This window comes from Paenibacillus sp. HWE-109, assembly GCF_022163125.1.
Classification (GTDB): Bacteria; Bacillota; Bacilli; order Paenibacillales; family NBRC-103111; genus Paenibacillus_E.
The window spans coordinates 4094673-4151333 of the sequence record NZ_CP091881.1 but is presented as its reverse complement, the minus strand read 5'-3'; the positions used below and the strand labels follow the sequence as shown (position 1 = coordinate 4151333).

The 56661-nt window shown below is 47.7% G+C and carries 62 protein-coding genes, 1 pseudogene and 1 riboswitch (2 of these 64 running past the window's edge); of the genes and pseudogenes, 58 read left to right on the top strand and 5 right to left on the bottom strand.

Annotated features, from left to right (window positions below; genetic code table 11):
* The 10 genes in view from cobJ to LOZ80_RS17830 are tightly spaced (at most 19 nt apart) and all read left to right on the top strand, a layout consistent with a single transcriptional unit that may run on beyond the window.
* Positions 1-1300 carry the 3' portion of a precorrin-3B C(17)-methyltransferase gene (cobJ, locus tag LOZ80_RS17875; RefSeq protein ID WP_238172597.1) on the top strand. 401 nt of this gene lie to the left of the window's left edge, so only the last 1300 of its 1701 coding nucleotides appear in the window; the start codon falls outside the window, past its left edge; its stop codon occupies positions 1298-1300.
* 19 nt (positions 1301-1319) lie between these two features.
* On the top strand, positions 1320-2306 hold the full coding sequence (locus tag LOZ80_RS17870; RefSeq protein ID WP_238172596.1) for a sirohydrochlorin chelatase: 987 nt from the start codon (positions 1320-1322) through the stop codon (positions 2304-2306).
* Positions 2306-3088: a precorrin-6A reductase gene (cobK, locus tag LOZ80_RS17865; RefSeq protein WP_238173024.1), complete on the top strand. Its 783-nt coding sequence runs from the start codon at positions 2306-2308 to the stop codon at positions 3086-3088. Before LOZ80_RS17870 ends, cobK begins: the two co-directional genes overlap by 1 nt.
* A 5-nt stretch (positions 3089-3093) precedes the next feature.
* Entirely contained in the window at positions 3094-3744 is a 651-nt protein-coding gene (locus LOZ80_RS17860) for a precorrin-8X methylmutase (RefSeq protein WP_238172595.1), read from the top strand.
* A gap of 5 nt (positions 3745-3749) precedes the next feature.
* Positions 3750-4880, top strand: a complete 1131-nt coding sequence (locus LOZ80_RS17855; RefSeq protein ID WP_189016859.1) for a cobalt-precorrin-5B (C(1))-methyltransferase — start codon at positions 3750-3752, stop codon at positions 4878-4880.
* Positions 4877-6112 carry a precorrin-6y C5,15-methyltransferase (decarboxylating) subunit CbiE gene (gene cbiE / locus LOZ80_RS17850; protein ID WP_238172594.1) on the top strand — a complete coding sequence of 412 codons (1236 nt, stop codon included), beginning with the start codon at positions 4877-4879 and terminating at the stop codon, positions 6110-6112. The genes LOZ80_RS17855 and cbiE overlap by 4 nt, the downstream gene beginning before the upstream one ends.
* Positions 6105-6815 carry a precorrin-2 C(20)-methyltransferase gene (gene cobI / locus LOZ80_RS17845; RefSeq protein ID WP_238172593.1) on the top strand — a complete coding sequence of 237 codons (711 nt, stop codon included), beginning with the start codon at positions 6105-6107 and terminating at the stop codon, positions 6813-6815. Before cbiE ends, cobI begins: the two co-directional genes overlap by 8 nt.
* Complete coding sequence (gene cobM / locus LOZ80_RS17840; protein ID WP_238172592.1) at positions 6816-7592, top strand: precorrin-4 C(11)-methyltransferase; 777 nt, start codon at positions 6816-6818, stop codon at positions 7590-7592.
* On the top strand, positions 7589-8743 hold the full coding sequence (locus tag LOZ80_RS17835) for a cobalt-precorrin 5A hydrolase (RefSeq protein ID WP_238172591.1): 1155 nt from the start codon (positions 7589-7591) through the stop codon (positions 8741-8743). Before cobM ends, LOZ80_RS17835 begins: the two co-directional genes overlap by 4 nt.
* Entirely contained in the window at positions 8743-10140 is a 1398-nt protein-coding gene (locus LOZ80_RS17830) for a cobyrinic acid a,c-diamide synthase CobB (protein WP_238172590.1), read from the top strand. Before LOZ80_RS17835 ends, LOZ80_RS17830 begins: the two co-directional genes overlap by 1 nt.
* A gap of 321 nt (positions 10141-10461) precedes the next feature.
* On the opposite strand, the gene LOZ80_RS17825 is transcribed toward LOZ80_RS17830, so the two are convergent.
* Entirely contained in the window at positions 10462-10728 is a 267-nt protein-coding gene (locus LOZ80_RS17825) for a hypothetical protein (RefSeq protein ID WP_189016876.1), read from the bottom strand.
* Positions 10729-10832: 104 nt separating this feature from the next.
* Here LOZ80_RS17825 and LOZ80_RS17820 point away from each other — a divergent pair, with 104 nt between their 5' ends.
* Positions 10833-11087, top strand: a complete 255-nt coding sequence (locus tag LOZ80_RS17820; RefSeq protein ID WP_238172589.1) for a hypothetical protein — start codon at positions 10833-10835, stop codon at positions 11085-11087.
* On the opposite strand, the gene LOZ80_RS17815 is transcribed toward LOZ80_RS17820, so the two are convergent.
* Positions 11066-11287: a hypothetical protein gene (locus LOZ80_RS17815; protein ID WP_189016881.1), complete on the bottom strand. Its 222-nt coding sequence runs from the start codon at positions 11285-11287 to the stop codon at positions 11066-11068. The two genes, LOZ80_RS17820 and LOZ80_RS17815, sit on opposite strands and share 22 nt — an antisense overlap.
* Before the next feature lie 126 nt (positions 11288-11413).
* Here LOZ80_RS17815 and LOZ80_RS17810 point away from each other — a divergent pair, with 126 nt between their 5' ends.
* The 4 genes from LOZ80_RS17810 (at position 11414) to LOZ80_RS17795 (ending at position 14398) form a co-directional block, all read left to right on the top strand.
* On the top strand, positions 11414-11590 hold the full coding sequence (locus LOZ80_RS17810; RefSeq protein ID WP_189016884.1) for a hypothetical protein: 177 nt from the start codon (positions 11414-11416) through the stop codon (positions 11588-11590).
* A 104-nt stretch (positions 11591-11694) separates the two neighbouring features.
* On the top strand, positions 11695-12849 hold the full coding sequence (steA, locus tag LOZ80_RS17805; protein WP_238172588.1) for a putative cytokinetic ring protein SteA: 1155 nt from the start codon (positions 11695-11697) through the stop codon (positions 12847-12849).
* Positions 12846-13577: a glycosyltransferase family 2 protein gene (locus LOZ80_RS17800; RefSeq protein ID WP_238172587.1), complete on the top strand. Its 732-nt coding sequence runs from the start codon at positions 12846-12848 to the stop codon at positions 13575-13577. The genes steA and LOZ80_RS17800 overlap by 4 nt, the downstream gene beginning before the upstream one ends.
* Positions 13547-14398, top strand: coding sequence for a hypothetical protein (locus LOZ80_RS17795; RefSeq protein WP_238172586.1), 852 nt, complete (start codon positions 13547-13549; stop codon positions 14396-14398). Before LOZ80_RS17800 ends, LOZ80_RS17795 begins: the two co-directional genes overlap by 31 nt.
* A 9-nt stretch (positions 14399-14407) precedes the next feature.
* On the opposite strand, the gene LOZ80_RS17790 is transcribed toward LOZ80_RS17795, so the two are convergent.
* Positions 14408-14665 (bottom strand): DUF2627 domain-containing protein, encoded by a 258-nt coding sequence (locus tag LOZ80_RS17790; protein ID WP_189016896.1) that lies wholly within the window; start codon positions 14663-14665, stop codon positions 14408-14410.
* A gap of 171 nt (positions 14666-14836) precedes the next feature.
* Between LOZ80_RS17790 and lpdA the strand changes: the two genes are divergently transcribed.
* The 4 genes from lpdA to LOZ80_RS17770 all read left to right on the top strand — a co-directional run bounded on the left by lpdA (position 14837) and on the right by LOZ80_RS17770 (position 19787).
* Positions 14837-16261 carry a dihydrolipoyl dehydrogenase gene (lpdA, locus tag LOZ80_RS17785; protein WP_238172585.1) on the top strand — a complete coding sequence of 475 codons (1425 nt, stop codon included), beginning with the start codon at positions 14837-14839 and terminating at the stop codon, positions 16259-16261.
* Between the two features lie 104 nt (positions 16262-16365).
* Complete coding sequence (locus LOZ80_RS17780; RefSeq protein WP_238172584.1) at positions 16366-17376, top strand: thiamine pyrophosphate-dependent dehydrogenase E1 component subunit alpha; 1011 nt, start codon at positions 16366-16368, stop codon at positions 17374-17376.
* A gap of 2 nt (positions 17377-17378) precedes the next feature.
* Positions 17379-18359: an alpha-ketoacid dehydrogenase subunit beta gene (locus LOZ80_RS17775; protein ID WP_238172583.1), complete on the top strand. Its 981-nt coding sequence runs from the start codon at positions 17379-17381 to the stop codon at positions 18357-18359.
* Positions 18360-18428: 69 nt separating this feature from the next.
* Complete coding sequence (locus LOZ80_RS17770) at positions 18429-19787, top strand: dihydrolipoamide acetyltransferase family protein (RefSeq protein ID WP_238172582.1); 1359 nt, start codon at positions 18429-18431, stop codon at positions 19785-19787.
* Between the two features lie 3 nt (positions 19788-19790).
* On the opposite strand, the gene prli42 is transcribed toward LOZ80_RS17770, so the two are convergent.
* Positions 19791-19895, bottom strand: coding sequence for a stressosome-associated protein Prli42 (prli42, locus tag LOZ80_RS17765; RefSeq protein ID WP_189016921.1), 105 nt, complete (start codon positions 19893-19895; stop codon positions 19791-19793).
* Positions 19896-19967: 72 nt separating this feature from the next.
* On the opposite strand from prli42, the gene LOZ80_RS17760 reads away from it, so the two are divergent.
* The 20 genes and pseudogenes from LOZ80_RS17760 (at position 19968) to sigF (ending at position 39114) form a co-directional block, all read left to right on the top strand.
* Positions 19968-21098 (top strand): M20/M25/M40 family metallo-hydrolase, encoded by a 1131-nt coding sequence (locus tag LOZ80_RS17760; protein ID WP_189016924.1) that lies wholly within the window; start codon positions 19968-19970, stop codon positions 21096-21098.
* Positions 21099-21217: 119 nt separating this feature from the next.
* Complete coding sequence (locus LOZ80_RS17755) at positions 21218-22327, top strand: DUF3866 family protein (protein ID WP_238172581.1); 1110 nt, start codon at positions 21218-21220, stop codon at positions 22325-22327.
* A 193-nt stretch (positions 22328-22520) separates the two neighbouring features.
* Positions 22521-23078 (top strand): NUDIX hydrolase, encoded by a 558-nt coding sequence (locus tag LOZ80_RS17750; protein ID WP_238172580.1) that lies wholly within the window; start codon positions 22521-22523, stop codon positions 23076-23078.
* A complete protein-coding gene (locus tag LOZ80_RS17745) occupies positions 23075-24253 on the top strand; it encodes an endonuclease Q family protein (protein ID WP_238172579.1) in 1179 nt (392 codons plus the stop codon). The genes LOZ80_RS17750 and LOZ80_RS17745 overlap by 4 nt, the downstream gene beginning before the upstream one ends.
* Positions 24254-24314: 61 nt before the next feature.
* Positions 24315-24956, top strand: coding sequence for a stage II sporulation protein M (gene spoIIM, locus LOZ80_RS17740; RefSeq protein ID WP_238172578.1), 642 nt, complete (start codon positions 24315-24317; stop codon positions 24954-24956).
* A gap of 105 nt (positions 24957-25061) precedes the next feature.
* Entirely contained in the window at positions 25062-25547 is a 486-nt protein-coding gene (gene fur / locus LOZ80_RS17735) for a ferric iron uptake transcriptional regulator (protein ID WP_189016936.1), read from the top strand.
* A gap of 182 nt (positions 25548-25729) precedes the next feature.
* Positions 25730-26845, top strand: coding sequence for an alanine dehydrogenase (ald, locus tag LOZ80_RS17730; protein ID WP_238173023.1), 1116 nt, complete (start codon positions 25730-25732; stop codon positions 26843-26845).
* 57 nt (positions 26846-26902) lie between these two features.
* A complete protein-coding gene (locus LOZ80_RS17725) occupies positions 26903-27142 on the top strand; it encodes a DUF4227 family protein (protein ID WP_238172577.1) in 240 nt (79 codons plus the stop codon).
* A gap of 79 nt (positions 27143-27221) precedes the next feature.
* The gene (gene xerD / locus LOZ80_RS17720; RefSeq protein ID WP_443147069.1) at positions 27222-28118 is read left to right on the top strand and encodes a site-specific tyrosine recombinase XerD; all 897 of its coding nucleotides are present in this window, start codon (positions 27222-27224) and stop codon (positions 28116-28118) included.
* A 110-nt stretch (positions 28119-28228) separates the two neighbouring features.
* Positions 28229-29404, top strand: coding sequence for a phosphopentomutase (deoB, locus tag LOZ80_RS17715; RefSeq protein WP_238172575.1), 1176 nt, complete (start codon positions 28229-28231; stop codon positions 29402-29404).
* 35 nt (positions 29405-29439) lie between these two features.
* A complete protein-coding gene (locus LOZ80_RS17710) occupies positions 29440-30267 on the top strand; it encodes a purine-nucleoside phosphorylase (RefSeq protein WP_238172574.1) in 828 nt (275 codons plus the stop codon).
* A gap of 18 nt (positions 30268-30285) precedes the next feature.
* Positions 30286-31140, top strand: a complete 855-nt coding sequence (locus tag LOZ80_RS17705) for a purine-nucleoside phosphorylase (protein WP_238172573.1) — start codon at positions 30286-30288, stop codon at positions 31138-31140.
* Between the two features lie 152 nt (positions 31141-31292).
* A complete protein-coding gene (locus LOZ80_RS17700) occupies positions 31293-31730 on the top strand; it encodes a flagellar protein (protein ID WP_238172572.1) in 438 nt (145 codons plus the stop codon).
* A 179-nt stretch (positions 31731-31909) separates the two neighbouring features.
* Entirely contained in the window at positions 31910-32293 is a 384-nt protein-coding gene (locus LOZ80_RS17695; RefSeq protein ID WP_238172571.1) for a cupredoxin domain-containing protein, read from the top strand.
* Positions 32294-32373: 80 nt separating this feature from the next.
* Positions 32374-33675: a pyrimidine-nucleoside phosphorylase gene (locus LOZ80_RS17690; RefSeq protein ID WP_238172570.1), complete on the top strand. Its 1302-nt coding sequence runs from the start codon at positions 32374-32376 to the stop codon at positions 33673-33675.
* A gap of 678 nt (positions 33676-34353) precedes the next feature.
* Positions 34354-35531 (top strand): annotated as a pseudogene (locus LOZ80_RS17680) (IS3 family transposase).
* Between the two features lie 626 nt (positions 35532-36157).
* Positions 36158-37333: a D-alanyl-D-alanine carboxypeptidase family protein gene (locus tag LOZ80_RS17675; RefSeq protein WP_443147038.1), complete on the top strand. Its 1176-nt coding sequence runs from the start codon at positions 36158-36160 to the stop codon at positions 37331-37333.
* A gap of 217 nt (positions 37334-37550) precedes the next feature.
* Entirely contained in the window at positions 37551-37904 is a 354-nt protein-coding gene (spoIIAA, locus tag LOZ80_RS17670) for an anti-sigma F factor antagonist (RefSeq protein WP_238172569.1), read from the top strand.
* Positions 37901-38347 (top strand): anti-sigma F factor, encoded by a 447-nt coding sequence (gene spoIIAB, locus LOZ80_RS17665; RefSeq protein ID WP_189014179.1) that lies wholly within the window; start codon positions 37901-37903, stop codon positions 38345-38347. The genes spoIIAA and spoIIAB overlap by 4 nt, the downstream gene beginning before the upstream one ends.
* 11 nt (positions 38348-38358) lie before the next feature.
* Positions 38359-39114, top strand: a complete 756-nt coding sequence (gene sigF, locus LOZ80_RS17660; RefSeq protein ID WP_189014181.1) for an RNA polymerase sporulation sigma factor SigF — start codon at positions 38359-38361, stop codon at positions 39112-39114.
* Between the two features lie 55 nt (positions 39115-39169).
* Here the strand turns inward: sigF and LOZ80_RS17655 are convergent, their stop codons facing one another.
* Positions 39170-39379, bottom strand: coding sequence for a DUF378 domain-containing protein (locus LOZ80_RS17655; RefSeq protein ID WP_238172568.1), 210 nt, complete (start codon positions 39377-39379; stop codon positions 39170-39172).
* Positions 39380-39543: 164 nt separating this feature from the next.
* Here LOZ80_RS17655 and LOZ80_RS17650 point away from each other — a divergent pair, with 164 nt between their 5' ends.
* The 19 genes from LOZ80_RS17650 to LOZ80_RS17560 form a co-directional block, all read left to right on the top strand.
* Positions 39544-40176: a stage V sporulation protein AA gene (locus tag LOZ80_RS17650; protein WP_189014185.1), complete on the top strand. Its 633-nt coding sequence runs from the start codon at positions 39544-39546 to the stop codon at positions 40174-40176.
* Positions 40173-40592 (top strand): stage V sporulation protein AB, encoded by a 420-nt coding sequence (locus LOZ80_RS17645; protein WP_238172567.1) that lies wholly within the window; start codon positions 40173-40175, stop codon positions 40590-40592. The genes LOZ80_RS17650 and LOZ80_RS17645 overlap by 4 nt, the downstream gene beginning before the upstream one ends.
* Before the next feature lie 23 nt (positions 40593-40615).
* Positions 40616-42244, top strand: coding sequence for a spore germination protein (locus tag LOZ80_RS17640; RefSeq protein WP_238172566.1), 1629 nt, complete (start codon positions 40616-40618; stop codon positions 42242-42244).
* A gap of 159 nt (positions 42245-42403) precedes the next feature.
* A complete protein-coding gene (lysA, locus tag LOZ80_RS17635; RefSeq protein ID WP_238172565.1) occupies positions 42404-43738 on the top strand; it encodes a diaminopimelate decarboxylase in 1335 nt (444 codons plus the stop codon).
* 50 nt (positions 43739-43788) lie between these two features.
* Entirely contained in the window at positions 43789-44220 is a 432-nt protein-coding gene (locus tag LOZ80_RS17630) for a peptidylprolyl isomerase (RefSeq protein WP_171643430.1), read from the top strand.
* Between the two features lie 204 nt (positions 44221-44424).
* A complete protein-coding gene (locus LOZ80_RS17625) occupies positions 44425-46005 on the top strand; it encodes a sensor domain-containing diguanylate cyclase (RefSeq protein ID WP_238172564.1) in 1581 nt (526 codons plus the stop codon).
* 112 nt (positions 46006-46117) lie between these two features.
* Positions 46118-46300: riboswitch (FMN riboswitch) on the top strand.
* A gap of 234 nt (positions 46301-46534) precedes the next feature.
* Entirely contained in the window at positions 46535-47644 is a 1110-nt protein-coding gene (gene ribD, locus LOZ80_RS17620) for a bifunctional diaminohydroxyphosphoribosylaminopyrimidine deaminase/5-amino-6-(5-phosphoribosylamino)uracil reductase RibD (RefSeq protein WP_238173021.1), read from the top strand.
* 16 nt (positions 47645-47660) lie between these two features.
* Positions 47661-48332 (top strand): riboflavin synthase, encoded by a 672-nt coding sequence (gene ribE, locus LOZ80_RS17615; protein WP_238172563.1) that lies wholly within the window; start codon positions 47661-47663, stop codon positions 48330-48332.
* Positions 48333-48370: 38 nt separating this feature from the next.
* Positions 48371-49597 carry a bifunctional 3,4-dihydroxy-2-butanone-4-phosphate synthase/GTP cyclohydrolase II gene (locus tag LOZ80_RS17610; RefSeq protein WP_238172562.1) on the top strand — a complete coding sequence of 409 codons (1227 nt, stop codon included), beginning with the start codon at positions 48371-48373 and terminating at the stop codon, positions 49595-49597.
* 58 nt (positions 49598-49655) lie between these two features.
* Positions 49656-50126: a 6,7-dimethyl-8-ribityllumazine synthase gene (gene ribH / locus LOZ80_RS17605; protein ID WP_238172561.1), complete on the top strand. Its 471-nt coding sequence runs from the start codon at positions 49656-49658 to the stop codon at positions 50124-50126.
* Positions 50126-50767 (top strand): site-2 protease family protein, encoded by a 642-nt coding sequence (locus tag LOZ80_RS17600; protein ID WP_238172560.1) that lies wholly within the window; start codon positions 50126-50128, stop codon positions 50765-50767. Before ribH ends, LOZ80_RS17600 begins: the two co-directional genes overlap by 1 nt.
* A 15-nt stretch (positions 50768-50782) precedes the next feature.
* Positions 50783-51574, top strand: a complete 792-nt coding sequence (locus LOZ80_RS17595) for a segregation and condensation protein A (protein ID WP_238172559.1) — start codon at positions 50783-50785, stop codon at positions 51572-51574.
* The gene (gene scpB, locus LOZ80_RS17590; protein ID WP_238173020.1) at positions 51558-52187 is read left to right on the top strand and encodes an SMC-Scp complex subunit ScpB; all 630 of its coding nucleotides are present in this window, start codon (positions 51558-51560) and stop codon (positions 52185-52187) included. Before LOZ80_RS17595 ends, scpB begins: the two co-directional genes overlap by 17 nt.
* Positions 52188-52293: 106 nt before the next feature.
* Positions 52294-52995, top strand: coding sequence for a DUF2953 domain-containing protein (locus LOZ80_RS17585; protein ID WP_238172558.1), 702 nt, complete (start codon positions 52294-52296; stop codon positions 52993-52995).
* A 117-nt stretch (positions 52996-53112) separates the two neighbouring features.
* Positions 53113-53613, top strand: a complete 501-nt coding sequence (ytfJ, locus tag LOZ80_RS17580; protein ID WP_189014202.1) for a GerW family sporulation protein — start codon at positions 53113-53115, stop codon at positions 53611-53613.
* Between the two features lie 164 nt (positions 53614-53777).
* A complete protein-coding gene (locus LOZ80_RS17575; protein WP_443147037.1) occupies positions 53778-54971 on the top strand; it encodes a D-alanyl-D-alanine carboxypeptidase family protein in 1194 nt (397 codons plus the stop codon).
* Between the two features lie 12 nt (positions 54972-54983).
* On the top strand, positions 54984-55583 hold the full coding sequence (locus LOZ80_RS17570; RefSeq protein ID WP_189014209.1) for a nucleoside recognition domain-containing protein: 600 nt from the start codon (positions 54984-54986) through the stop codon (positions 55581-55583).
* A gap of 6 nt (positions 55584-55589) precedes the next feature.
* Positions 55590-56123 carry a spore maturation protein gene (locus LOZ80_RS17565; RefSeq protein ID WP_189014211.1) on the top strand — a complete coding sequence of 178 codons (534 nt, stop codon included), beginning with the start codon at positions 55590-55592 and terminating at the stop codon, positions 56121-56123.
* Between the two features lie 71 nt (positions 56124-56194).
* Positions 56195-56661: the 5' portion of a pseudouridine synthase gene (locus LOZ80_RS17560; protein WP_238172557.1), read on the top strand. It continues 280 nt past the right edge of the window; only the first 467 of its 747 coding nucleotides appear in the window; it begins with the start codon at positions 56195-56197; the stop codon falls past the right edge of the window.

Genomic DNA, 56661 nt, shown 5'->3' with positions numbered 1-56661 from the left:
TTGTACAATTAGTTTAAGTGATCATCTGACACCATGGGAGTTAATTGCGAAGCGGGTAGAAGCCGCGGGAATGGCCGATTTCGTGATCGCGCTGTATAACCCTCGGAGTGGCAGGAGAACCAGGCAAATTGTGGAGACCCAGCGAATTTTGTTGAAATACCGTTCCCCGCTTACACCGGTTGGCATTGTGAAAAGCGCGTATCGCGATCGCCAGCATACGGTTGTGACAACTCTCGAAGACATGCTGAATCATGATATCGGCATGCTGACCACGATTATTATCGGGAATTCTGCGACCAAGTTATATGAAGGTCTCATGATTACACCCCGCGGTTATCAGCGGAAATATACCTTAAGCGCAGAAACGCAGCCTCTGAAACCTCATCAAAGATTGAAGTCGGAAGCAGAGCCGTGGGCATTGGAGCAATTGGAAGATGAAGCGGATTTCGATGAGTCCTTCGAAGCTTATGATGAAGAAGGCGAGCTTATTGAAGAAGATGAGTCTGTAGACAATGCTGAGCCAGCGCTGCTCAAGTCATCACCACAAGCGCAATCCAGCAATTCCTTGCAATTGGCGATGGAAGCATTGCAGTTGGTCTCACAAGGGAAGGATAGTCCGGCTTTGGCGTTCGACTCTAAGTTGATTGCGACACAAGCGATTTTTGAGTTTGCTGTCAGTCCTGGCATCGCGAATAAAAAAATGTCAGCTGCGCAGTTGTGCGCTCTTGGAGAGATTGTGGGAGACCGTGGGGATATTGAATATTCCCCGCATCATCAGTTGATCGTTCGCGTGCAAACCGATGATCCGAATCGAATTACTTCAGAGCTTAGCGCGCTTGGCTTGCTGTTGTCGCCCATCGGTGATGTTGCGCAAATAAAAGCATGTGATTTTTGCAATTTGGAGAAAGGCGACTCCATCCCGTATGCGGAAGCCATTCATAACCGAATCGGCAATTTGGAAGTACCCAAAGAATTGAAGATCGGTTTCAACGGCTGTGGGATGGCGTGTTATGGTGCTGTTCAGCAAGATATCGGCATTGTTTATCGCAAGGAGAAGTTCGATTTATTTCTTGGAGGTAAAACCGTCGGCAGGAATGCCCATGCTGCTCAGCCCGTAGCTGAAGGCATTGAGCCAAATGAACTGGTGGATTTGGTGACGCGAATTGTCGAGCGGTACAAGAAAGAAGGACATCCGAACGAGCGCTTTCATAAATTTTTCAAACGTGTCAAAGAGATTGAGGGATATCGCCACCAAGAAGCTGTAGGTTTCGTCATTGAAAATGCGCTTTGCGGCGATTAGGAATGGGAGGACATAAGAAATGAATGCAGTTCTATTTGTGGGGCATGGCAGCCGGGAAGAAGGCGGCAATGAAGAGGTTCGTCTGTTCGTTTCGGAAATTGCGAGCAAGATGAAAGAACAAATTGTGGAAACTTGTTTCCTGGAATTTGTACAACCTACTATCATGCAAGGAATTGATCGTTGTATAGAACTGGGTGCCACACACGTTGTTGTCATCCCGATTATTTTGTTTTCAGCCGGGCACGCCAAGATTCACATCCCTGCTGCAATCGATGAGGCCAAGGCGAAATATCCGTTGGCGAAATTTACATATGGCAGACCGATTGGTGTACATGAACAAATTCTCGACATTTTAACCTCCAGACTGGAAAATCTAGGTGTTCGCGCTGAGGATGATTTGGAAGAAACAGCTCTGCTGATTGTAGGACGTGGCAGCTCTGATGCGGATGCGAACAGCGATCTTTTCAAAATTTCCCGTTTATTCTGGGAGAAACTCAAAGTGCAGTGGGTTGAAACAGCATTCATCGGGGTAACAGCTCCGCTTATGGATGCAGGCATTGAACGCTGTCTGCGACTTGGTGCGAAGAAAGTGATTATATTACCTTACTTCTTGTTTACGGGCGTGTTGATTCAACGTATGGAACAAATGGTTCAAGGTTATCGTGTGACATATCCGGAGCAGGAATTTGAATTGGCACCTTACTTTGGATTCCATCCGCTGCTGCAAGACATTCTGATTGGCCGAGCACAAGAAGCGCTCCAAGATGAAGTGAAGATGAATTGCGACATGTGCCAATATCGTTTGGAAGCAATGAAACATATCGACCATCACCATCATCATGATCACGACGACCACCATCATCATGACCATGATCATGACCATCATAATCACGACCACCATGATCATCACCATGACCATGACCACGACCATCACGATCATGACCATGATCACCATGATCACCATGATCATAAACACGACCATGCACACACAGGAGGCACCAAATGATCATTCTCGTGCTTGCAGGTACTAGTGACGCCCGCGAACTGGCTCTGAGAATTCGCGCAGCAGGCTATGAGGTGCTGACGACGGTCGTAACGGAAAGCGCTGCGAAGAGCATGGAAACCGAAGGCTTGCCCGTTCTCACAGGCCGCTTAACCGCAGAAGACATGAACCAGTTGATACGGGATAAAGGGATTCCCCTTGTCGTTGATGCAACGCACCCGTTTGCGGAAGAAGCTTCAAAGAATGCGATGAGCGCTGCCAAACTGGCTGAAGTTCCTTATGTTCGCTTTGAACGTCAGAGCCTCTCGATCGAACAAGGCGCGTTAATTACGACCGTAGACGATTATAAGCAAGCTGCTGAGCTTGCAGCCGATAAACGAGGCAATATCATGCTCACAACCGGCAGCAAAACGTTGAAAATCTTTGCCGATAGATTGGTGGGACTGTCGGACACAAGACTGATTGCGCGTATGCTGCCACGTCAGGATAATATGGAGAAATGCGAAGAACTAGGTATTGAGCAAAAAAATATTATCGCGATGCAAGGGCCATTCTCCAAAGAACTAAACAAAGCTCTGTACGATCACTATAAAGTCACTCTGATGATAACCAAAGAGAGCGGGAAAGTCGGTGCTGTGGATGAGAAGCTTGAAGCAGCGCTGGAAATGGGCATACCAAGTATAGTCATTGGCCGGCCCGAGCTGGAATATGGAACACTATATTCCGAGTTCGAAGGGGTTATTCAATTCATAAATGATAGTATCCAGATCCACAAGGAGGCGTAATCAAGATGGATTTTCATACGGAATTTAAGCCATTAACCGTGCAACCACAGGAAATCGAGGAGAAAAGTTTTGAGATGATTACCGAGGAACTTGGTGAGCACCCTTTTACTGCGGAGCAATATCCAGTCGTTCAGCGGGTCATTCATGCATCTGCGGATTTTGAGCTCGGGCGCAGTCTCGTCTTTCACCCGCGAGCGATCGAAGCAGGAATTGCGGCTATCCGGGCAGGTAAAATCGTTGTTGCCGATGTGCAAATGGTCCAAGTCGGTATAAGCAAACCCCGTATTGAACAATTCGGTGGAGATGTCCGAGTTTACATCTCCGATAAAGATGTGATGGAGGAAGCGAAGCGATTAAATACGACGCGTGCGATTATTTCTATTCGCAAAGCGATCAAAGAAGCAGACGGCGGCATCTATGCGATTGGGAATGCACCGACAGCCTTGCTCGAATTGATTCGACTCGTTAAAGAGGGGATCGCAAAGCCAGGACTTATCGTAGGTGTGCCGGTTGGATTCGTATCCGCAGCCGAGTCCAAGGATGAGTTAGCGAAGCTGGATATTCCATTCATCACGAATATAGGCCGTAAGGGCGGCAGCCCGGTTGCCGTAGCAGCCGTCAACGCGCTGTCGATTATGGCGTCGCGTAAGGAGTAGCGCCGATGCAGGATGTGCCGGACAAGCCGCTGCGTCACGGCTATACGACTGGCTCCTGCGCAACGGCAGGAGCCAAAGCGGCTCTTGTGGCGCTGATTGAGCAAGCGCCGCAAGAGCTCGTGCAAATCCGTATCCCCATTGGGGAGACGGTTGAATTTGCCCTGACCAGCTGCACCTTTACGCAGCAGTGGGGCGAAGCCACCGTCATCAAGGACGGTGGCGATGATCCTGATGCGACGCACGGTGCGGAAATCATCGTGCGCGTGAGCTTCCGTGCCGAGCCAGGCGTCGGCATCGATGGCGGCGTTGGCGTCGGGCGGGTAACCAAGCCCGGCCTGCCGGTCGAGGTCGGTCAAGCGGCCATCAACCCGGTGCCGCGGAAGATGATCCGCGAAACCGTGCAGGGTGTGCTTGACCATTATGAGATCGAGCACGGAGTTGACGTGCTCGTTTCTGTTCCCGCCGGCGAAGAGATCGCCAAGAAGACGCTGAATGGGCGTCTGGGCATTCTCGGCGGGATCTCGATCCTCGGCACCCGCGGAACGGTGGTGCCGTTCTCGACCGCGGCCTACAAGGCTAGCGTCGCACAGGCGATTCGCGTCGCTGTGAAATGCGGCTGCGATCAGCTTGTGCTTTCGACGGGTGGCCGGACCGAGATCTTCGGGATCAATATGTATCCCGAGCTACCGGAGGAAGCCTTCATCGAGATGGGGGACTTCGTCGGGTTTGCTTTGACTCAAGCACAGCGCCAAGGCATCCGCAAAATTACCCTGGTTGGCATGATGGGGAAATTCTCGAAAGTGGCACAGGGCGTAATGATGGTGCATTCCAAGTCGGCTGCGGTTGATTTCGATTTTCTTGCCCAAGTGGCGATTGAATCGGAGGCATCAGATGAGCTGGTGGCCGAAATTAGAGGTGCGAATACGGCCTCACAGGTAGGAGATATGATGGCCGCACAAGGCTATTTGCGATATTTTGAACGGTTATGTGAACGTTGTAATTTGGCCGGACTTGAAGAGGTAGGTCGCGATGGGTTCGATCGCATTGAAACCGTCATTATTTCCATGAAAGCCGAGCTGTTAGGTAAATCGGCCATGGTGAAGCACGGGCAGAATGGAGAGATGGGATACGAATGAGCAAACAAGTGAAATTAATCGGAATCGGCGATAACGGTCAAGGGAGTCTACTTCCTTTGTACAAGAAATGGATTGACGAGAGTGAAGTGCTGGTTGGCGGAGAGCGCATTCTGGCTTTTTTTCCTGACTTTCAAGGGGAGAAAATCGTAATTAAGGGCAGCTTGCCTGAGCTGATTCAAAAACTTCAGAAGGAAGAACGCTCGGTTGTGATTTTGGCATCGGGCGATCCTTTATTTTATGGCATAGGAGGCTACGTCGCCAAAAAGCTGGAAGGGGTTGCGTTTTATCCAGCGCTCAGCTCTATTCAGTTGGCTTTTGCCCGGATGGGAGAAAGCTGGCACGATGCTTATATTACGAGTGTCCATGGCCGCAGTATCAAGGGTCTAGCGCAGCGAATTGACGGCAAAGAGAAGGTCGCGCTGCTGACCGATGAAACGAATTCACCGAGCGCCATTGCGGCTTATTTGCTGTCTTTTGGCATGACCGAATATCGGGCATTCGTAGCCGAGAACTTGGAGGGAGATGACGAACGAGTTGGTTGGTACGATTTGGATCAACTAGTAGGCGCTTCGTTTTCACCGTTGAATGTTATTGTTTTGAAAAGACAAACGGCTGGCCCCGCCTGGCCCCTGGGGATTGAAGATGACCAATTTGCCCAACGGAAACCCGATAAAGGGCTAATTACCAAAAAAGAGGTGCGCGTACTAAGCATCAGCCAATTAGGGCTGCGCTCAGACAGTGTGGTTTGGGATATCGGCACATGTACAGGCTCTGTTGCCATCGAAGCTGCGCGCATTGCCCGTGAAGGTGCCGTATTTGCAATTGAGAAAAATGAAGATGATCTTCGCAATTGTTTGGAAAACAGCGCCAAATTTCGCGTTGATCTAACGGCTGTCCATGGTAGAGCACCTAAGGGACTGGAGGACTTCGCTGATCCAGATGCGATATTTATTGGTGGAAGCGGCGGCGAAATGCAAGAACTGCTGGAGATCTGCGCAGCCAGATTAAAGCCGAACGGTCGGATTGTTCTGAATGCCGCGACGATTGAGACGCTGTATGAAGCAGACAAAACCTTTACAAAGGTTGGGTTTACCACACAGATTTCACTCGTGCAAGTATCGCGCAGCAAGCCGATTTTACATATGAAAAGATTTGATGCATTGAATCCGATTTATATCATCACAGCACAGCGCAAGCAAGATGACGACGAGGGAGGAAGCGGCGATGAGTAATCTTGGAACGCTGTATGGATTAGGGGTAGGCCCTGGGGACCCGGAATTAATTACAGTGAAAGCTTTCAGGCTGCTGAAAGAATGCCCGGTTATCGCCTACCCAAGAAAGAAGCGCGGCGCCAAAAGTTATGCGCTGGCGATTACAGAGCTCTACGTAAACACTGAGCAAAAAGAGATGATGGGACTCACTTTTCCAATGACAAGGGATAAAGAAGCTTTGGAAATACAATGGACGAAGACGGTAGAGAGTGTCTGGGAACATTTGGTGCAAGGGAAGGATGTCGCTTTCGTAACCGAGGGTGATCCGATGATTTATAGCACCTATATTCACTTGATGAGGCTCATGAACGAGCGTCATCCTGAAGTGAAAGCTGTCTCGATTCCCGGCATTTCGTCCATCAACGCTTCGGCTTCCAGGCTCGGTATCCCTTTGGCTGACGGGGATGAGCAGATCGCAATTGTTCCGGCAATGGACGATTATGACAAGATGCGTAAAGCCATTGAAGAACATGACTGCGTTGTATTTATTAAAGTGGCCAAAGTAATCGATTTGATGCTTTCGGTGCTGCGTGACTTAGGGCTTGTGAACAAAGCCTCCGTGCTTACCAAGGTGACTTCTTCGGAAGAGGAAATTTGGCGCAATGTGGAAGAGCTGCAGGGCCGTGAACTGGAATATTTAACCTTAATGGTGGTGAGAAAATAGATGAAACTTTATATTATTGGCGCAGGCCCGGGAGATCCGGATTTGATCACTGTAAAAGGCTTAAAGCTGCTTCAGCAAGCGGATGTCGTGATGTACACGGATTCTCTGGTGAATGAAGAACTGATTGCCAAAGCAAAGCCGGAAGCGGAAGTGTTGAAAAGTTCGGGAATGGATTTGGCCGAAATGGTAGGCATTATCGTTGATCGCTTAAAACAAGGGAAAATGGTCGTGCGCGTCCATACCGGCGATCCGGCCATGTTCGGTGCAACGATGGAACAAATCGCGCTGCTGCGCAAAGAGAATATCGGCTACGAAATTGTTCCTGGGGTAAGCTCTGTTTTCGCTTCAGCGGCAGCTGTTGGTGCAGAACTGACAATTCCAGACCTTACCCAAACGGTTATTTTGACACGGGCAGAAGGGCGCACCCCGGTGCCGGAACTTGAGAAATTAAGAGATCTTGCTGCACATCACTGTACGATCGCTTTATTTTTGAGCGCAACCTTGATTAAAAAAGTGGTCAGCGAGTTTGTAGAAGCAGGTTGGAGTGAAGAGACGCCTGTAGCTGTCGTGCAGCGGGCGACTTGGCCGGATCAACTCATTGTGCGTACAACGGTAGGTCAGTTGGAAGAAGATATGCGCAAGCATGGCATTCGTTCTCATGCGATGATTTTGGCTGGCTGGGCGCTTGATCCTGAGATTCATGGCAAGGAGGAATATCGTTCGAAACTCTATGATAAATCCTTCACCCACCGTTTTCGCAGAGGGGTAAAGCCATGATCAGTTTGCAAGAGGGGGTAATCCCGGAAATTCGGCAAAAGAATGATTTTGCCGTTGTTGCGATTACGAAACATGGTGTAGAAATCGCTCGTAAACTGAATGAGCAGATGAGTGGTACAGATGTTTATTACATGAGTAAATTCGTTAAGGGAGATGAAGAGCAGCGCTCGATACAACTGTTTGAGGGCAGTGTGAGAATGCTGTTTCCGGCTTTGTTTCCCGCTTATCAAGGACTTATCATTATTATTTCGCTAGGTGCGGTAGTGCGTATGATCGCTCCGCTGTTAAAAGATAAAAAGCAAGATCCCGGTGTCGTCGTGATCGATGATAATGGGGACAATGTGATTAGCGTTCTATCCGGCCATTTGGGCGGAGCCAATGAATTGACGCACGAAGTTGCGGCGGCTATCGGGGCTAGAGCCATCATTACGACAGCGTCGGATGTGCAAAAAACGATCCCTGTCGATCTCTTCGGCCGTCGGTTTGGTTGGGTTTGGGATTCTGCGGATAAATTGACGCCGGTGAGCGCGGCGGTCGTGAATGAAGAGAAGATTGCAGTGATTCAGGAATCCGGCGAACCTAATTGGTGGACGCATGAGCGGCCGGTCCCTCCGAACATCGTGCGATTTGCCACGATTGCCGAGGGGCGCGCAAGCGAACCGAATGCGGTCCTGCTGATCACACACCGGATGCTGAAACCGGAAGAGCAAAGTATTCTGTCGAACGGCGTGCTGTACCGGCCTAAGGTTATAGTTCTGGGCATTGGATGCAATCGCGGAACGGCATCTGAAGAAATTGAACAAGTCATTGCGGAAACGCTGGAAGAGTTATCTTTTTCAATCCGCAGTGTGAAGGCCGTTTGTACGATTGATTTAAAGAAGGACGAAGAAGGGCTGCTTGAAGTGACTCGTAAACACGGTTGGGAGTTTAATTACTTTACACCGGAACAGTTGAACACGGTTCATGTAGAAGCGCCTTCAGAGACGGTATTTAAATTCACGGGCGCTTATGCTGTGAGTGAGCCAGCCGTTAAGCTGTATATCGGGCAAGACAAGCTGACGTTGATTAAGAAGAAATCCGGCAACGTCACTATTTCTGTGGGCTTGCTTGAGTTTGAGACATCGGCTGAGCCTGGGCAAGGTGACAAGTGATGGCGCGCCGTCTGGTCATTGCCGGAACAGGCAGCGGTGTTGGGAAAACGACAATAACGATCGGGATTATGGCCGCGCTTCAGAAGCGTGGGCTTGCTGTTCAGGGTTTTAAATGCGGTCCTGATTATATTGATCCCACCTATCATACAGCCGTTACAGGGAGAGCTTCGCGCAATCTGGACTCTTGGATGGTTGGACGCGATGCTGTGAAGGAAATTTTCCAACGCGGCAGCTTGGGCGCGGATATTTCCCTGATCGAAGGTGTAATGGGAATGTTCGATGGCAAAGATCCGCTAACCGATGAAGGAAGTACCGCGGATATCGGGCGTATTCTAGACTCTCCCGTCGTGCTTGTCGTTAATATTGCCAGCATGGCAAGAAGTGTAGCGGCGATTGTAAAAGGATTTCAGCAGTTTGGGCAAGGGGATCGCATCGTAGGCGTGATTGCTAACCGTGCAGGCAGTGAAGGCCATTATAAGATGGTCAAGCAAGCTATTGAGCAGGAATGCGGCATTCCGGTCTTTGGCTATTTGCCCAAAGATGTCGGCATGGAACTGCCGGAACGACATTTAGGTCTAGTACCATCTATTGGGCGCGGCGAGTTGCAGCCTTTTTTTGATCATTTGGCGGAGAAAATGACGGCTCATCTCAATTTGGATTTGTTGTTGGCAGCGGCCGAGGCTAAGCAGATTGAAAGCCAGCCAAGCTTGTTTAAGGCTGAAACTGCGACTACGGCTAAACGGGTGAAAATAGCTATTGCGAAAGATGCTGCTTTTCATTTTTATTATCCGGAAAATATTGAACTTCTGGAAGCAAGCGGAGCTGAATGTCTCTATTTCTCGCCACTGGCAGGAGAAGAAGTGCCTCCAGAAGCTGATGGCCTCTATATCGGCGGAGGGTTTCCAGAGGAGTTTGCAGCGCGTCTAGGGGCTGATGAGCCTGTGAAGCTGTCAGTCCGCAACCGGATCCAGGAGGGAATCCCAACACTGGCAGAGTGCGGCGGTTATATGTATCTAACCGATCGAATTGTAGATACCACAGGAAACGCGTATCCGATGGTGGGCATTGTCCCAGGTACCGTTACCATGCAGAAGAAGCTAGCGGCGCTCGGCTACCGTGAAGTGACGGGCACCGAAGGCAACTTCTTGCTTCCTGCTGGGCAACAAGCGCGCGGCCATGAATTCCATTATTCGACGCTTCAACTGGATGAGCAGGCTGAAGTGCAACCAGCTTTCTGGTCCAAAGGCCGGCTAGGCACCAAAGCGGAGGGCATTGTGCAAAGCAATGTCGTAGCGGGTTACACGCATTTGCATTTCGCATCAAATCCTGACATTGTGCAAGCTTGGATCCAGGCTTGTGTGGATTATCAACTGCGTATGAAGCATATGGAAAGATAACAATTGAATGAAAAAGGATCTAAGCGGCTTGTATCTGCTTAGATCCTTTATTTACATATAGAATTTGGGCGAGCTCAGGGATACACCAGCGCATCCCTACTATTTGCCCAAATAGCGCACCAGAGTTCCCTTAATAGGTTTTGTCGCTAATTAAAGGCTGATCTCTCAAGGTGGCAAAGCCTGTTTACTTATTGGCGTCTATTACTGTCCGCGGGGTACATAAGCACTTTCGGCTGCCTTATTTTCTCGCAAGACAGAAAAAAGAGGCTGCTCGCAAGGTTTGCAACCTTTTGACACAGCCTCTTCATTATGCCCTGCTGATTATTTAATGAAAGCCAGTGCTTGATCCGCAATGGATTCTTTGTAGCGATCCAGGCAGTTGCAAAGGTAATCTTTGCGGCAAATCGGGCAAGGCTCTTTCATTAATCTATTCAAATCAGTCACTTTGCCGATGCCAGTTTCGGAATTTCTCTCGAAGAACAGACGGCATTTGTTGCGGTCTTTCAATGAGACGACAACTTCGAAAAGACCATTCTTTTTATTGTCGCTAACAATTGTTGCATCTACTACTTGCGGATCATACGCCATATGAAATTCCTCCTAAGACTTGCATGCCCATATCTTTGTTCGCTTGGGCGCGTTAGTATATTATATAAATAAAAAAGATTTTATTCAATAGGAGGTCCTATAAGGTGATCATGGACTATTGTGAGCAGGATGTGATAGATGGGAAGGTGCAGTTGCATATCGGGCTGCAGTTCGAAGATGAACCGGATTCCTTATATGTGGCGGAGTTGTCCGTCGAGGATAACGGGGACGTCAAGGCTTGGACGTTGTTTTTCAATGGGTTTGATTGTAAATATACGTTTCGACCGGAAGAAACAGAGGCATTAATTCGCTATGCTGCTGAGCATGGAATCATGATTCAAGCCGCTAAAACCATATGAAAAAAGGAATCGTCCCCATGCGAATGGTTCAAATTCCTTGATTTGTGCTTATGCAATTGTTTATTCTGCAATTCTTTCAGGGTTGGTGTGGTTTTGGATACAGGGTTTACGCCATGCCAATGTAAGCGTTGAATCGTTGGGTCCAGCTTGCCTTCCCGTAAACTGCGCTGTCTTTGTTTCTGTGCTTGTGTTCGTGACATTGGATTTCCTCTTTTCTTGGGTGAAGTTTAATGATGACTACTTTATTGTAAGCAATAAAGCATGCCGCAGCAATGGAAAGTTTATTTATAATCATAGGATCATTTATGCAGAAGAGAGGGAACACGATGCGTATTCAAGTTCAACTGGCAATTGCCGGGGAAATGGTTAAACAGGACGTTCTGGAGATCGCTGAACACAAACTGGGCGAGATGACAGATGAAGAAATCGAAAGCGCGATAGAGATTAATATTCGGACATGGATGGATCGTATGGTACAGGTGGAATGGGAAGTTATTGATTGATTAGCATCCAATGCTTGCCAATCGGTAGGCAATTTATACATAGAATTTCATGGCAACGGATACAATAGGTTCATTATCAGACGAAAGGAAAGTCGGTGTCTGTCATGAATTGGTCTTCGTTGTCATTGTTTACGACCAAACCGATGCCGCTTTGCAAAGGAAAGGTAAGTGTTGGGGCGGTCACCAAGATATTGCTCCGAGATTTGCCTCTTGGGAGAGTGGTCGTTCTCCAGCATCGCGATTTGGATGAAGTGGTTGCGCAAGAGCTTATTGATCACAAGGTAAAAGCTGTTATTAATTGTGAAACGACGATGAGCGGAACTTTTCCCACACAAGGGCCCCTGATGCTGCTCCAACAACAAATTCCTATCCTGGAAGTGGACAATTCAACCTTTGAAGATTTTCTGCCTAATTCCGAGATTACCATTTATGAAAATGAGCTTCGTTTCAATGATCGACACGCAGCCTGCACTTTATTTACAAGGGAAAAATGGCTTGATTTACAGCAGCAGGCGAACGCTCGAACGGATACACTGATGGAACAGTTCATCGAAAACTCACTGACCTATGCGTTGCGGGAAAAGCATGCGGTTATGGAGCCGCTTCCCCCATTGAAGCTGCGAACGGAGATGGTACATCAACATGTACTTATCGTTTCCAGAGGAAGGGGACATAAAAAGGACTTGTGTGCGGCCAAAGCTTTTATTGCCGAGGTGAAGCCGGTTCTGATCGGGGTTGACGGGGGCGCTGACGCGCTGCTTGAATGCGGTTATCTCCCTGATCTTATTGTAGGAGATATGGACAGCGTGACGGATAGGGCGCTCACCTGCGGTGCAGAACTCATTGTTCATGCGTACCCGGATGGCAGAGCTCCGGGACTGGTTCGTACGGACGCATTAGGGTTATTTGCTCATGTGCTGCCCTGTTTTGGGACAAGCGAGGACTTTGCGCTGTTATTAGCCAATGAACAAGGCGCAGAATGGCTGGTAACAGTGGGAGCCCATACCCATATGATTGATTTTCTGGAGAAAGGCAGAGCAGGCATGGGCAGCACACTGTTAGTGAGGATGAAGATCGGGGCCAGATTAGTGGATATCAAGAGTATTGGCGCGCTCTGTAAGCCAACTTTTTTTTGGAAGAAAGAAGCCGTGACGACGATTGTTCTTTCTCTCTTTTTCATTGGACTGGGACTATTTCAAATGCACTGGATACTGAGGCGAGCTGCCCATGTTGTATGGAGATTGGGGGGCGGATCATGAAGCCCGATGTTTCGGTGATCATTCCGGCTTGGAATGAGGCAGGTACCATTGAGCAGACGCTGTGTCATTTTCAGGCACATGCCGAGCATAGATGGAAGGAAATACTAAGCTTTGAGATCATCGTGGTGGATGATGGCAGTCGAGACAACACCTATCAGGCAGCTTGGCCATGGGTCGACAAGATGGTTAGGCACAGGCGGCGCCGCGGGAAAGGAGCGGCGCTGCAATCAGGGGTAGCCGAGGCGCGCGGCGAGCTGCTGCTCTTCTTGGACGCCGACTTGCAGGCAACCGCGGGGGAGGCGCTTGTCCTCATCGAGCCGCTGCTGCGGCGCGAAGCGGACATGGCGATTGCGAAGCTGCCGCCGTCCGGCGTCAAAGCGGGCTTCGGCTTGGTGAAGGGCTTGGCTCGCCGCGGCATCCGCAGGCTGAGCGGCTATGAGACGGAAGCTCCCTTGTCCGGACAGCGCGCGGTGCGGGCGGACCGGCTCCGGGAGCTGCGGAACTTCGCCCGCGGCTTCGGCGTGGAAGTCGCGCTGACGATCGATGCGGCATGCAGCGGCATGCGCATCGTGGAGCTTGACGTGCCGATCATGCACCGCGAAACGGGGCGGGATTGGCACGGATTCCTTCACCGCGGCAGACAATTCGCCGCAGTTGGGTTTACGCTGCTGAGCCGCTGGAAGGAGAGGAAGCGGGCATGGGTTTCGTCGGATCGTTCCTCGATCTGATTGTACTGGCAGGGGCAGGACGGTGGCTGCTGCCTCATGTCCAGCGGTTTCTGGAGGCTCATCATCAGGTGGAGCTGAATTATGCAGGCCAATCGATCCCGCGCGGCTTTGGCATTGTGCTGTGGCTGCTTCTGTGGCTGCAGGAGCTTATCCTGAAGCTTGCTCATGTGAGTTCGCTGGAAACAAATCATCGGATGTACCTGCTAGCCGCCACGGTCATTTTCCTGATCGGATGGACAGATGATCTTATCGGCAGCAAGGCGATTAAAGGTTTTAGCGGCCACTACCGTTACTGGCTAAATACGAAAACAATGTCAATGGGCGCTGTCAAAGCAGTTGGAACACTGATGGCAGCGGCTTGGTTGACGGTATCTGATGGCAGTGGAAAAACCCCCATCTGGGAGATGGGGGTAGGAATCTTGCTGCTCGTATTGATGACGAATACGCTAAACTTGCTCGATGTGCGTCCAGGCCGCTCGTTAAAAGCGTACGTTGCCATGACTTTCTTAATTGGGGTAATCGGGCTGTTCTATTTGCATTTGCCCGCAGCGGAGTTCGTACCCATCCTGCCAGTCTCTATAGGAGCTGTATGTTTATATAAGCTTGATATCGGCGGTCGAGGCATGCTGGGTGACGCTGGAGCTAACCTTCTAGGTTTTACCCTCGGTTACGAGGTAATGATCACTTTCCCTTGGTGGGTGCAGGTTTTTATTATCGCAGGACTAATCTTGCTGCATAAGCTGGCTGAAGTAAGTTCGCTTACACGAATGATTGAACGAAACCGTTTGTTGAATTGGTTAGACCGTTTAGGCCGAACTTGAAGGATCGGTCTATTTACGACGTTTTGGCTTAAAGCGCGGTGCCAAATAGTTGCGTTTGCGATCACGAAAAAAGGTCCATCCGCCAATAAAAGCCACACCTAATAGAAATAAAATAAGGCCCAGAATGAATTTCCCCCACAGGAGATGACCATCTGGATCAAATTGGGCGAAGAAGGCATCCTTCATGGCCAGAAACCCATAAGTAGCGGTTAGACCGGGTATAACAAGAAGTAAAATGGCGATGAATCGGTAAAATGGGGCTCTCATAGCTGCTCCTTACTGTTTGGTCTCATGGTTTTTCTATCATCATACTCTGAATCTGTTAGTGTGTCTAATTCACAAATAAGACTATGATTTCGCACTCAAAAAAGGGTAATATAATAGAGACTAACGTATACATATGAGGAAAGTGAATGTTTAATAGGGAGGAAATTTGGAATGAGTGAACATAGATATGATGTTGTTGTACTAGGTGGAGGCATAGGAGGATACACCGCGGCAATCAGGGCTGCACAACTTGGGAAGACGGTTGCCGTTGTTGAACGTGAGAAGCTTGGAGGCACATGTTTGCATCAAGGCTGCATACCGAGCAAAGCGCTTCTTCGCAGTGCAGAAGTGTTCGCAACGATGCAAAAAAGCGAGGAATACGGAATTACAGCTGAGTCCGTTGAACTCAAATTTGATCTTGTTTTGGCGCGCAAAGGGCGGATTGTGGATCAGCTTCATCAGGGGCTGCAATTCTTGATGAAGAAAAATAAAATCACCGTGCACGCCGGCAATGGCCGGATTATTGGTCCTTCGATCTTTTCTCCGCGCAGCGGGGCTGTTTCAGTGGAGAAGGAAGATGGCGATATCGAAACTCTGCTTTCCAGCAATTTGATTATTGCCACTGGTTCGAGACCAAGAAGCTTACCAGGACTTACGATTGACGGGACCCATATTTTGACGAGTGAAGATGCTTTGCGAATGGAAGAACTGCCGAAGTCGATTATTATCGTTGGTGGAGGCGTCATTGGGGTGGAATGGGCATCCATGCTGCGTGATTTTGGCGTTGAGGTTACGATTGTTGAGCTGGACAAGCGGTTGGTTGCTTTGGAAGATGCGGATATCTCTAAGGAACTGGAACGTTTGTTTAAGAAGCGGGGCATTAACCTAGTAACGGGTGCCAAAGTCATTGCAGAATCGGTCAAGATTGAAGCTGGATCGGTTACCCTGCAAGCGGACAAGCAAGGTGAAATCGTTGAACTGAAAGCAGATAAAGTGCTTGTATCTGTAGGACGAATGGCGAATATTGAGGGGATTGGACTGGAGAATACGGATATTAAAATTGATAAAGGCGTTATTCGAGTGAACTCCTTTATGCAAACTTCAGAGTCGCATATTTATGCGGTTGGAGATGTTATTGGCGGACTCATGTTAGCGCACATGGCTGGCCATGAAGGGATTTTGGCTGCCGAGCATATTGCCGGCCAAACACCTCATGAACTCCAAACCCATCTCGTTTCAAAATGTACCTATACAAGACCAGAGATTGCTAATGTTGGCTGGACGGAGCAGCAAGCCATTGATTTGGGGCACAAAGTGAAAGTTGGCAAATTCAGTTTCAAAGCGATAGGGAAAGCACTGGTCTATGGCGATACGGATGGTTTCGTGAAAGTCGTTGCCGATAGCGAAACGAATGATATTCTGGGTGTGCACATGATTGGGCCGAGTGTGACCAACAGTATTACGGAAGCGGCTCTTGCCCAAGTGCTGAATGCTACGCCATGGGAAGTTGGACAAACGATTCATCCGCACCCCACATTGTCGGAAGCGCTGGGCGAAGCGATGCTAGCCGTGGATGGGATTGCAATTAGCGGATAAAAATTGTAATCATAAACGTTTGCGTTTATAATAAGCTTATAGAGTCAAGTCTTAGGACCAGGTATTAAATTCTGAGACTAAAATTTATTAAGGAGGCCAACTCCATGTCCGTTAGTCAACTTTATAAGCATCAACAATTAGATTTATCAGATGATGAAGCCATTCGTATGTATAAAGTGATGAACCTTGCTCAGAAATATGATGAGCGGGCTTTTATGCTGCAGCGTGCAGGCAAAATTCCTTTTCATGTCTCTGGTATGGGTCAATATGCAGGACAGGTAGGGATGGCTTTTGCCATGCAAGCTCAGAAGGATTATTTCCTGCCTTACTATCGTGATTATGCTTTCGTTCTGGCTGTGGGTATGACGGTGAAAGATTTAATGCTGGCTGTATTCTGCAAAGCGGAAGATGTGAACAGCGGCGGCCGTCAAATGGCCGGACATTTCGGCGATAAGAAAAATCATATCGTAACGGGGTCCTCCCCTGTGACGACGCAAGTGCCGCACGCCGCGGGTATCGCACTGGCTGCAAAAATGAAAAAACAAAATTTCGCAACGTTTGTTTCTTTCGGGGAAGGCTCCAGCAATCAGGGGGATTTCCATGAAGGCTGTAATTTTGCAGGTGTTCACAAGCTGCCTGTCATTTTCGTTTGTGAAAATAATCAATATGCGATTTCGGTTCCACTGCATAAGCAAATAGCCGGCAAAATTTCAGATCGTGCGCTAGGCTATGGTTTCACAGGGGTGCAGGTGGATGGCAGCGATGTGCTTGAAATGTATCGGGTTACCAAAGAAGCCAGAGAACGAGCGGTTCGCGGCGATGGACCTACGCTGATTGAGATGGTATCGTACCGCTTGATGCCGCACTCCACATCGGATGACGACATGCTGTACCGGACCAAAGAGGAAGTTGAGCAAAACAGGCAAAAAGACGGCATTTTGAAATTTAAGGAATACCTGATGGAATGCGACTTGTGGAGTGATGAGCAGGATCGTGAGCTGCAAGAGCTACAGAAACAAGAAATCAACGAGGCTACGAAGTATGCGGATCTTGCGCCGTATCCGAAACCGGAAGATACGCTTCTCCACGTTTATGCAGAAGGAGATGGCAACTAATTATGGCAGTCATTACTTATTTGGAAGCAATCCGCTCTGCTATGCAGGAGGAAATGCAGCACGATGACAATGTATTTGTTCTTGGTGAAGATGTAGGCAAGGGCGGCGTTCTCAACACGACCAAAGGTCTGCGCGATCTGTTCGGTGAGGAGCGTGTTCTCGACACTCCGCTGGCTGAATCTGCTATTGTTGGCGTGGCTATCGGAGCAGCCATGTATGGCATGAAGCCGATTGCCGAAATTCAGTTCGCGGATTTCATCTTCCCGGCGACGAATCAAATTCTGAGCGAAGCCGCCAAAATTCGCTATCGTTCCAACAATGACTGGACGTGCCCGATTGTCATTCGTGCGCCTTACGGAGCAACTGGTGCAGGAGCGCTCTATCACTCACAGTGCCCAGAGTCGGTTTTCTTCGGCACGCCAGGAATCAAGATCGTAGCGCCTTCGAATCCTTATGATGCCAAGGGGCTGCTTAAGGCGGCTATTCGCGATGCGGATCCTGTGCTGTACTTCGAGCACAAGAAGTGCTATTTGGCGCTTTCAGCGGACGTGCCGGATGACGATTACATCGTTCCGATCGGCAAGGCTGACGTGAAGCGACAAGGGACGGACATCACCGTTATTGCGTACGGGATGGTCGTGAACTACGCCCTGCTCGCAGCCGAAGAGCTCGCCAAGGAAGGGATTTCGGCCCATGTGCTTGATCTTCGGACTTTGCAGCCGCTGGACAAAGAGGCTATTCTGGAAGCCGCGAAGAAAACAGGTAAAGTGCTTATTGCTCATGAAGATAACAAAACTGGCGGGGTTGGCGCGGAAGTATCAGCCATCATCGCCGAAGAGATGTTCTTTGACTTGGATGCGCCGATTGCCAGACTCTGTGGACCGGACGTTCCTGCTGTAGGCAGCAACCCGCCAATGGAGAAGTTCTTCCTGCTTAATGCAGATAAGCTGAAGGATGCTATGCGTCAGCTTGCTATGTTCTAATAAACTTCTTTTCATGCTGCTTTATAGATATGAGAATGGATCAGTTCCTGAACCTTAGGAGGTACAATTATGACGCAAACCAACAGCCGGCTTACCGAGGTTACTGTTCCGCATTTGGCGGAAAGCCTCGTCTCGGCTACAATCGGCAAATGGCTTAAGCAGCCTGGCGATTATATTGAACAATATGATGTGATCTGTGAGCTTTTCACTGAGAAAGTCAATACCGAAATGCCTTCTCCCATCGAAGGCAAACTGGTGAAAATCATCGTCGGCGACGGCGAAACAGCGGCTGTAGGCGAAGCGATTTGTTTGATAGAAGAGACCGTATCCGGCTCAGCAGCGTCGGCGCCAGCGCCGAGCGCGCCGAACCACGAAGCGGCTGCTCTTGCCGAAGAGAGCGATCAAAGCATGCGCGGGCGCTTCTCGCCAGCCGTTCATCGGATCGCGCAAGACAACAACGTTGATTTGGGACGCGTTGCTGGAACTGGACTTGGGGGCCGTATTACCCGCAAGGACGTCGAGCAATTCATCGCCTCCGGCGGTGCGACGAATCCAGTCTCTGCCCCGGCGCCAGCGGCGACAGTGCAGCAGCCGACTGCTGTAAGTACGCCAGTTGCCGCTCAGCCTGACACGCAATCGGCTAATCTGCCGGTTCGCAGCTCTGGCATTCATCTGTCAGCGAATCCACAGACGCCGCTGATCGAGGCAGAAGGCCATTCGCTTGACTCGCGAAATGAGCATTTCATCGATGTTACGCCTATTCGGAATGCCATCGCCTCACGAATGAAGCAAAGCGTCACAGAAATTCCGCATGCGTGGACGATGATTGAAGTGGATGTGACCAATCTCGTAGTGCTGCGGAACAAAGTGAAAGACGAATTTATGCGCCGCGAGGGCATTAATTTAACGTATTTGGCATTTATGCTGAAAGCCGTTGTCAATGCCATTAAGGATTATCCAATTATTAACTCGGTATGGGCTGTCGATAAAATTATCGTCAAACGTGATATTAATATTTCGTTGTCCGTAGGGACAGAAGATTCCGTGATGACGCCAGTTATCAAAAAAGCGGATCAAAAAAACATCGCCGGATTAGCCAGAGAGATTGATGAATTAACGAAGAAAACACGGGCGGGGAAATTATCGCTGAATGATATGGTGGGCGGAACATTTACGGTAAATAATACAGGCTCCTTTGGGTCGATTCTGTCTTATCCGATCATTAACTACCCGCAAGCAGCCATTGTGACCTTCGAATCGATTGTGAAGAAGCCTGTCGTTATTCAAGATATGATTGCTGTTCGTTCCATGGTGAACCTGTGTTTATCGCTCGATCACCGGATTCTGGATGGTGTCATCTGTGGACGGTTCCTGCAAAGAGTCAAAGAAAACTTGGAAAGCTATAATGCGGATACGAAGATTTATTAAGGGTTAGGAAGTAAAAAATAGTCCGGCAGTAAACAATAGGCTGGATAAGAGCATGACGATCAGCATAATATAGATCACAACTTTGAACCAACGTTTATTCTGTAACAATGGTATTCACTCCTTTTTCGTAAAGCTTGTCCTGTTTTATTGTAACTCAAAGTAAGTATCGGAGGAAAGTACATGATTCAACAGAACCGATTAGTGGAACAATTTATTTCACTTGTGAAAGTCGATAGCGAGACTGGCTTCGAGCAAGACATTTGTGTCGTGCTCAAAGAAAAGTTCATTCAACTAGGCCTGCATGTGGTAGAAGATGATTCCAAGGCCAAAAGCGGTCATGGATCTGGGAATTTGATCTGCACCCTGGAAGCTACCGACAGCAACGCTGCGATTCCGACGATATTCTTTACGTCCCACATGGATACGGTAGCTCCTGGCAAAGGCATTAAACCGCAAATCGGGGAAGACGGGTACATCCGCAGCGATGGCACCACAATTCTGGGCAGTGATGACAAAGCGGGAATTGCCGCGATGATGGAAGGTATTCAAGTGCTGAAAGAGCAGAATATTCCGCATGGCCGCATTCAATTCGTTATTACCGCAGGGGAAGAAAGCGGTCTGAAAGGCGCTCGCGCCATGGATCGCAGTATGATGGAGGCGGAATTCGGCTTTGCGCTTGATTCCAATGGCAGCATCGGGGATATTGCGACCGCGGCTCCTGGGCGTGCCGAAATCGAAATTATTTTCCATGGCAAATCGGCTCATGCCGGTGTTAATCCAGAAGATGGCATCAGCGCGATCCAAGTTGCTAGCAAAGCGGTTTCCCGCATGTCATTAGGTAGAATCGACAATGAAACAACAGCGAACATTGGCAGCTTCTCTGGCGTAGGTCCGCTGAACGTGGTCTGCGATAAGGTGAAGATGGAAGCGGAAGCTCGCAGTATTGTTCAGCACAAGTTGGAAGCGCAGATTGCCGCGATGAAGCAAGCTTGTGAATCCGCTGCTGCGGATGCAGGGACAACTTGCGAGTTTAATGCGGAAATCGTGTATGCTTCCTATATGCATGATGATTCAGCGCCTATCGTACAGTTGACTAGCAGAGCGCTTGCAACGCTTGGTTTGACGGCTAAGACATTCCATTCCGGCGGGGGCAGCGACGCCAACATCTTTAATGGCATGGGGATTCCGACGGTAAACTTAGCCGTAGGATACCTGGAAATTCATACGGTCAAAGAACATATTGCGATTAGCGATTTGGTGAAAACGGCCGAATTGGTTGTAGCTCTTGTGAAAGAAGCTGCGAACGTTTAACTTCATAAAGATCTTCCGACGATCCGTTTGCCTTAATAGGGCGGCGGGTCTTTTTTTATTTCTAAGGAAGCGGGCAGCCTCATATGCTTCAAGAAATACATGCTCGGAGGAACGCCAGGATGATGATCAAAGAAAACGGCACGGTTGAACGAATTGATTCCGTCAGAGAAGGGCTCCAAATCGTTTCCGTTCGGATGCCCAATGGAGATCTAGCGCAGGCGGTACATTATACGGACGCAGGTTTTCTGCTAGTTGTGGGAGATGGGGTAGGACTGAATGTAACTGCGATCAATCTGGCGCTCAATTCAGGGGGCTTTCATATCGTTGTTCACAAGCACGGGGTGGATGAAGAACCACTAGGACAGAGTTCAGATGGGCATATTATGAAACTCAAATACACCCCGATGCAGCGGAGCGTAATGGCTGTCGAAGAGCCGGTTAGTGCCTACCATTCTGTTTTCAATAAGGATGTTCATTTGGATGGGATGCCAGTGTTGTTGGGAGAATTGCATAGCATGCTGCCGGTGGTCATGTGCTGGTTGCAGGACAGAGAGCTCAGGAGAGGCTCTGGAGGCCCGTTGAAGGTCGCGTATATCATGACCGATGGCGGAGCTCTTCCGCTGCGTTGGAGCCAACATGTGGCTCATCTGGAAGCTTTAGGGTGGATTGAGGGGGCGATCACCTATGGGCAAGCTTACGGAGGAAGTATTGAAGCGGTTAATAAATTCAGCGCATTGCTCGCTGCCAAGCATGTAATGAAGGCGGATCTGTGCGTGGTCACCATGGGACCGGGTATCGTAGGAACGGGGACCCGCTACGGTTATTCAGGTCTAGAAATTGGTGAATTAGTGAACGCTGTTCATGTTCTCCGCGGGACACCGATTGTCATCCCGCGTCTATCCTTTGCAGACCTGCGTGAGCGGCACCGCGGTATTAGCCACCATACGCTGACTGCGCTTGAGTTGGCCGCTGTCTGCCCTGCCCATGTTCCTCTGCCGAGCTTGGCTGAGGAGCAGCAAGCTTATCTTCGAAAGCAAGTTCATCGTCTGCAAGGACATACACTTGCTTATATGCCGACTATTTCGCTGGAAGAAATGACAGAAGCATTAACTCGCTATCCCGTGGAGATTACCTCGATGGGAAGGGGATTACAACAGGACCCAGCGTATTTCCAAGCGATTTGTTCAGCTGCGGAGTACGCAGGTCAGATACATAGTCGACAACCGTAATATTATTTCCACCTTGCTGCAGCATTAACTGCAATTGACGTTTGACTTCCCATACTTTTCCTACAAGCCTGATTTGGCGATCGGTAACATAGCTCTTCATATCCATTTTCCTCTTTTCAGGTAAAATTTTGATATAATGAACGATATGCGTAAGTGGGACAAGTTAGACCAACTAATCCGAAGAGGTGTTACGATGTCATTACACAAAAAATTCGAAGAAATAACCGAAAAGTCCGAACAAATTTTTAAAGGTAAAATCATTTCTCTGCAAGTAGACCATGTGCGTCTGCCCAACGGAGAATTAGCCACGCGTGAAATTGTTAAGCATCCAGGTGCTGTTGCAGTCATTCCGCTGCTTGGCGATAAAATGATCGTGGTCGAGCAATACCGAAAACCGCTGGAGAAGAGCCAGGTTGAAATTCCTGCAGGCAAGCTGGATGCAGGCGAAGAGCCGTTGAAAGCCGCTTTAAGAGAATTAGAGGAAGAAACGGGTTATCGGACTGACAATATCAAGCTTGTGAGCTCCTTCTACACCTCTCCTGGATTCGCCGATGAGATTATCCACCTCTATGTGGCTGAGGATTTGGTGAAAGGCGATGCGAATCCGGATGAAGATGAGTTTCTGGAATGCGAGGCGATCACCTTGGAACAAGCCCAGCAGTATATGCGTGAAGGACGGATCAGCGACGCCAAAACGATCTTGGCCGTTTATGCCTGGCAGTTGTACCGCTTAACAGGGCAAATGCAATGAATTCTTATTACGTTGACCTCCATATTCATATCGGTCGATCGGAGAAAGGGCAAGCCGTAAAAATTAGTGCGGCTAATGATTTGACCTTTTTCAATATTGCGCATGAAGCAGCAGTCAGAAAAGGCATGGAAGTGATCGGAATCATCGATTGCCATTCGCCTTCTGTGCAGGAAGATATCATGACGTATTTGGATCGGGGAGAAATGGAAGAGTTGGCTGGCGGAGGTATCCGTTATCAGGATACGACGATCATGCTTGGCAGCGAGATTGAAGTGCGTGATCCTGGAATGGGCGCTGCGCATTTGCTTGCCTATATGCCTAATCTTGCTGTGATGCAAGAATTTACCAAGTGGATGAAGGGGCATATGAAAAATGTCGAGCTTAGCTCACAACGCATCTATGTTCCGGCACGCACGCTGCAAGATGAGATCGTTGGAAGAGGGGGCATCTTGATTCCCGCGCATATTTTCACACCGCACAAAAGCGTGTATGGCAGCGCTGTGCAGCGAATGGAGGATTTGCTGGACCTGGACCAAATTTCGGCTGTCGAATTGGGACTAAGCTCTGATTCGGACATGGCGGGAATGATTTCGGAGTTGGACCGCTTTACGTTTGTGACGAACTCCGATGCGCATTCGTTGGCTAAGATCGGTCGCGAATACAACCAAATGCGCTTGGCAGCGCCAACTTTTGAAGAGCTGGTTAAAGCCTTGCACAGGCAAGAAGGACGTGGGATAACGGCCAATTATGGACTTAATCCACGTTTGGGTAAATATCATAGAACTTACTGCAGTGTGTGCGAAGCTATCTTGGATGAAAGTGAAGGGACCGTCCTGCGATGTGCAGATTGCGGCAGCCCTAAGATCATCAGAGGCGTCATGGATCGGATTATGGCTTTGGCGGATCGGGATACAGCCTATGTGCCGCCCTATCGCCCGCCGTATCATTTTCAAATCCCGCTCCAATTCATCCCTGGACTTGGACCCAAAAAGCTGGATCAACTGCTCAGACGCTTCGGGACCGAGATGAATGTCCTGCATCGTGCCGCCAGAGAAGACTTGGCAAGTGAGATCGGAGAAGACATTGCTGCTTATTTAGTTCAAGCCCGGGAAGGGACTTTGCAGCTAGAGGTTGGCGGAGGCGGCAGGTACGGGAAAGTGAAAAATCGTTCATAGTTTTGTGCGCTCGCTCATAAGCTTGTCTTTGTACAGGTTGTACAAGGAAGGAGCAGCGAGGGTGAATAGAAACCTAACGATGAAACAATATATGAAGGATAATTTGCCGCTTTTTATATTCGTCTCCGTACTTTTCATCATCGGTGTCGTGTTTGGCGCTGTCATGGTGAATGCTCTTTCGTTGGAACAAAAGCAGGAAATGACCAGGCATTTGGGCAGTTTTTTCCATGAAGTCAATGATGGAGCTGAGTTTGACAGCAAGCAATCGTTCGTTCAAGCTTTCGGCATGCATATGAAATGGATTTTATTGATTTGGCTATTTGGTTTGTCAGTTATCGGCTTGCCTTTAATTCTCGTGCTTGATTTTCTCAAAGGAGTGCTGATCGGCTTCACAGTGGGCTATTTAGTTGGACAAATGTCCTGGAAAGGATTATTGTTTGCTCTTGTTTCCGTAGCTCCGCAGAATTTGATTGTCATTCCGGCCATCCTCTTTTGCAGTGTAGCGGCCATGGCCTTCTCAATTTATATGATTAAGAATCGGTTTATGAGCCGAAATGGCAGCATGTATCAACCTTTCATGCGATATACAACACTAACACTTACGATGGGAGCCTTTCTTCTGGGGGCAGCCCTGTGGGAAGGATATGTCTCCCAAATGATGATGAAATGGGTAACACCGATGCTCGTTGGCCTCTATGGGTAATGGGGTTATGTATGTTTATGTTTGACTTTGTCAGCAAGCTCCCCCTATAATAAAAAGAGTGGCTAAAATTGGGCTTGGATGCCCACCTTTCTGAGGGGGAGGCATATGGAAGCAAGGATCGAGAAAATAAAGCAGCAACTGCAATCCCAAGGGTACAAGCTTACCCCTCAACGGGAAGCGACAGTGCGCGTGCTTTTAGAAAATGAACAAGATCATTTAAGCGCGGAAGACGTGTTTATGCTCGTAAAGGATAAAGCTCCGGAGATCGGACTGGCAACGGTATACCGAACTTTGGAGCTGCTGAGCGAACTGCATGTTTTGGAAAAAATGAATTTTGGCGACGGTGTAGCGCGTTACGATTTGCGTGATGACAGTACACGTCACCATCACCATCATTTAATTTGCGTACAATGCGGATCCGTTGATGAAATTATGGAAGACTGGCTCGGACCTTTGGAAGAAAGGTTAGACCGTGATTTCAATTTTCAAGTACTGGATCATCGACTTGATTTTCAAGGTATCTGCTATCGCTGCAACGAACGAGGGAAACCGGACTCATTGGACAAATCCAAAACAACAGTTACGGAATAGAGCTGTTCATAAAAGGAAAATGCCTGTAAGCACATCTTGTGCATACAGGCATTTTTTCATTTGCTTCATATAATGACTACAAAGAGCAGATCGTTCTCCGTTCACATAATTGGACTGTAAGCATGGGCACATTATGACTAATGACCTAGAGGAAGAAGGTAGTCGTTATGACCAAACAGCCGATTGTTATCGGTGTTCCCAAAGAAATTAAAAATAATGAAAGCCGCGTGGCGTTAACGCCCGGAGGAGCAAGCATGCTGCTGGGCGCAGGCCATCAAGTGTTGGTAGAGAGCGGAGCAGGCTTGGGCAGCGGTTTCTTGGATGAGGATTATGCCAAAGAAGGGGCGATCCTGATCCCGGAGGCAGCGGAAATATGGGCTCGCGGAAATATGATCATGAAAGTCAAAGAACCTCTCCCCGCAGAGTATGGCTATTTCAGGGAAGGGCAGCTGCTGTTCACATATTTGCATCTTGCGGCTGCCGGAGATTTGGCGGATCACTTATTGCAAAAGAAAGTGACGGGCATCGCTTATGAAACGATTCAGCTTCCCAACGGATCACTTCCTCTGCTGACACCGATGAGCGAAGTTGCCGGTCGGATGTCTGTACAAATAGGCGCTCACTTTTTGGAACAGTTTTATGGAGGTCGCGGCATTTTGCTTGGCGGTGTCCCAGGCGTACCGCCTGGCAACGTCGTTATTCTGGGTGGAGGCATCGTCGGAACGAATGCTGCTAAGATGGCGCTTGGCCTTGGCGCGAGTGTCGTTATTATTGAACGCAGCGCGGATCGCATGCGAGCGCTTGATGATATTTTTGGAGGTCGACTGAATACGTTGATGTCGAATCCTTTTAACATCGCGAGCGCCGTTCAGAAAGCGGATCTATTAATTGGCGCCGTGCTCATTCCCGGAGCGAGAGCCCCTCGGCTAGTGACGGAAGCGATGGTGCAGAGCATGAAGCCTGGCGCTGTCATTGTGGATGTCGCGGTAGATCAAGGCGGGTCGATAGAAACGATTGATCGGGTCACTACGCACAATGATCCTACCTATGAAAAGCACGGCGTTCTTCATTATGCGGTTGCCAATATGCCTGGTGCTGTCCCGAGGACATCGACGCTGGCACTTACGAATGTCACGCTTCCCTATGCGCTGGAGCTTGCGAATAAAGGCTTCACACAGGCTACTACGGATAACTATCCGCTGCAGCTTGGAGTTAATACCTACATGGGAAGCATCACGCATCCAGCTGTCGCTGAAGCGTTAGGGAAGCCTTATGTCAAGTTGGCAGAGTTGTCATAAACAACCCGCTAGATTCATATCCTGTCCTTAGAGAAGCCAAAGAAATGAGGGCAGGCTATGATATTTTCATATCGGAAATTACTTGTTCGCTTGCGCTATATGCTGCTGTTCATGGCATTGACGGTGATTCTATATCAAGTGATGTTCGTCCTGTCCGGCTGGATTCAGCCTGTAAACAAATATCGAACTCCAACGGGCAAGTCTGTGAAAGTTTTTGATCAGCAAGAGCATGTTTCGTTATCGGACAAAGGGTCGATGAGTCAAAGATTGCGTTTATTTTATTGGTATGGTGAATAATAGAGGAGTTCTCTAATGGATCGTTGAATGCTATCATGAAGAAGATAAGGCATGACACACGAAGGAGAACACCGGCATGATAAAGAATGATCTGCAATCCTTCATCCGATTTTTATCTGTAGAGCGGGGGCTAGCGCGCAATACCCTCGAGTCTTACGAGAGAGACCTGCAGCAATTTGTTGACTATTTACAGCGCCAAGAGATCACAACATGGAAAGATACCAACAAAATGCATATCACCGGCTACCTTTCACAGATGAAATTATTAGGTCGCGCATCGGCAACTTTGTCACGAAACCTGGTTTCCATACGAGCTTTGTTCCAGTTTCTTGTCAAAGAACGAGTGATTGATTCGGACCCATCTATTTATGTCGAAGCCCCTAAGTTAGAGAAGAAGCTGCCTAAGATTCTTTCCATTCAAGAGGTGGAAAAGCTGTTGGATGCGCCGCAGGCAGAAATGGTCAGCGGGGCAAGGGATAAAGCGATGCTGGAGCTGTTGTACGCAACTGGCATACGTGTTACGGAATTGATCTCCTTGAATGTATCCGATGTGAATCTGCAGATGGGTTTTATTCGATGTATTGGTAAAGCGGAGAAGGAGCGTAACATCCCGCTTAGTTCGATTGCGTCTCGATGCTTAACCACATATATTCATAACGATCGGATCAAGATGCTGAAAAAAACAACAGAGGAAGAAGCGCTGTTTATTGGGCATTTGGGAACAAGAATGACAAGACAGGGCTTTTGGAAAATTCTCAAGCGGTATGCCAAAGAGATGGATATTGCAAGCGATATCTCGCCACATGCGCTGAGACATTCTTTTGCGGCTCATTTGATTGAGAATGGAGCAGATCTGAGATCTGTGCAAGAGATGCTCGGTCACTCCGATATTTCATCAACCCAAATGTATGTGCAAGTTGCCAAGCTCAAGATGAAGGATGTTTATAACTCGGCACATCCCCGAGCGAATATGTAAAGCCAAGCAGCGGCGGTTTCCGAAAGGAGAAGCTGCTGTTTTGCATTCAAGGAGCAGAAGTGAGATAATTAAGGGTGGATAACATTAGGAATTGATTTGGAGGGACTAACGTGCGCTTTGAACGAATCAGTTTAATCGTATTGGATAGTGTAGGCATCGGCGAACTACCGGATGCCAAACAATTTGGCGACAGCGGGGCCCACACACTTGGACATATCGCAGAAAGAGTAAGTGGTTTTGCCCTTCCTAACTTACAGCGGATGGGCTTAGGAAGTATTGCAGATATCAAAGGTATTCCAGCAGCGGATGCGCCTGAAAGCTATTATGGCAAGATGGCGGAAGTCTCCGTTGGCAAGGATACCATGACAGGTCATTGGGAATTGATGGGCTTGCGTATTTCAACACCATTTAATGTATATCCAGATGGATTTCCGGCAGCTCTGATTGATCAATTCGAGCAGGAGACAGGTCGTAAAGTCATCGGCAATAAGCCTGCGTCGGGGACGGAGATCCTTGATGAGCTTGGCGAGGAACAAATGAAAACGGGGGCCTGGATTGTTTACACCTCTGCGGACAGTGTCTTTCAGTTAGCGGCACACGAAGAAATCATCCCATTGGATGAGCTCTACCGAGCCTGTGAAATTGCGAGAAGATTAACGATGCAGGATGAATTTGCGGTTGGCAGAGTCATCGCGAGACCTTACCTAGGTGAGCCAGGCGCATTTAAGCGCACGCCGAATCGGCATGATTATGCGGTTAAGCCTCCTGCGCCAACGGTGATGAACCATCTGAAGGATGCGGGTCTAGATGTGATTGCAATTGGCAAAATCAATGATATTTTTGATGGGGAAGGCGTTACGCAAACGAGTTCTACCAAGAGCAACCTGGATGGGATTCACAAGACCATTGAAGTTTTGGGAACTTCGTTCAAAGGGCTGGCGTTCACGAATCTGGTGGATTTTGATTCCCTGTACGGTCACCGTCGTGACCCGGAAGGATACGGCCGCGCGCTGGAGGAGTTTGACAGCTTCGTGCCGCAGCTCAAAGCAGGATTAGGTCCCAAGGATCTGTTGATTTTGACCGCAGATCATGGGAATGATCCCATTCATGCCGGAACAGACCACACACGCGAATACGTTCCTATTTTGCTGTACAGTCCGAGCTTCGAGTCGCCGGCTTCACTTGGGATTCGTGGAACATTTGCGGATTTGGGCGCGACAATTGCGGATAATTTCGGCGTAAAGGCAACTGATCAAGGCGAAAGTTTCTTGTCACTTTTAAAATAAACGGTAATTGACTAATTTTCAGGAGGAATTAACCTATGTCCGATAGTACGATGATTCAGAAGATCCAAGAGGCAGCAGCCTTTATTAGTAAAGAAACGAATATCAAACCTCAAATTGGTCTTATTCTTGGTTCAGGACTTGGCGTCCTTGCTGATTTGATCGAACAACCCATCGTGGTGGATTATTCCCGAATTCCTCATTTTCCTGTCTCTACAGTAGAGGGGCATGCCGGCGAGTTAGTTGTTGGTACGATTCAAGGGAAGTCCGTCTTGATCATGAAGGGCCGTTTCCATGCCTATGAAGGCTATGGCGCAGAAACCGTTTCATTCCCTGTCAGAGTGATGAAAGAACTCGGCATTGAAACACTGATCGTCACGAATGCCGCTGGAGGAATTAATGAATCCTATCAAGTTGGCGATCTGATGGTCATTAGTGATCACTTGAATTTGACGTACCGCAACCCGCTTATCGGTCCTAATGACAACGCGCTTGGCGTGCGCTTTCCAGATATGTCCGAAGCTTACAGCAAACGTCTGCGCAAGCTGGCGCATGATGTGGCGGCTTCCCAAGATTTCAAACTGCAAGAAGGTGTGTACGTAGGTTTGCTTGGCCCCAATTATGAAACTCCGGCAGAAATTCGTATGTTCCGCACACTAGGCGGAGATTCAGTAGGGATGTCGACAGTTCCCGAAGTTATCGTAGCTCGTCACGCAGGTATCGAAGTGCTAGGCTTCTCTTGTATTTCCAACATGGCTTCCGGTATTTTGGATCAACCGCTTTCTCATGCAGAAGTGATGGAAACTACGGAGAAAGTTAAACCTAAGTTTTTGAAATTAGTCCTCGGCATCATTGAGGCACTTTAATCAGAAGAGGAGATCATCATGGAATTAACGTACATAGAGAAGATCAAAGAAGCAGCAAGTTTTATTCAAAAGAAGTTAGGTACCGTGCAACCCGTCATCGGACTCGTCCTTGGGTCAGGTCTAGGCGATATGGCCAATCAGGTTGAAAATCCAGTTGCGATCGATTACAGTGAGGTTCCTCATTTCCCTGTGTCCACGGTGGAAGGCCATGAAGGCCGCTTTGTAGCGGGGACCTTGGAAGGGAAACAAGTGATCGTAATGCAGGGGCGCTTTCATTATTATGAAGGCTACAATATGAAAAAGGTTGTATTCCCTGTCTATGTGATGAAAGCTATCGGTGTCCAGACGGTCGTTATGACGAATGCCGCTGGCGGGATGAATCGCTCGTTCCAAGCGGGAGATCTGATGGTCATCAGCGATCATTTGAACATGACTGGCGACAATCCGCTGATTGGTCCCAACCATCAAGAGCTGGGCGTTCGTTTCCCTGATATGTCGGAAGCTTATAACCGTGAATATCGCAAGCTTGCACACGAGCTCGCTAAGAGCGTAGTAGGCGATGATGGCGCACCGCTTAAACTGCAAGAAGGCGTATATGCGGGAATTACAGGTCCTACTTACTGTACGCCGGCAGAACTGACGATGCTGGCACGAGTAGGCGGAGATGCTATTGGTATGTCTACCGTTGCTGAGGTCATTGCTGCGCGCCATTCAGGGCTCAAAGTATTAGGTATCTCTTGCATTACCGACATGGCGGTAGGCGAAGAACTAGAGCCTCTGACGCATGAACAGGTGGTTGCCGTGGCAAATCGCACGAAGCCGAAGTTCATCGCTTTGGTCAAGGCATTTGTCAGGGAAGTTAAACTAGGATAAGATGGTTTGATTTTTTATCAATTTTTAATGAAATTTAGCATCTGGAGACCTATGAATTGCCGGAGAGTCATGCTAGAATATAGTCAATTAGAACTATATTTGAAGGCGTCCTAGCTAAGGATACCTATTCCATAACAAGGATGTGGTGGAGCATGGCCATCCCACAATTATCGGTAGCCAACTGTCCGCGCTGCGGAAAAGTGTTTCAGAAAAATTTGCGCAATCAATGTTCCGACTGCAGTTATAGCATGGATGGGATTCTAACGAACACCTTGGAATTTTTGCGGAGAAATTATCGTGCAACCAATGCACAGGTCAATGCTGCAACTGGCGTTAGCCCAGAGCAACTGTATGTATGGATCAAAGAGGGCAAGCTGCATCTGAGTGACTATCCGAATTTGAACTATCCTTGCGCATCGTGCTCCAAACCGATCCGTCAACAGAAGATGTGCTCAGACTGCACATCTCGGATTACGCGTGATATCCGGGAACTGAAGGACAAAGATCAAAGTTTCCAGGTGCTGCGCAGGGATAAGCAAACGGTCTCAAGCGGCGGTTTCCAAATCCGGGAAAGATTAAGAGGCGTGTAATTTGCCGGCAGATGGGCAATAGTAAGAGTAACATCCCCCCTTGCAGGGGGATGTTTTTACGAAAGGCTCATTCACAATTCTGTCACAAAATATTCAATGATTTGCCACTAACTATGTATGTGAATGTCTTGAGTTGTTAGGTAGAATAGATAAGTGAACACATGATGAGGGGGATATGCATGCAAAAGTGGATTTTCTTTGTACTATTTATACTTGCGGGCGCATTGGGGCTGGGAGTCCTCTTTCAAGATATTTCTGATCGCCAGGAGGCGAAGGAAGCGGATGCTGCCTCTAGCAAAATTCAGCAACTTAAAATTGTGGCTTCCAACTGGCAGTTCGATCAAGCTGATTTCACAGTAAAAAGCGGCGAGCCAACGAAAGTTTCCTTATCCTTAAAAGAAGGCGTTCATGCCATCGAAATCCAAGGTTTGGGTATCAAGTTGGATAAAGAGAACCCGTCCAAAGAAGTAACTTTCGACAAACCGGGTACGTATGAAATTGATTGTGTGCTTCCTTGCGGTGAAGGACATGCTAAAATGAAATCTAAACTTGTTGTACAATAAGAAGACAGCAAGACAGAAGGGGGCCTAACAGCTCCCTTTTTTCGATTTTGAGTTTAGAGAAACATGGAGGAGACGATAGCATGAGAATGGTCGATTTAATACATAAAAAGCGTTCTGGTGATGGGCTTAGCGATCAAGAAATAGGATTTATTGTGAGCGGCTACACGAATGGCGATATTCCGGATTATCAAATGTCCGCCTTCTTGATGGCGATCTTCTTCAACGGGATGTCGAGCGAAGAGATTTCAGCGCTAACGATGGCGATGGCTGGATCGGGCGAAATGATTGATTTATCTGAAATCGCAGGAATTAAAGTCGATAAACACTCAACCGGCGGAGTTGGCGATAAAATCAGCTTGATTGTTGGTCCAATCGTAGCTTCGCTAGGCGTTCCAGTTGCCAAAATGTCGGGCAGAGGCTTGGGACATACGGGCGGCACGGTTGATAAGCTGGAGTCGATTCCTGGATTCCAGATCGAATTGACGAAGGAAGCCTTTATTGAAGCGGTGAACACGAATAAAATTGCGATTGTTGGCCAGAGTGGAAACCTTGCTCCAGCGGATAAGAAAATGTATGCGCTGCGTGACGTGACAGCAACTGTCGATTCGATCCCGCTCATTGCGAGCTCGATCATGAGCAAGAAAATTGCTTCTGGTGCCGATGCAATCGTTCTCGATGTGAAAATCGGATCCGGGGCTTTCATGAAAACGGTCGAGGATGCGCGTGTGCTAGCCCGTACGATGGTGGACATCGGGAAGAAGCTGAATCGTTATACGATTGCGATGATTACGGATATGGAGCAGCCGCTTGGACGCGAAATTGGAAACGCCAACGAAATTCGCGAATCCATTGAGGTTCTGCGCGGCACCGGAGATAAGGACCTTACGGAGGTGGCTATCTCCGTTGCCGCCTATATGGCTGTGCTGGGCAAAGTGTTTAGCAGCTTCGAAGAAGCGCAGGAAGCGGTTCGAGACATCGTTTCGCAGGGGAAAGCGATTGACACCTTCAAACGTTTCGTAGCGAGCCAAGGCGGCGATCCTAATGTGGTCGATCAGCCTGAGCTGCTGCCGACGGCTGCGTATCATTTTGAAGTACTTGCGGAGCAAGATGGCTTTGTGAATCAGATAGATGCGGAGCATATCGGTATTGCCGCTATGCTGCTGGGAGCGGGTCGCGCAAAGAAAGAAGACCAAATTGATTACGCAGTAGGGCTTACATTGAATAAAAAAATCGGGGATGCGGTAAAAGTCGGCGAATCCCTCTGTACCCTTCATGCGAATCGTCAAGAAGTACAGGAAGTTGTAACGATGATTCAGCATGCTTACCGTATCGAGAGCGGTGAACCGGCGCCGGTGCAATTAATTTATGATGTTATAGTTTAAATTTGGATAGGACCTTAATCGCACATGTTGATGTGGCGGTTGGGGTCTTTTGTTTGTTCGGGGGAAGTGAGGCTTACCCAAAATGAAACTTACCCATGTTTTCGTGCTGAGCGCGAATGAATATTCACCAAGCTTGCAATAAGGGAACCATTCAGACGGTTCGATTGGAAAATAAGGCAACCGAACGAGGGTGCTTACTGAGCGAATGGCTGCTGTTTTGGTGGCGGCATAAGCAAGGCAGGAGTGTTTATTGTTCGTTCTTGAGCTCAGAAGTTTTCTTATGAACTCAACAACGCTTATTAGATCAAACTGGGCTGTTTAGAGAAGATAACGAACTCCATCTGCGTTAATTCGTGTGAGAAGTCAGCTTTCCGCCTCAATACTACTCGATAACGTCAATGCAGCTCGTTAGTTCAACAAAGAAGCTATTTACACGCAAATAAGCTTCATACAGTTCGTAAGAAGCGCAGGTTGATTTTGAGGCGGCTGTAAGGTTGAAATTCAAGCTTAACCGCGCGCGCTGCACTTTCTCCGCCTTTAACGCTGTTTTGCAGCGTTAAAGCGGACGCAGAGGCGGCAGATGCCACAGTAAGGTTGAAAATGCATTTAGACTTAACAGTGGACACAGCGAATTGGGAAATTAGATAATAGACCTATCTAAATGACGAGGTGTCCGAGATGAGTGAATTCCGCCAACGGTACAATCAAAAGTTCAAAGAAGAAACGGTTAAGTACATTCAACAACATAGTAAATCGATTCCGGATATTGCAAACGAACTGAACATTCCAGCGAAAACATTGAGCAGTTGGGTCAGTAAATATCGCCAATTTCCAGATGAGCCCTTCGTAGGAAGTGGCAATCTACGTAGCCATGACCAGATCATGAAAGACTTGGAACAACGCAACAAAGACCTAGAGGAAGAACTAGCTATCTTAAAAAAGGCGCTGCACATCTTCAGCAAAGACCCGAAGTGAGATTCAAGTTCATTGATGACCACCGTTCAACATTTCGAGTTGAGAAGATGTGCAGCGTACTAGGTGTATCCAAGAGCGGCTATTATAAATGGCGAACCACACCCCCAAGTGAGCGGAAAAAGTACCGCGAAGCGTTGGCTAAAGAGGTGGAAAAGGAGTACTTGGAATCGGATCGGAATTACGGGAGTCCGAAAATTACAAAGGAACTGAGAAAGAAAGGTTTCAAAGTCGCTGTCAAAACGGTTGGGCGTATCATGAAAAAGAAGGGTTTACGCTCACAAGCTATAGGGAAATTCAAGGTGCAAACAACGGATTCCAATCACAGCCACCCGATTGCGCCAAATTGGTTAAATCAGCATTTTGATGTGTGTACAAGACCGAATCAAGTATGGGTTACCGACATCACGTACATCCATACACGTCAAGGAAACCTTTATTTAGCAAGCGTTCTTGACTTGTTTACCCGCAAAATCGTTGGCTGGCAGCTGGGCAATCGTATGACCGTGGAACTGACGCTAGACGCCTTAAATCAAGCATACGAAGCCAAAAGGCCGCCTAAAGGCCTTATCCATCATTCAGACCGAGGATCGCAGTATGCATCTAATGAGTACCGTAAACAACTGAAAGAATACCATATGATTCGTAGTATGAGCCGTAAAGGCAATTGCTACGATAACGCTTGTATAGAGGCTTTTCACAGCATTCTCAAGCGGGAATTGGTGTACAGATATAAATTTCAAAGCCGCCAAGAAGCACACCAACGAATCTACTGGTACATTGAGTTTTTCTACAACAGGAAACGTACGCACAGCAAGCTTGGCTATTTGTCTCCAGACAAGTTTGAATCCCAGTACTACAAGCAAATAAAACTGATTTCTTAGCTCTTTTTTTTGTGTCCACTCTATTGACTCAGATACAAAATCAACCTTAACGCATCTGAAATCCGCTCGCGCTGCACTTTCTCCGCCTTTAACGCTGTTTCACAGCGTTAAAGCGGACGCAGAGGCGGCAGATGCCACAGTAAGGTTGAAATTCAACCTTACGTATCTGAAAATCCGCTCGCGCTGCACTTTCTCCGCCTTTAACGCTGTTTCACGGCGTTAAAGCGGACGCAGAGGCGGCAGATGCCACGTTAAGGTTGAAATTCAACCTTAACGCATCTGAAAATCCGCTCGCGCTGCACTTTCTCCGCCTTTAACGCTGTTTCACAGCGTTAAAGCGGACGCAGAGGCGGCAGATGCCATAGTAAGGTTGAAATTCAACCTTACGCATCTGAAAAGCCGCTCGCGCTGCACTTTCTCTGCCTTTAACGCTGTTTCACAGCGTTAAAGCACTCCCTCACAGCGTCCGCAGACACCGCTGTAAGCAGCGGCGCTAAGTGCAAGATCATCTTTATTTTCCTTGTCTTGGAATATTTTGATGTGAAATCGTCAAGACTGATTAGCAGTCATTCAAGCTGCAAGTGTCAGGCTTTCACTTCATCTATCACAGGAGGGGTACAATTGCTATGCGTAAAAAAGGGCTAATTAGTTTTATCTGTTTTCAACTCTGTTTGATGCTTCTCGTACCGGCGGCTTTTGCCGAAGAGAAGAAGGCACCTACGGTTGATTTGACACCGAATGCCCAATCTGCTGTTTTAATGGATGCCGACACAGGTACGGTTATCGCTGAGAAAAATAAAGATACCAAGCTGCCGCCAGCAAGTATTACGAAAATCATGACGATGCTTTTGATCATGGAAGCCATCGATAAGGGCAATATCAAGATGGACGAGAAAGTTAGCGTCAGTGAATATGCCGCTTCGATGGGTGGCTCACAGATCTTTCTGGAGCCAGGCGAGGAAATGACTGTTCAAGAGATGCTCAAAGGGATCGCGATGGCATCTGGCAACGATGCTTCAGTTGCTATGGCAGAGAAAATTGCCGGCTCAGAAGAAAATTTCGTGCAAATGATGAATGAGCGGGCGCAGCAGTTAGGTATGAAAAACACGCATTTCTCCAACTGCAACGGCTTGCCGGTGGCAAATCACTATACAACTGCGAACGATATCGCCGTCATGTCACGTGAATTGCTTAAGCATGAGGGCATTACGAAATTTACCGGTGCTTATCAGGATTATTTGCGCAAAGAAACGGCTAATCCATTCTGGCTGGTAAATACAAATAAGCTTGTTCGTTTCTATAGCGGGGCAGATGGCTTGAAAACAGGCTATACTAGCGAAGCGAAATTCTGTTTGTCGGCAACTGCGAAACGGGATAATTTTCGCGTTGTAGCAGTTGTGCTTGGCGAGCCGAATACCAAAACGCGTAATGCCGAAGTGACCAAGCTTTTTGATTATGCTTTTGCTCAATATACGAACTACCCTTTGTTTAAATCAGGTGACAGCTTAGGGGATTTCAAAGTAAATAAAGGGCAGATTTCGACAGTTCCGCTTGTGGCCAAGCAGAATTATAGCATTTTAATGAAAAAGGGCACACCGACTGAAAGCATTCGACATGAGCTGCAGTTGGATTCCAATATTAAAGCGCCTATTACGATGGGACAACCGATAGGCAGAATTATTGTCTACAATGGAGACAATGTGCTGTCGGAGTACCCATTAGAGTCACCTGTTGCCGTAGATAAAGCCTCGTGGTGGATGTTATTTAAACGGACAACGGTGCAGATGTTCACGACGAATTAGCAACGGGTTAACAGCGAATGAACAGCGACTTTTCGCGAATTATCGCAGTTTTGTTCTACTTTTAGCAGTTTTCTTCTAGTTTTGTCGGGGGGCAGGATATTCACTCTCAGCTGTAGAAACTTATGTTTCATGACCTAATATAGGGATTTCTGAACTGAGTCAAGGAATAAAGATTCTTGAACAGTTCAAAGTCTCTCAGCTGAGAGGAGTGAACAGGTTGAGCCTGCAAATTGAATTTGAGCAAGGCCGAAGGGCGCTGATTGTTAGACTGAAGGGTGAGCTGGATCATCACACAGCAGATAGTGTGAAGGCTAGGATGGAAGAAGCGATTGCCAAAGAGCACACGCCGCATCTGATTCTTAGTTTGAAGGATCTTTCTTTCATGGATAGCTCAGGTCTAGGTGTTATTCTCGGTCGTTACAAGCAAATTACGGGTAAAGGCGGTAAAATGGTCGTCTGTGATGTCGCTCCTGCTGTTTACCGCTTGTTTGAACTTTCGGGAATGTTCAAGATTGTTTCAATTCAAGACAACGAGCGCAATGCAATGTCCAGTCTGGAGGTTGCACTATGAGTGAACATAACTTTATGTCGCTGCAATTTGCCAGCCGTTCCGAGAATGAAGCTTTTGCCCGTGTTGCTGTTGCTGCTTTTGTCTCTCAACTGGATCCTACGCTCAATGAATTAACCGATATCAAAACCGTCGTGTCTGAAGCCGTAACGAACTCCATCATTCATGGTTACAATAATCAAACGGATGGTGTCATTACAATTACTACGCAAATTGATGATGATGTGGTGCGAATCACCATTGAGGATCAAGGCTCAGGCATTGCGGATCTAGAACAGGCCAAAGAGCCTCTGTATACATCCAAACCAGAGCTGGAACGTTCTGGGATGGGATTCACGATTATGGAAAATTTCATGGACGAAGTGGAAGTTGTGACGGCCGTCGGAATCGGAACCAAAATAAACATGTTGAAGCGAATTGAATCTAAAAAAGCTTTATACAATTAGGGGTTTGATCTATGGATGTCGATCTGAAGCATGCTTCTCATAGTTATTTAGACGATTCGGAAGTCAAACGGTTAATCGCCCTCAGCCAATCCGGAGATGGACTCGCTAGAGAAACACTCGTCAGCTGCAATATCCGCTTGGTCTGGTCCGTGGTTCAACGCTTTTTGAACCGTGGTTACGAAGCCGAAGACTTGTTCCAGATCGGTTGCATCGGGCTGCTTAAGTCCGTTGATAAATTCGATCTTTCTTATGATGTGAAGTTCTCAACGTATGCCGTGCCGATGATCATCGGCGAAATACAGCGCTTCCTGCGTGATGACGGAACGCTCAAAGTCAGCCGCTCGCTCAAGGAGCTGGCTAATAAAATTCGCAAGACGAAGGATGAGCTGTCCAAGCGTCTTGGACGCCTTCCAACGATTAAAGAAGTGGCGGAAGAGCTAATGATTACGCCGGAGGAAGTTGTTTTCGCGCAAGAAGCGAACAAACCGCTTTCCTCGATTCATGAGACAGTCTTCGAGAATGATGGCGATCCCATAACGTTAATGGATCAAATCTCCGATGACTCCGGTGAGAAATGGTTTGAAAAGCTAGCTTTGAATGAAGCGATTGGAACGCTTTCCGAGCGGGAACGGCTTATTGTGTATCTCCGTTATTTCCGTGATCAAACACAGTCAGAGGTGGCCAGCAGGCTAGGCATTTCCCAAGTGCAGGTCTCCCGTCTAGAGAAGAAAATTTTGCAATCGATCAAGGATCAAATTGCCCAGTAACGAGCAAAAAACCGTTCTCCCATGGAGAGCGGTTTTTTGGTATATACCCTATTCATTAGCGGACAGCTCGTCTGTCATCACCATAAAATCTTACGCAGAATATGCCGCATAAGCCAACAATCGTGTAGATGACGCGACTTAATCCAGAAGATTCTCTATGCGAATCCCCACCGAGCAAAGCAGATACTAAATCCCATTCGAAGAGCCCAACCAAAAGCCAATTCAACGCACCAATAATAACTAGCGTTAATGCGAGTTTTGCCATGTTATCACCTTCTTTATATGGAATAAGTGATCGTTATTCATTGTTACTATGCCAAAAGTCTGACATCTTTATTCCTGGAGAATTTACCATTGAGCAGCGTGTTTATGGGAAGGAAAGATTTTGCATACTACTCCTATACCTGGATGCCCAAAGGGAGTGAGACTATGGTCCAGAATGGAGCTCCATATCTCTATATCAGGCTTCGCCGAAAAGCCAGTGTGCGCAAAGGGAATGTTGTCAAGCTGAATCAAATCGCACAGATTATCGTTGAGCCGGAATATGAAGATGCATTGAATGGATTGATTATTCACAAACCGCAACATGAGGATGGCAACAGGGTCTTGATTGATATGATGCTGATTGTCCGCAAAGTGAAGAACTTGTTCCCTGAGCTGCAAATTGAACATTTCGGAGAACCTCACGTGCTCCTTGAAATCTATTCGGACAATAAAAAGGCAAGCCCTGTTTTAATCGGGCTGGTCTGGTTGTTGTTGTTCATTGGCTCAGGACTGGCCATCATGAATTTTCACGCCGATGTTTCCATGCTCGTCGTCCATCAACGGATTTATGAGCTGATGACAGGCAAGAAAGTTGAGCATCCGCTTATTTTACAAATTCCTTATTCGCTCGGTATTGGGGTGGGTATGGTTATTTTCTTTAATCATCTTTTCAAAAAGAAATTCAATGAAGAACCAAGTCCGCTTGAAGTAGAAATGTTCATGTACCAAGAAAATATTAACCATTATGTGATTACGGAGGAATACGTGAAAATCCATGAGGAAGGAGAAACGAAGTGACGTTCCTTGGGGAAGTGCTCTTGACCGCCTTCATCGGGTTAGCAGGGGGGATTGCGGTTGGAAGTGGCATGGTAGCTTTCCTGGTCGTGCTGGATATCATTCCGCGGCTGGCGCAGATCACGCGCTCTTTCTCCAACATCCGCAGCTATGAAGCGGCAGTTGTATGGGGTTCCCTCATATTCACATGGTTGGATTTCAGTGAAATCAAGCTTCCGCTTTTCCCGTTGAGCACAGCCTTGGTGGGCGTATTTGCTGGCTGTTTCGTAGGGATGCTGGCAGCAGCTTTAACAGAAATTATCAATGTGCTGCCTATTCTGGCCAAACGAGTTGGTATGGGGTCTTATATGATTATTTTCCTGATGGCAATGATATTTGGCAAGGTGTTCGGCTCGTTGTTTGAGTGGTTATTTTATTAACGTGTGAAAGTGAGGCGCATCAAATGAAGTTCATCGTAAAAAAAGGAAGCAGCTCGGAAAACGAAGCGTCGAATGATAAGCGAGATCAATCGAATAAGGCCCAGTCGGATAAATTGGCCATTGATGAGGAAGGAAATCTTTCTCCCTATAATCCAGTCACTGACATGACGCCTCAGGAGAAGGCATACAAAATTCAAGAAGACATTCCTCGCAGCTTACGGGAAATCCAAAGGGTGTTAGAAGAGCGTGTTGGCTTGAATCGGAGCTTTGATCTTATTTTACGTGAAATGGTTTTCGGTTCCAAACGGGTCGGCATCTTTTATTGCAATGGTTTTGCCAAAGATACGGTGCTTACGGATATTATTACGAGACTTACCTATGCGGACAAAGAAGCCGTATCTCATCATACGCTCGAAGCTTTTATAGAAAAGCTGATCCCGCATATTCAAGTTAAGTCCTATAAAAAAATGTCCGAGATTGTAGGGCAGGTCTTAATGGGAGGGACGGCCTTCTTCATAGAAGGCGAGAGTGCTGCGATTACGGTAGATGCCAAAAACTTTCCCGTTCGCTCGATTGCAGAACCTGATTTGGAACGTGTGGTCCGCGGTGCTCGCGATGGCTTCGTAGAAACATTGCTCATCAATGTTACGTTGGTAAGACGAAGAATCCGGGACGAAAGATTCAAGCTTGAAATCATGCAAATCGGGAAGCGGACGAAGACGGATGTTTGTATTGGCTACATCAATGACATCGCTAATGCGGACTTGGTTCAAGCCGTCAAGGATAAAATTAAAGCTGTCGAGATCGATGGGCTGCCGCTTGCAGAGAAACAGTTGGAAGAAGCCATCGTGAACAAAGGATGGAATCCTTATCCAATGGTGCGTTATTCGGAGCGTCCAGACGTTGTCGCTGCGCATTTGCTGGAAGGGCATGTTTGCGTATTTGTAGACACTTCACCAAGTGTCATGATATTGCCGACAACGTTCTTTCATCATGTGCAGCATGCGGAGGAATACCGGCAAACGCCATTTATTGGAACCTATCTAAGATGGGTCCGTTTTGTAGGCATAATGGCTTCGATTTTTTTGCTGCCGCTCTGGTTTATGATGGTGATGGATCCATCGCTCAAACCAGCGGGACTTGAATTCCTCGGCCCGCAGAAAGAAGGGACTTTACCGCTATTGGTCCAGTTTCTACTTGCCGATATCGGAATCGATTTGATGCGGATGGCTGCCGTACATACCCCGACGCCGCTTGCGACTGCAATGGGCTTGGTGGCGGCTATCTTGGTTGGTGATATCGCAGTCAAGACCGGCTTGTTCATCAATGAGGTTATTCTCTATTTGGCGCTTGCGTCGATAGGAATGTTTGCAACACCTAGTTATGAATTAGGGCTTGCTAACCGCATCGTCAGGTTAGCGCTCCTCATCGTTGTAGCGATCTTCCATGTGCCGGGTTTTGTAGTAGGATCTACACTGTGGTTGATCCTGCTCGCAACCCGCAAATCGTATGATGCGCCTTACATGTGGCCATTCCTGCCGTTTAATGCCAAGAGCTTTTTCTCCATTCTTGTTCGCCGTCCAGTCTTGGCCGGGAAAACGCGATTAAGCATTACGAAGCCGATCGACGGTACTCGTCAGCCTAAGAAGTAGTCCAAGAAAAGGGGCCAAGGCCGTTGTGCCCTTTTTCTTTTTATGTCGAAGAGTGTATTGTCAAAAGAGCTTTCCCTATGGTACTTTAAGTAGTAATGCGCATTGCCGCTAACGCGGATAATGGCAAGAAATGGTTCCGGGAGAGAGGGATTTCAAGCTATGTATTTGCACGGTACAAGTAAAATAAATGATCAAGGCCACCTCGAAATCGGCGGTGTCGATGCAACCCGATTAGTTGCTGACTATGGGACACCTTTATATGTGTTTGATGAAGCGCTGATACGTCAGCGTTGCCGGGAATTCGTTGAAGCTTTTCAAGCATCCGGTTTGAAATTCCAAGTGGCGTATGCCAGCAAAGCGTTCTGTGTTATGGCGATGTGCCGTATCGTGGAAGAAGAAGGCATGTCGTTGGATGTAGTTTCCGACGGTGAGTTGTACACAGCTCTGCAAGCAGGATTTCCTGCTGAACGGATTCACTTCCATGGCAACAACAAAACAATGGATGAAATCGAAATGGCGATTGATGCGAAGATCGGTTGTTTCGTAGTAGATAATTTTATTGAACTTCAATTGCTGAATGCAATCGCCGGCGATAAACGCCAGAAGGTAAAAGTTCTGCTGCGAATTACGCCAGGGGTGGAAGCTCATACGCATGAATATATTTCGACAGGCCAAACCGATTCCAAATTTGGTTTTGATTTAGGCAATGGCTCAGCGTTCGAAGCGATCAAAGAAGCTGCATCCTTGAGCAATTTGGATCTCTTAGGCATTCATTCCCATATTGGTTCGCAAATTTTCGAAGTCGAAGGTTTCCGCATGGCAGCTGAGAAAATGGCTGCTTTCGCTGTTCACGTTCGTCAAGAAACAGGCGTCACGTTCAAAGTTATCAATCTTGGCGGCGGTTTTGGCATTCGTTATGTGGATGGTCATACGCCGCTTCCAGTTGCTGTTTACGTAGAAGCGATCACCGATGCGATTAAACAAAATTTCGGCAGCAATGAGTACCCATTGCCAGAAATTTGGGTTGAGCCTGGTCGCAGCATTGTGGGTGATGCAGGGACTACATTGTACACGGTCGGTACGACCAAGGATATTCCAGGAGTACGCAAGTACGTGGCGGTAGATGGCGGTATGACGGATAACCCGCGCCCGGCGCTGTATGAGTCTGAGTATGAAGCGATGTTAGCCAACCGTGCCAATGAACAAGCGGAAGAAGTTGTATCCATTGCAGGCAAATGCTGTGAAAGCGGCGATATGCTAATATGGGATCTGAACCTTCCGAAAGTGAAGGCAGGCGATGTTTTGGCTGTTTCATGTACAGGGGCCTATAACTATGCAATGGCGAGCAACTACAACCGGATTCGTCGTCCGGGTGTCGTTTTCGTCAAAGAAGGGCAAAGTGATATCGTAGTTAAACGAGAGTCCTTCGACAACATCATCAGCAACGACATCATTCCAGCGAGAATGAAACAAGTTAGTAAATTTGTGAAATAAAAGGTTTCATAGTAGAATAAGATATTATTGTCTAAAGGAGTGGACCACAAATGGCCAAACAAGCAAAAATTAAACTAGCAGGCGGCGGCGAAGTCGTTATCGATCTTTTCGAAAATGACGCTCCAAACACAGTTGCCAACTTTGAAAAATTAGCAAACTCCGGTTTCTACAACGGACTTGTTTTTCATCGCGTAATTCCAGGATTCGTAGCACAAGGTGGTTGCCCAACAGGAACGGGAACAGGTGGACCTGGTTACCAAATCAACTGTGAAATCAATCCGAACAAACATGAGCGCGGTTCCCTGGCGATGGCTCATGCAGGCAGAAATACAGGTGGAAGCCAATTCTACATTGCCTACCAACCACAACCACATCTGGATGGAGGACATACTGTTTTCGGTAAAGTCTCCAAAGGAATGGAATTGGTCGATGCTTTCAAAGGCAAAGATCTTATGGAAAAAGTAGAAGTAGTAGAAGTATAATTGCTGCCTATTTGTTTAGGAAGAACCTCGACCTCCGGTTTCCGGAGATCGAGGTTTTTTTTGTATGTAACGGAGTCAGTTTACCCATATTATGACAGAAGTGTGATGAAAATTAACATTCTCCTCGATAATTTTAACGTAATTTTACTAACATTTCTTATAGAAAATATAGAGGAACGTGAAATTGTTAGTAGGAGGGGAGATATGGTACGTCGAGGAGATTTTAAACTTAGGCATCTGGTCAATGCCTTTGTATTTATATCTGTGATTACAACATTAAGCGTAAGTATTGCGATTAGTTATCATAATGAGAAAAAATCGTTAATCCGAATGACGTTTGAGTTGAATAAAATATATGCGGACAAAGTAGCGGAAACGGTAGATGGTTTGTTTCTTGGATTGAAACAAGGTCTCAAGGTAACGGGGGCCTACCTGCAGAAGGATCTGAACAGGCCGGATATGTTTGAGCAGCTAGAGCTTTTTCGCCATAATCATTCCAGTTTGAACTCAGTCACACTGGTGAATCGCGCAGGCATCATTACACAGACGTCCCCTTATAATAAGGATTTGATCGGCAAGAAGATCGGACCTGACATCGACAAACTGTTCATACAACAGCGTCCGATCATCTCGGAGCCGTATTTCACAACAACCAATTACTTATCGGTATCGATCATACAGCCTTTATTTAATGAATATGGCGAATTTATAGGCGCGCTTGGTGGCACGATACACTTGCATGAAACCAATATGTTCAACACGATATTAGGGGATAAAATGAGGGGGGAAGACGGATCGTATTTCTTCGTGGTAAGTTCGGAAGGCAATCTGATTTATCATCCAGAACCGTCTCGCATAGGTGAAAAAGTGGTAGAAAATCCAGCAGTTGCCCAGCTATTGGAAGGGAAAAGCGGTGTCCAAAGGCTTACGAATACGAAGGGTGTCGATATGCTGGCCAGCTTTACCTATATGAAGGAATCCCGCTGGGGGATTGTTGCGCAAACCCCTACAAATATTGTATTGAAAGCAACGCGTCAACTCGTTATGCAGGTATTGGTCGTCGTTATCCCGATTCTACTCGCTTTTATGCTTGTCATCTACACCTTAATTCGGAAAATGTCAGAGCCTCTTGTGAGACTGGCTAATTACGCGGCAAAGCTGTCAACCAATAACCTTGAACATGAAGAGCCTCCGCGTATTCACTCCTGGATGTATGAAGCTAATAAGCTGCATAAGGCATTTAGTTTGGCTGTCAGCCATTTGCGAACTGAATTCGACGATTTGTCCCATGATGCCCAAACAGACCCCTTGACAGGGTTATATAACCGCCGCACGATGGAACTGTTCATGACTAATCTTTTTTCACAGGAAAAACGGTTCAGCATTCTTGTGCTGGATATTGATAATTTCAAGCATGTGAATGACAGCTATGGGCATGAATTCGGAGATTATATGCTGCAATTCCTTGCGGAAAGCTTGCAGAAATCATTAGGTAAAAGCGGCGTTTGCTTTCGATATGGGGGAGAAGAATTCGTTGTCTTGCTGCCAGGTACAACTTTGCAATCCGCTCTGACAAGAGCTGAAATGCTCAGGAAATCGCTGGAAGAGACAGCGGGACCTGGCGGCAAGCATATCACCGTCTCGATCGGCGTAGCTTCTTTTCCAGAAACAACCTCTGTGACGGATAAGCTGTTTGGGCTTGCCGATAAAGCGCTCTATCAGGCGAAAAGTCTGGGCCGCAATCGCGTTGAACTGGCCGAAAAGGAAGCAGCCCTTGATTGTTAGAAGAATGTTAGATAAAAAAAGCCCTTGCTTTTTCCAGGTGTGAGTGATAAATTTTTCATTACCAAAGTAATTTTTAGCTAATTCTTAGTTGTTAGTTACTTTCATATGTATGCAAAACCTTCGGGGCGTGGTGAAATTCCACACCGGCGGTGATTCGAGGCATGAACATCTGTTCGAGCTATCGATAAGTCCGTGACCCGTTTTGAAGCTAGCGGTACCTGACATACAGCTTCGCTACGGCTGATCCGGTGCAACTCCGGAACCGACAGTATAGTCTGGATGGGAGAAGGAAAACGCGAATCTAACATTCGCTGTGCGTACTTGTACATTTTTTCACGTAAACAAAAATTCGGCAAGTCTGTCTATTTATACAGATCAGTCGTTCTTGTTTGGTTTGATCAAAAATGCAGCAAGTACGTATTAGCAGAAGCTTCTTCGTGTTATCTCGACAATCTCTGGCCCCTTCCCGATATACGGAGGGGTCTTTTTGCATTCATAATTAGGCTTGAGGGTAAGGGCGGTGAACAATGTGCAAGTACTGAATGACGAAGCTTACATGAAACTTGCTTTGCAAATGGCGGCAAGCGCCCTGGGTCAAACAGGCATCAATCCGGTTGTCGGCTGCGTCCTGGTGAAAGAGGGACGTATTGTGGGAATGGGAGCGCACTTGCAGCGCGGCCACGGACACGCCGAAGTTCTTGCCTTGCAAATGGCAGGCGAGGACGCAAGGGGAAGCACGGCGTATGTCACGCTTGAGCCCTGCAGCCATTATGGCAAGACGCCGCCCTGCAGCGATCGTCTCATCGAAGCGGGCGTAAGCCGGGTTGTGGTTGCAACGACGGACCCTAACCCGCTGGTTGCCGGCACAGGGATCGCCAAGCTGCAAGCCCAAGGCATCGAGGTCAGTGTCGGTTTGCTCGCTGAGGAAGCCTCAGGAATGAATGAGGCTTTCAATAAGTTTATCGTCACACGGATGCCGTATGTGACGATGAAGACGGCGAGCACACTCGACGGTCGCATTGCTTCGAAGACAGGCGACAGCAAGTGGATCACATCGCCCGCGTCGCGCGCTTATGTTCATACCCTGCGCCATCAGCATCAGGGGATTATGATCGGCGTTGACACCGTCATCGCCGATGACCCGCTGCTGAGCGCGCGCGGGGACGTACCGGCTGTGCAGCCGGTGCGGATCGTCGCGGACTCGCAGCTGCGAGTCCCGCTGGGCGCCCGCGTGCTCACAGAGCAGGATCGTCAGCCGACGATCCTGCTCGCGAGCGCACAGGCGCCCGCGGAGCGGCGTGCCGCGCTGGAAGCGCGCGGCGTCACGGTCCTCACCTGCGGGGATGGCCCGCGGGTGGACCTCCTGCTCGCCATGCGCCAGCTCGGCGAGCGGGAGATTGGCTCCATCCTCCTAGAGGGTGGAGGTCAATTGAACGGCGCCATGCTTGAGCAGCGCCTGATCGACAATCTGGTGCTGATGTTCGCGCCGAAACTGATCGGCGGAGGCCATGCAGCACCGATGAACATCCACTTCGAGGGCTTCGCGAAGATGGAACAAGCAATTACGCTCGACCGGGTGAAGGTCGAGCAGTTCGGTCCGGATATCAGCATCAGCGGCTATCCGATATATCCGAGCTAACGAATGGAGGGCTGTCATGTTTACCGGCATAATTGAAGAAATCGGCCACATGCGCCGCATTCATAGTCAAGGGCAAGCGATGGTTTTAACGATTGGCGCCAAGAAAGTGCTGGAAGATGTTCACCTGGGCGACAGCATTTCGGTTAACGGGGTTTGTCTGACGGTCATTTCCTTTGACAGTGACTCCTTCTCAGTCGACGTTATGCCAGAAACGTATCGCAAGACGAATCTACGCAAGCTGCAGAGCGGCACGCGCGTGAATCTGGAGCGAGCGATGGCTGCCAACGGACGATTTGGCGGTCACATCGTGCAAGGACACGTGGACGCCACAGCAACGATTGTTTCACGCATTCCCGAAGAAAATGCGGTTGTTTATCGGTTCGAACCGGACAATAAACACATTTTTCGCTATATCATTACTGGCGGTTCCATCACAATTGACGGTATAAGCCTCACGGTGGTCGATGTGAATGAACGTGAAGTTGCGGTATCCATCATTCCGCATACACTTGCGCAAACGGTCCTGCATGACAAAAAAGCCGGGGATACGGTCAACATGGAATGTGACGTACTTGGCAAATATATGGAGCGTCTGCTCAAATTCGGTCCTTCTGACGCAGCAGATGGAAATAGTCATAAGCCAAGCAAGCTAACTGCCAGCTTTCTGGCTGATAATGGTTTTATGTAAGCTGCAACAGCAAAGAGATTAGGATAGGAGAGGTGAATATGACAGAAATCAACTTCAACCGTATTGAAGAAGCTCTGGAGGATCTCAAGCTGGGCAAGGTCATCATTGTTGTCGATGATGAGGATCGTGAGAATGAAGGTGATTTTATTGCGCTTGCGGATAAAACAACACCGGAAGTGATTAATTTCATGATTAAAGAAGGACGCGGACTCGTGTGCGTACCGATTACAGAAGAACGGGCACAAGAACTGGATCTGCCTCCGATGGTAGCCAGGAATACCGATTACCACGGCACAGCGTTTACGGTTTCTGTTGACCATAGCGATACGAGCACAGGCATATCCGCTCATGAGCGTTCGAGAACAATCATGGGTTTGATTGATCCTAAGACGAAACCGCAGGATTTCCGCAGGCCAGGTCATATTTTTCCTTTGATTGCCAAAAAAGGCGGTGTACTTCGTCGGGCAGGTCATACAGAAGCTGCTGTTGATCTAGCGATTATGTGCGATTCTTATCCTGCCGCTGTCATCTGTGAAGTCATCAAAGAAGACGGCACGATGGCTCGTGTGCCTGATTTGATGGACATTGCCGCCAAACATGAGTTGCGTATTATTACAATTCAGGATTTAATCCATTATCGCAATAAACAGGAAAAATTGGTTGAACGCGAAGTTGAAATTAAGCTGCCAACGGATTTCGGCACGTTTAAGGCCATTGCTTATACCAACCAATTGGACAACAAAGAGCATGTGGCATTGGTCAAGGGAACGATCGATCCTTCCAAACCAACCTTGGTTCGTGTACATTCCGAGTGCTTAACGGGAGATGTATTCCATTCTCATCGCTGTGATTGCGGTCCGCAATTGGATGCAGCACTAAAACAGATTGATGAAGAGGGCAATGGTGTATTATTATATATGCGACAGGAAGGTCGCGGAATCGGTTTAATCAATAAATTGAAGGCATATGCTCTGCAAGAGCAGGGATTAGATACGGTAGAGGCGAATATTAAACTTGGATTTGCTCCAGATCTTCGTGATTATGGGATTGGGGCGCAAATTCTGAAGGATTTGGGCATCACGCAGCTTCGTTTATTGACGAACAATCCACGCAAGATCAAAGGTCTGGAAGGCTATGGCTTAGAAGTCGTGGAGCGAGTGGCCATCCAAATGGACAGCAAAGCAGATAATTTGAGTTATTTGCAAACAAAGAAAGCAAAGCTTGGCCACATGCTGAGTTTTCATGACTCGGGCAGCGGCATTTAAGCATAGAGATTGCATGGTTTCATATTACACGTTTCGATAAGAGAGGGAGACTATAATCATGGCTAACATTTTTGAAGGACATTTAATTTCGCAAAACTTGAAATATGGGATTGTTGTAGGTCGTTTCAATGAGTTCATCACATCCAAATTGCTTGGCGGCGCACAGGACGCTCTGAAGCGTCATGGTGTACTGGAAGATGAGATTGATATCGCCTGGGTACCAGGAGCGTTCGAACTCCCCCTTATCGCGCAAAAAATGGCTGAGAGCGGCAAATACGACGCGGTCATAACCCTCGGCGCTGTCATTCGGGGGTCAACGCCTCACTTTGATTATGTGTGCAGCGAAGTAGCGAAAGGTGTTTCCGCTATTAACTTGAAAACGGGCGTTCCAACGATCTTTGGCGTACTGACAACGGACTCCATCGAGCAAGCTGTTGAGCGCGCGGGAACGAAGGCTGGAAATAAAGGCTGGGAAGCGGCTGTAACTGCGATTGAAATGGCTAATTTGACGAAGCAATTCACTTCCTAATGCTTTCTTATTATCATTTGGAAACACTGCTGCCCCGACTGGTCGCCTTTCTGATTGCGATGACGCTGCATGATGCTGCGCACGCAGGTGCAGCTTGGCTGCTCGGAGATCGAACAGCTCGGGACAGCAAACGGTTATCACTCAATCCCTTGGCACATTTGGATGCCTTGGGATTGGCGATGATCGTATTCGGACCTTACGGTTGGTCGAAGAAAATACCCATTGACGCTGCTCGTTTCCCAAGAAAGCCAAAGCTATCCAACGCCTTGGTCTATGCAGCGGGTCCTTTTACCAATTTGCTGCTCGCTTTGTTCTTCTGGTGGCTCAATTTCTTTCTACCTGCCTTCGCGGGTGGAACGGCGGAGTCGATAACCGTGGAACAATGGCGAGTCTATTTGCAGTATGGCGTCATTGTCAATATCATGATTTGTTTGATTCATTTGCTGCCCCTATATCCGTTAGATGGCTGGTATATTTTAAAAGGTTTATTTCCCGCCAATAGGCAAGGCTGGTTCTCAAGAAATCAACGTTATGCACTTATTCTCGTTATCGTTCTACTGGTTACACCGATGGGCCAATGGCTGCTTGGGCATGTATATCCTTTTGCCGCGCAGTTTGTAATGCAAGTATTTTCACTATGACAAGGGGGAACAGAGATGAAAGTCACCTATAAGTTAGAAGCTTTTGAAGGCCCCCTTGATCTATTGCTGCACTTGATCGATAAAAATGAACTCGACATTTATAATATTCCGATCAAAGAGATTACAGATCAATACTTAGGCTACGTGCAAGCGATGCAAGAATTGGAACTAGAAATTACAAGCGAATTTCTAGTTATGGCTGCGACGCTGCTCTCCATTAAGAGTAAGATGCTGCTGCCTAAGCCGCCTGTAATTGAATTTGATGAATATTTTGATGATATGGAAGACGAACTTGATCCGCGAGCTGAATTGGTTGCCAAGCTGATTGAATACCGGAAGTATAAGTCGATTGCTGACATGCTGAGGGATAAAGAGGTGGAGCGCAGCTTGGTTTACACGCGTGAACCTGAGGATTTAACTTCTTTCCTGCCGCATAGTCAAGAGAATCCTGTTGAAGGATTGGATGTAGCGGATCTGCTGTTCGCTTTTCAGCGGACTTTGCGCAAATTAGCCAATCGGAATGTGGTCGCACGCATTCGCCGGGATGAGATATCCGTGAAAGACCGGATACGTGAAGTCATCGATTTGCTCAAGGTACGAGGCGGCAAATTACTATTTTCCAAATTATTTGATTACGACATGACCCGGGAAGAAATTGTTGTTACGTTCTTAGCGATTCTAGAATTAATGAAAATGAAGAAAGTCGTTTGCCATCAGCACAAGCTGTTCGAGGATATCGTTATCCAAGTGAAAGAGGAGGTTTCTGACATTGACACTCAATTTCCCACAGATGAAATCAATTATTGAAGGACTGCTCTTTGCTTCTGGTGACGAAGGCTTGGATGCGAAACAGTTGGCAGAAGTCATGGAATTAGACCTTTATTTGATTCGCGATCTGCTTAAAGATATGAGAACCGAATTCAAACGGAAGGGACGCGGCATTCAAATCGTGGAGGTAGCTGGGGCGTATCAATTGACGACCTTGGCAGAGCATGCCCCGTATTTTGAACGGTTGGCTTACACACCATCACGCTCATCCCTCTCCCAGGCAGCGCTTGAAACCCTTTCGATTGTTGCCTATAAGCAACCGATTACACGCGTCGAGATCGAGGAAATCCGCGGGGTCAAATGTGATCGCGCATTGGCAACCTTGACCGGCAAAGATCTAATTACAGAAGTTGGACGAGCTGATGCGGTAGGCAGACCGATCCTCTATGGGACTTCGAAACAATTTCTTGAATATTTTGGGCTTGGCTCCATTCTGGAATTGCCGGATTCAACGAGTTTTCAAGGGAATTTTGATTTGGAAGAAGAGACCCGCATGCTGTTTGACCGCTTGGGTGGCGATCAGAAACAATTAACCCTTGAAGATGTGAATGACGGACACGACGGACACGACGAGTACGACGAGCACGAATAAGGTCACGCGGAAATGCATTTCATTTCCTTTTTTAGCTCATACTAACTCCACTGGCGAGAAGACTTCTTCTTGCATTGGAGTTTTTTTGCTGAGGAGGCATATCACCTTGTTGTGGATAGGGCTTGCACTGCTTGTGGTCACTGTGGCGATTATCGCTGTCCTAGTCAGTTTTATACGAGGGGAATTTTATTTCTCAAGGGTAAAGGATAATGATACGCTGTCCGTCGAGATGCGAGCTTTATTTGGGCTTGTACGCTATCGATATGTGATTCCAATTATTCAATTCAAAGGCTTTACGCAGGGAATCATGATTAAGTCGGAAGTTGTGAATGACAAAAAGCTCGAATTAAAAGATGCGAAAAAGGATCATATTACGAAAGATAAAGTTATTGCTTTTTACAAGGAAGCGAAAGTGGTTCTGTTGCATACCTTGAACCTGTATGAATGGGTGAAGATGACACTAGCCAAAGTGGAGTGTACGGAACTCAAATGGATCACACGTGTTGGAGTTGGAGACGCACCAGAAACAGCCATCACAACTGGGGCGATTTGGGGGATCAAATCGTCGTTGCTGGGCTTAGGGATTCGCTATGTGAAGTTAGTGGCGAAACCGCGAATTGATGTCATTCCACAATATAATCAAAAGCAGTTTTCAACTGAATTTCGCTTCGCAGGACGCATTCGCGTCTGGTCTGCTGTGTTAGCTGGAATTCGCCTGTTGGTGCGCGCGGCGAAAGTAAAGGGTGGCCTGCGCGTATGGATTCAAATTGCTTTGAAGTCCAGATCCAGAGTCAAAACGGCTTCTTGAACAGTACATAACGCTATTCCACTAAGGGCATTCTAAAAAAGAACCAGTTTTGGTCTTTAACGCTTGCGTTTCCGATGCCAGCTTGTCTGGCTAAAATCGCTAAGGAGGAATACAAACATGTCCGAACATCCGATTCAAGGCCTCATGAAAGTCGCCATGGAAAATATCAAAGAAATGGTTGACGTGAACACGATTGTTGGAGACCCGGTAGAAACACCGGATGGCAGTGTCATCATGCCGATTTCGAAGGTAGGATTTGGTTTTGCGGCAGGGGGCAGCGAGTTCGTAACCGATTCCGAAATAGAGATCGAGGGAGGTTCAATCAGCAAAAGCGATGCGCTGAATGCCAAGGTCTCCCTGCCATTTGGTGGCGGTAGCGGCGGCGGGGTATCCATTACACCTATTGCTTTTCTTGTAGTCGGCAAAAATGGGGTCAAAGTTGTGCCGCTTGACAATCAAACGCACATCCTCGAGCGTCTGATCGACTCTGCACCGCAGGTGGTGGACAGAATCCAGAGCATGATAAAAGGGTTGACTGCGAAGCCTGCTGCCAGCACGCTTGGCGCAAATGGAGCTAACAATGTAACAAATATCGAAAATCAAAATTTCATCGTGTAGTGATCGGCCTATGTTGAAGCTGTCCTTTGTGGACAGCTTTTTTGTTGTGAGTATGGAATGAGCGGCGATTCGTCTATTTTGGACATATCCCCAATCCGCCAGCATATACTTGTACAAAGTTTTGCATAAGCAGGGTACAAGTTCTTTCGGGTAGGGGGATAACAATGAAGATAAAAGTCCGTTTCATCCTAATGTGCAGTATGCTGCTTAGTTTACTGCTTGCACCGCTGGCACAAGTGGATGCAGCACCGCCAGGCATTCACACGAATGCGGTTGGCGCTTCCCTAATTGATGTCGAGTCAGGCCGTATTCTCTATAGCCAAAAAGGGGACACGCCTATGCGCATTGCTAGTTTAACAAAAATAATGACCGCTATTATTGCTATTGAACAAGGGAATTTGAACGATAAAGTAAAGGTAACCAAAACAGCTTTTGGCAAGGAAGGCTCGTCCATCTATTTGAAGCTTGGTGAGGAAATGCGCCTCCATGATATGCTGTACGGCTTAATGCTTAGGTCAGGGAACGATGCGGCGACAGCAATCGCAGAACATATCGGAGGCAGTGTGGACGGCTTCGTTTATCTCATGAATGAGAAGGCAAAAATGCTCGGGATGGACCATTCGCATTTCACGAATCCTTCTGGCTTGGATGAAGGGGAAGGTCATCGCTCAAGTCCCAATGATATGGCGAAGCTAACCGCGTACGCTTTGAAAAACAACGTCTTTCAAGATATTGTTTCCACGAAGCTAAAAAAAGTGCCGAACCCGAATGAAGCTTGGGATTACTCCTGGCTAAATAAAAATAAAATGTTGAGCCTGTTTGAGGGCGCTGATGGTGTGAAAACAGGCTATACGAAGCTTGCCAAGCGCTGCCTGGTTTCTTCTGCATCACGCAACGGGCATCAACTTGCTGTCGTTACGCTGAATGATCCGGATGATTGGAGCGATCATGGGCGATTGCTCCAATATGGCTTTGCGTATTTCCCGCTGTTAACTCTTGTGAACAAAGGAGACGCTGTTGAAGGTTCAACAGGCGTTGTGGGAAGAACCTTCTCCTATCCGTTAGCTGAAGGAGAAGCCCAGTTGTTGACGCGCAAGGTAACATTGGCTGACCCGGCAACGACTTCCTATCGATTAGGCGAACGTGGAACCATCCAGTACTTTCTTAAAAATAATCTGATTCAAACGATTCCAATTTATGACAAGACGAGTCCGCTCCTGCAAGCTGAAAGTCAATCTACCTTCTCATTTCAAAAAAGTGAGCCATATCAAGCAACATTGCTCTCGCACTATGGGTATGTGCTGAGAATGCTAGTCCGTGAGCTATTTATGATATCTGAATCCGAGTGGGCCGATTAGGAGGGCAAATCTATGGTGAATTGGATTTGGTTGTTGTTTATCGTTGGCGGCTTCGTCGTTGCAGCGCTGAATGGCAATGTGGAAGCCGTGACGCAAGCGGCGTTTGAAGGGGCGAAGAGCGGAGTGACGGTGTGTTTTGGTCTTATTAGCGTGCTTGTTTTTTGGATGGGCATGATGCGGATTGCGGAAGATGCTGGGATTTTAAGCAAGCTCGCGAGACTGCTGCAGCCGGCAATCCGCTTCTTATTTCCCAGCGTTCCCAAGAATCATCCTGCACTCGGATACATCATGTCAAACATGAGCGCCAACATTCTGGGACTTGGCAACGCCGCAACGCCGATGGGGATTAAAGCGATGCAGGAATTGCAGAAGCTAAATCCAGATAAAGATACAGCGAGTACTGCAATGTGTACGTTGCTGGCTTTGAATACGTCAAGTGTTACGCTTATTCCAACAACACTAATTGCGATTCGTATGAATTACAATTCTGTGAATCCGGCGGAAATCGTTGGTACAACGCTGATTGCTACAATCATTTCAACGGCAGCAGCCATTGTCGTGGATCGTTGGTACCGTAGATCGCGCTCGCCCATCCCGCCATTGAAAGGATGATTTCCCATGTATGCCCTCGTCTCGCTCATCTCAGCATGGGCTATTCCGATCATGATTGTCTTCATTCCGCTATATGCTGCCTATAAAAAAATTCCTGTTTATGAATCTTTCGTAGATGGCGCCAAAGAAGGCTTCGATACGGCAATCAAAATCATTCCACATCTCGTCGGCATGATGGTAGCTATCTCCGTTTTTCGAGCTTCAGGAGCTATGGATCTCTTGCTCGGCTGGATGCATCCCATCTTTGACAAGATAGGGGTGCCTACAGAAGTATTGCCGTTAGCTATCCTTCGGCCCATAACCGGAGCGGGTTCGCTGGCTTTTACAACGGATCTTATCGAGCAGTTTGGCCCGGATTCCATGATCGGACGAATTGCTTCAACGGTGCAAGGGAGCACAGACACTACGCTGTATGTCATTACGGTTTATTTCGGCGCTATCGGAATCCGTAAAGCCAGCTATGCATTAAAGGTGGGGCTGATTTCTGATTTAGTAGGTTTCATTGCCTCCATCGTGATCTGTTATCTTGTCTTTGTTTAGGACATCAAGCACCTTCGCTCTTGAGATTTGCAGGCAACTCCGTTATCATTAGCTTGAGGTGAAAGCGGATCATGGAAAGACTGCAAAAAGTATTGGCTGAAGCGGGAATTGCTTCCCGACGGAAATGTGAAGAAATTATTACAGCGGGACGGGTTCAGGTGAACGGCGAAGTCGTTACAACGCTTGGCGTGAAAGTGAACTCGGCCGAAGACGAAATCAGAGTAGATGGACGAGCTATCGGACAACAGAAGAAAATCTACGTCATCTTGAATAAGCCGAAGGGTGTTATTACAAGTGCGACGGACCCGGAAGGACGTAAAGTTGTTACGGACTATCTGCCTGGGATCAGAGAACGCGTTTATCCGGTCGGACGATTGGATTATGATACGGAAGGCTTACTGATATTAACGAATGACGGTGAATTTGCCCATTTGCTTACGCATCCCAAGCACCACGTGCCTAAGACTTATCAAGCAACTGTAAAAGGTGTTCCGCACGGCACGTTATTAGATAAGCTAAAAACGGGCATACAGTTAGA

Bases quoted from the DNA above. Each gene is read 5' to 3' on its own strand.
- LOZ80_RS17745 (WP_238172579.1), top strand. From the start codon at position 23,075: ATGAATTCTTATTACGTTGACCTCCATATTCATATCGGTCGATCGGAG.
- LOZ80_RS17755 (WP_238172581.1), top strand. From the start codon at position 21,218: ATGATGATCAAAGAAAACGGCACGGTTGAACGAATTGATTCCGTCAGA.
- LOZ80_RS17610 (WP_238172562.1), top strand. From the start codon at position 48,371: ATGACAGAAATCAACTTCAACCGTATTGAAGAAGCTCTGGAGGATCTC.
- cobI (WP_238172593.1), top strand. From the start codon at position 6,105: ATGAGTAATCTTGGAACGCTGTATGGATTAGGGGTAGGCCCTGGGGAC.
- ribE (WP_238172563.1), top strand. From the start codon at position 47,661: ATGTTTACCGGCATAATTGAAGAAATCGGCCACATGCGCCGCATTCAT.
- LOZ80_RS17600 (WP_238172560.1), top strand. From the start codon at position 50,126: ATGCTTTCTTATTATCATTTGGAAACACTGCTGCCCCGACTGGTCGCC.
- LOZ80_RS17760 (WP_189016924.1), top strand. From the start codon at position 19,968: ATGATTCAACAGAACCGATTAGTGGAACAATTTATTTCACTTGTGAAA.
- LOZ80_RS17825 (WP_189016876.1), bottom strand. From the start codon at position 10,728: ATGGCGTATGATCCGCAAGTAGTAGATGCAACAATTGTTAGCGACAAT.
- cobM (WP_238172592.1), top strand. From the start codon at position 6,816: ATGAAACTTTATATTATTGGCGCAGGCCCGGGAGATCCGGATTTGATC.
- LOZ80_RS17655 (WP_238172568.1), bottom strand. From the start codon at position 39,379: ATGGCAAAACTCGCATTAACGCTAGTTATTATTGGTGCGTTGAATTGG.
- ytfJ (WP_189014202.1), top strand. From the start codon at position 53,113: ATGTCCGAACATCCGATTCAAGGCCTCATGAAAGTCGCCATGGAAAAT.
- LOZ80_RS17795 (WP_238172586.1), top strand. From the start codon at position 13,547: ATGGGTTTCGTCGGATCGTTCCTCGATCTGATTGTACTGGCAGGGGCA.
- LOZ80_RS17710 (WP_238172574.1), top strand. From the start codon at position 29,440: ATGTCCGATAGTACGATGATTCAGAAGATCCAAGAGGCAGCAGCCTTT.
- LOZ80_RS17830 (WP_238172590.1), top strand. From the start codon at position 8,743: ATGGCGCGCCGTCTGGTCATTGCCGGAACAGGCAGCGGTGTTGGGAAA.
- LOZ80_RS17640 (WP_238172566.1), top strand. From the start codon at position 40,616: ATGAAGTTCATCGTAAAAAAAGGAAGCAGCTCGGAAAACGAAGCGTCG.
- LOZ80_RS17675 (WP_443147038.1), top strand. From the start codon at position 36,158: ATGCGTAAAAAAGGGCTAATTAGTTTTATCTGTTTTCAACTCTGTTTG.
- cbiE (WP_238172594.1), top strand. From the start codon at position 4,877: ATGAGCAAACAAGTGAAATTAATCGGAATCGGCGATAACGGTCAAGGG.
- LOZ80_RS17815 (WP_189016881.1), bottom strand. From the start codon at position 11,287: ATGTCACGAACACAAGCACAGAAACAAAGACAGCGCAGTTTACGGGAA.
- LOZ80_RS17690 (WP_238172570.1), top strand. From the start codon at position 32,374: ATGAGAATGGTCGATTTAATACATAAAAAGCGTTCTGGTGATGGGCTT.
- LOZ80_RS17625 (WP_238172564.1), top strand. From the start codon at position 44,425: ATGGTACGTCGAGGAGATTTTAAACTTAGGCATCTGGTCAATGCCTTT.
- fur (WP_189016936.1), top strand. From the start codon at position 25,062: ATGGAAGCAAGGATCGAGAAAATAAAGCAGCAACTGCAATCCCAAGGG.
- LOZ80_RS17595 (WP_238172559.1), top strand. From the start codon at position 50,783: ATGAAAGTCACCTATAAGTTAGAAGCTTTTGAAGGCCCCCTTGATCTA.
- LOZ80_RS17780 (WP_238172584.1), top strand. From the start codon at position 16,366: ATGTCCGTTAGTCAACTTTATAAGCATCAACAATTAGATTTATCAGAT.
- LOZ80_RS17775 (WP_238172583.1), top strand. From the start codon at position 17,379: ATGGCAGTCATTACTTATTTGGAAGCAATCCGCTCTGCTATGCAGGAG.
- sigF (WP_189014181.1), top strand. From the start codon at position 38,359: ATGGATGTCGATCTGAAGCATGCTTCTCATAGTTATTTAGACGATTCG.
- LOZ80_RS17705 (WP_238172573.1), top strand. From the start codon at position 30,286: ATGGAATTAACGTACATAGAGAAGATCAAAGAAGCAGCAAGTTTTATT.
- LOZ80_RS17855 (WP_189016859.1), top strand. From the start codon at position 3,750: ATGCAGGATGTGCCGGACAAGCCGCTGCGTCACGGCTATACGACTGGC.
- lpdA (WP_238172585.1), top strand. From the start codon at position 14,837: ATGAGTGAACATAGATATGATGTTGTTGTACTAGGTGGAGGCATAGGA.
- LOZ80_RS17570 (WP_189014209.1), top strand. From the start codon at position 54,984: ATGGTGAATTGGATTTGGTTGTTGTTTATCGTTGGCGGCTTCGTCGTT.
- LOZ80_RS17700 (WP_238172572.1), top strand. From the start codon at position 31,293: ATGGCCATCCCACAATTATCGGTAGCCAACTGTCCGCGCTGCGGAAAA.
- LOZ80_RS17835 (WP_238172591.1), top strand. From the start codon at position 7,589: ATGATCAGTTTGCAAGAGGGGGTAATCCCGGAAATTCGGCAAAAGAAT.
- LOZ80_RS17810 (WP_189016884.1), top strand. From the start codon at position 11,414: ATGCGTATTCAAGTTCAACTGGCAATTGCCGGGGAAATGGTTAAACAG.
- scpB (WP_238173020.1), top strand. From the start codon at position 51,558: ATGAAATCAATTATTGAAGGACTGCTCTTTGCTTCTGGTGACGAAGGC.
- LOZ80_RS17800 (WP_238172587.1), top strand. From the start codon at position 12,846: ATGAAGCCCGATGTTTCGGTGATCATTCCGGCTTGGAATGAGGCAGGT.
- LOZ80_RS17565 (WP_189014211.1), top strand. From the start codon at position 55,590: ATGTATGCCCTCGTCTCGCTCATCTCAGCATGGGCTATTCCGATCATG.
- LOZ80_RS17575 (WP_443147037.1), top strand. From the start codon at position 53,778: ATGAAGATAAAAGTCCGTTTCATCCTAATGTGCAGTATGCTGCTTAGT.
- LOZ80_RS17790 (WP_189016896.1), bottom strand. From the start codon at position 14,665: ATGAGAGCCCCATTTTACCGATTCATCGCCATTTTACTTCTTGTTATA.
- LOZ80_RS17750 (WP_238172580.1), top strand. From the start codon at position 22,521: ATGTCATTACACAAAAAATTCGAAGAAATAACCGAAAAGTCCGAACAA.
- LOZ80_RS17695 (WP_238172571.1), top strand. From the start codon at position 31,910: ATGCAAAAGTGGATTTTCTTTGTACTATTTATACTTGCGGGCGCATTG.
- LOZ80_RS17770 (WP_238172582.1), top strand. From the start codon at position 18,429: ATGACGCAAACCAACAGCCGGCTTACCGAGGTTACTGTTCCGCATTTG.
- LOZ80_RS17860 (WP_238172595.1), top strand. From the start codon at position 3,094: ATGGATTTTCATACGGAATTTAAGCCATTAACCGTGCAACCACAGGAA.
- steA (WP_238172588.1), top strand. From the start codon at position 11,695: ATGAATTGGTCTTCGTTGTCATTGTTTACGACCAAACCGATGCCGCTT.
- LOZ80_RS17725 (WP_238172577.1), top strand. From the start codon at position 26,903: ATGATATTTTCATATCGGAAATTACTTGTTCGCTTGCGCTATATGCTG.
- LOZ80_RS17650 (WP_189014185.1), top strand. From the start codon at position 39,544: ATGGTCCAGAATGGAGCTCCATATCTCTATATCAGGCTTCGCCGAAAA.
- LOZ80_RS17870 (WP_238172596.1), top strand. From the start codon at position 1,320: ATGAATGCAGTTCTATTTGTGGGGCATGGCAGCCGGGAAGAAGGCGGC.
- lysA (WP_238172565.1), top strand. From the start codon at position 42,404: ATGTATTTGCACGGTACAAGTAAAATAAATGATCAAGGCCACCTCGAA.
- LOZ80_RS17630 (WP_171643430.1), top strand. From the start codon at position 43,789: ATGGCCAAACAAGCAAAAATTAAACTAGCAGGCGGCGGCGAAGTCGTT.
- spoIIAB (WP_189014179.1), top strand. From the start codon at position 37,901: ATGAGTGAACATAACTTTATGTCGCTGCAATTTGCCAGCCGTTCCGAG.
- ribH (WP_238172561.1), top strand. From the start codon at position 49,656: ATGGCTAACATTTTTGAAGGACATTTAATTTCGCAAAACTTGAAATAT.